Below are 56,022 nucleotides of genomic sequence, written 5' to 3'. Positions count from 1 at the left end.
TGAAATCAGATGCTTTTTTCCGGTTCATTTTAGGAACTCCCAATGTTGTTGAATGTCAAAATACAGCGTTCAAAACACAAAACAGGCCATTATTGAAGATTTGGCCAAGCCTAAATTATGGTCGAATTCTCATGGGAGTCCACTTATTTTCTGGCTCCAATAGGGGGTCTCAGGGCGCATTGGGTGTCGGATATCGTCTTTACAGAGTGTGCGTCGCGTTGCAATTATCGTTTCAAAACGGTCCTATGGGGCAATAGTTGACCGCCAATGCGTGGGCTCTCAAAGAGGGCGAAAGGTGCCGGTGTAGATAATTGGAATCTAGTTTTACAAAATTCAAAGACCGTATCTGGTTTTCCGTTGATCGCGGCACAAAACGCCTCGCAACTGCACCTAAGCCTCTTCAAGATGTTGGGTATTCCATCGTTCGGAGCGTGTTGTGGGCTGCATATTACCTACCAGGCAGTCCGCTCATGGAAACAGCTTTGGGTTTGTCAAAGGTTGTGTCGCAAGGCCCGCCACGATTGCTATATCGAGGTTTCGTAGAGCGATTTATTCTGGCGTTGCGCCGGATGGAGCGCCTGCGGTTGGGGAAGACGGATGAAATTGATCGGCTGCTCGTGATCCCAGAGGAAGCGCGGCTTAAAGCGTCACTACAGGAAGGCAAGGGCGTGTTGCTTGTCATGCCGCATTGTCATGGTTCGGTGCTGATGGTGCGCGCCTTGGCCGCGCGCTACCCAACGTTGATGCTCGTGCGCGAACCCGCAAAAGAGTCGCGCGCGATTACGCAGCGGCCCTACTACACTCATATCGGCTGCGAGTTATTTGACGTGCGGCGCAACAGCGATGCGCTTGTGGCGCGCGCGGTGCTCAAGGCACTTCGGCAAGGCAAGATCGTGGTCGGTGTGGTGGATCGGATCAAAACGGCGCCCCCTGTCGATGCTCCTGTCAACAAGAACACCGATACTGTCCGCGCTATCGTTTTTGGGGAGGCAGCGGGGGTTGTGGGGTGGCCTGCTCGGTTTGCTGCAAAATGTGATGCCGCAATCCTTCCGGTGATGGTTGAGCAAACGGCCGAATATTTGACGCTGCATTTGGGCGACGTTATCACACCGACGGATCCCCATGAAACCACTCAAAACTGGATCGCCGCGCTTGAACCGCTCCTCCGCAGATTTCCTTGCGACTGGGGGTTTGTATACGACAAACATTGGGCTCGGTTGCTGCGTAAGGCAACTAAATCGTCACATTCCTAGATTTTGGGTCGGTTACAAATATTTACAAAAAATAGATTTTTTATCTTTTCCCCCACGTCTTGAGTGGAATTTGCGACCTTTTCGAAGCCCGATAGTGCGGCGTTGGACGGGGAACCATTTGACAGCGGATGGTTTGGCCAATTTCTGGTGCGGCCGTTGCAGTTCTGAATGCAGGTCCGCTATGTCCCTTTATTTTATGTGTCTAGTCGTGATGGCCAACAGGGCGTGGAAATTGTCACGGCGTCCTATGACGTCTGGGAAGTGAGCCCTTTAATCAATGGGACCATTTTGAAAGGGTTTGCTAGAAATGGTGCTTGCCCAAAATATGTGGATCGACATGTTTATTTTCCAAAATTTAACAAATTTTGTTGACGATTTACAAATATGACGCTTATAGATGTTGGCGACGCCGCTCAACATTGAGGGAGTCACATATAGTTTCTAGGGAGGAATACATGTCTTTTTACAAATCTTTTAAGTGCATCGCAGTTTGCGCTGTGTCGGCGTCAGCGCTTTTCGCTTCTGCCGCCTTTGCCGATACGATCACGTTGCGCGGCGCGAGCATGTTTGATGAAAATCATGCCTATACAAAAACACTGAGACAGTTTGAAGAACTCGTGGCTGAATCATATGATGGTGATGTTGAGTTTGATCTGCGCTTGAATGGCGAGCTTGGGGACGAAAGCGACTTCGTGACGTTCTTGCAGCAGGGTGTTGCGATCGATTATGCTGTTATGGCGCCGTCCAATATGGCTGTTTTTGCCCCATCGATCCCCCTCATGGATATGCCGTTCCTTTTCCGCGATTTGGACCATTGGAATGCAGCCCTCTCAAGCGGTGTTATGGCACCCCTCGAGGATGAGTTGCTTGAAAAAGCAGACATCAAAATTATCGGTTATACGGGGGGCGGTGTCCGCAATTTGGCGTCCGCAGAGCCGGTCAAGGATATGGCCGATTTGATGGGTCACAAGATGCGCGTCATGGGCGCTCCGATCCAAGCGCAAATCTTCTCTGCGATCCAAGCAGCACCTTCGGCAATTGCCTATAACGAGGTTTATAACGCGATTCAGACAGGCGTGATTGCTGGATTTGAAAACGAAGCGGCGTCGATCCAGAACCTCAAGTTCTACGAAGTCGCACCAAACATCACGTTGACCCGCCATGCCATCACGGTGCGGCCCATCGTTATGAGTGGCAAAACTTTCCGTAAACTTCCAGAAGAGCTTCAAGCCGCGGTTCTTCAAGCGGGTGCCGAAGCTGGCGCATTTGGTCGCAACTTGGAAAGCACCGAAGATGGTCTCAAAATGCAAGAGATGATCGATGCGGGCCAAATTACCGTTTTAGAGTTTGCTGATCGCGACAAATTGTTGGAAATGGTGATCCCCGTACAGGACGCATATGCGACCGAATTGGGCGCGACCGACCTTCTTAAAGCAATCCGCGAGCAATAATCGCTCTCTTTGCCCCCAACGTTTTCAAGCGTTGGGGGTTCATCCATTGATCGGTAGGGCCCTATGTTCGGACGCTTTCTAGATACCTTCTGCAACGGTCTTCGTTTCTTACTCGGTTTCCTTGTTGCCGCTTTGGCAATTCCGGTCGGGATGCAAGTCATAGCGCGCTATACTGGCATTATCCCTGTCTATCTTTGGACCGAAGAACTGGCGACATTCCTGTTTGTCTGGGTGGTTATGATCGGAGCTATGGTCGCCGTTTGGGACGGAACTCATTTTGATGTGCGCGTTATTCCTGACGCCAGAAATCCCCTCCTCAAGCTTCTTCAAAATGGATTTGTCCTCGTTTTGATCGGAGCCTTCTCCCTCATTTTCGCGTGGTACGGGATCGAATACGCCAAGTTTGGATACATCCAAAACTCGGTCATGATGCGTGCGAATATGATGATTACCTATATTTCAGTCCCAATTACCGGTGTAGTTTGGATGTTTTTCACGGGCTATCGCCTGTATGAAGCTGTCGCGGAATACCGCGCTTCTACTCAGAAAGTTTAAGCATGATTGTTTCAACCGGTCTCGCCTGCGCCATTCTTGTGGGCGGGTTCATTTTCCTCGTTGCAATGCGCATTCCCGTCGCTTTTGCGCTTGGGATCGCGACAATCCCGATCGTCTTGCTGGATTTGCGGTTGACCCCGTTCATCGTTTTGGATCGGATGTTTCAGTCCTATAACTCGTTTATTTTGCTGGCTGTGCCCTTCTTTTTACTTGCTGCCAACCTGATGAATTCGGGGAAAATAACCGACAAACTGATTGACCTTGCCCGCGTTTTGACGGGCTGGATGCCTGGCGGCCTTGGGCATGTGAATGTCGCCGTGTCGATGCTTTTTGCCGGAATTTCAGGCTCCTCAACTGCTGATGCTGCGGGTTGTGGTAAAATCCTCATCCCAGCGATGGTCAAGGAAGGGTATGATACGCGGTTCGCGATTGCGCTCACGGCATGCTCATCGGTAATGGGCGTTATTATTCCGCCGAGCATCTTGATGATCGTCTGGGGCGGAGTGATGCAAACCTCTGTCGGCGCCTTGTTTTTGGCGGGTGCGACGCCGGGGTTAATGATCGGCGTCGCCTTGATGGCTACGGTCTATGGCTATGCCAAAGTTTATGATTACCCCATCATCGGTAAGCCCAGCCTGTGCGATATTTGGCATGCATTTAAGGGCTCGTTCCTTGCCTTGATGACCCCCGTTTTGGTCATTGGCGGTATTGTTGGCGGTATCGTTACCCCAACAGAAAGCGCCATTATTGCGGCCGGTTACTCCTTGATCCTTGGCATGTTTGTGTATCGGACCGTTTCGGTGCGCGACCTTGGTCATATCTTCTATGACACGGGGCGGTTCGCGTCGATTTCGCTGTTTGCGATTGGGACGGCTTCTGCGTTCGGGTGGCTTTTGGCCTTCTTTAACGTGCCGCGCCTGATCGTGGATTTCATGACGAGCCTTGAGTTCGGATCGTTCGGAACCGCCCTCGTGATCGCTGGCCTGTTCCTTTTCTTTGGTTTGTTTATTGATGCGATCCCAACGATTATCATTCTGGGCACGGTTCTATTGCCTGTTGCAACTGCCGCCGATATCCATCCAATCGTCTTTGCTATTATCGGCATTGTGTCCCTCGCATTTGGCCTCGTGACGCCGCCTTATGGGCTGTGTTTGCTGATATCTGCGTCGATTGGCGGCATGAATGTGGTGCAGGTGATGCGCGACGTTGTGATTATTCTACTGCCAATGCTCGCGATCCTGCTTCTCATCATCGTGTTCCCAGAGATCGCGCTGTGGCTGCCAAAAATGGTCATGCCCGAAACCTTTAACTAGGGGCCCGAATTGCGCATCTAGGCGTCCACATCTGCCAATTTGAATGTGAGGCCCGCGCGCGCAATGTAGCCAGCAAGTGGACTTACTGGTCTGCACTCGGAAATCAACGTGTGTTTGGCATCAAGCCGCGCGACGGCATGCGTTGCGCGGTGTCCAAACTTGCTCCTATCGGCTAAAACCGTCACATTCGCGCTGTGTTTAATCATCTGCGCGTTCATTGCGGCCTCTTCGGATTCTAGGCTGGTGAGGCGGCCTTCGTCGTCTATTGCGGTGGCTCCGAGGAACAAACGATCAAACCAAAGCCCCTCCATCATCGCAATTGCGGCGGCGCCAACCATCGACAGGTTTTCGGCACGTACACGCCCGCCAATGAGGGTGAGGTCGACATGGGGAATATGCGCAAGCTCTTGAGCTGCAACCAAGCCGTTGGTGAAAACTTTGATGGGTGCATTCAGATTGCGAATATGCGGCACCAATTGCAGGACGGTTGTACTCGCGTCTAAAAACAGCGTTTCGTCGGGCTGGATTTCCTGCGCGGCAACATAGGCGATGGAGCGTTTCGCCTCGATCTGCGCCTGTTCCCGTGCCGAAAATGCCAGTTCCTTGTGCGCCCCTGTCGCGATGCGCGCGGACCCGTGCCGCCGCTCTATTTTGCCCATTTGCTCTAATTCGATCAAGTCTCGCCGCACAGTCGCGAGCGAGGCTCCAAGGGATGTCGCGATGTCTTGAACGGATGTTTGCCCCTTAGCCAAAAGGAGCAGGAGCAGGTCAGAATGGCGGTTAGTTGTCATAAAATCCCCGTTTCTTTTAGTTTTGACACAGGAATGCGTCAATTTCAATCATAAATATGATTGACTGTGATCTTTATTTGCGTATTTTGGAGAAAACCTGATGCCGCGGGGTGACGCCTGTGACGCCTGTGACGCAGTCGAAGGCAAGCGCGCCAAAGTTTAACATAAGGAAACCAATATGAACCCGACGCTTGAAGGCATCTTTGGACAATTCCAATACTGGCGCGCAGCTCAAATGCCCGCGCCGCTTTCGCCCATGAACGGTACGCGCGTGATTGTTGGATGCGGCACATCCTACAACCTTGCGCTGGCGGTCTCCGCCGCGATGAATGCCAACGGTCTTCGTGCCATTGCCGTACCCGCTGGCGAATGGATCGTGCGCCCACAGGCCTACCTCGCGAAGGGGACGGGGGACGTCGAAGTTATCGCCCTTTCTCGCAGCGGTGAGACCACGGAAACAGTTCAGGCCGTGCTGGCAAGCCAAGCGCGGGGCCAAAAAACTATTGGCGTTACCAGTGCTCCGAAGTCCGCGTTAAGTGGGGCCGCATCCATCGCGGTGGAGTTTGAAACGCATCCCAGCGAGGGGATTGTTATGACCTCATCTGCGAGTTTGATGCTGTTGGCGGGCTACGCGATGGCGGGCCTAAAGATCGACGATATTTTGGCAGGTCGCGCTGAGGAAACCATGCGGGCCTTGGATGCGGTTCCCGTGGACGCTTACGCCAAGCGCACACATTTTGTTTTTCTCGGGGGCGGTGCAAATTACGGTGTTGCGCTCGAAGGCGCGCTCAAGCTTCAAGAAATGGCGATCTGTTACACACAGGGTTTTCATCCGGGCGAATACCGGCACGGCCCGATCAGCCTCGTTGACGAACGCACCGCTGTTGTGATGCTGTACCATGCAGATACCCGCGCTGATGAAGCGGCGTTGGTTCAGGAACTACAGGCAAAAGGCGCTTGGGTTTTAGGGCTCGGCGGCGCAGGGGATATCTCGCTAGATGTTACCAGTGCAGGGGATTTTTCGGGTGTTGAGTGCCTTCCCGCGCTGCAATTGTTGGGCGAACGCTATGCCGCCGCGCAAGGAATCGATACAACGACACCGCGCCACCTCACCAAAGTTGTCATGTTGGAGACACAATGAAACACGCCCTAGATCACTTGCTCGCCCTTCCAGAACAGCACAACCAAAAGGACTTTGTTGGCATTACGTCCGTTTGCAGCGCCAATGCGATGGTCATTGAGGCGAGCCTTTTGGAGGCGGCCGATAATGGCGGATTTGTTTTGATTGAGGCGACCTGTAATCAGGCCAATCAGGACGGCGGATACACAGGCATGACGCCACAAGACTTCCGCCAATTTGTGGCGGGTATCGCGGCCAGCGTTGATTTTCCCCTCGATAGCATCCTGTTTGGGGGCGATCATTTGGGGCCGAATCCATGGCGCAAACTTCCCGCATCCGACGCGATGGCAAAAGCCTGTGAAATGACGGCAGCCTATGCCCGCGCGGGGTTTTCCAAAATCCACTTGGACGCGAGCATGGCCTGTGCGGATGATGTAAATCCGTTGCCGCCAAAAACCATCGCAACACGCGCAGCAGAACTGGCGAAGGTGGCTGATTACGCGGCCCTAGCGGCAGGGCATTTGCCGCCCGCCTATATCATCGGAACCGAAGTGCCGGTTCCCGGAGGCGCATCGGAGGAACTCGACTTACTCGAGGTTACGACCAGCGAGGACGTAAGCGAAACCATGGTTTTGCACCAGAATGCCTTTGCAGCGCTAGGTCTTGAGGAGGCTTTTGCCCGCTCCATCGGCGTTGTCGTGCAGCCGGGTGTAGAATTTGGCCATGCCAACGTTATCCACTTTGTTCCAGAAAAAGCAGGCGCGCTCAGCAAATGGCGCAAGGAATACGCGCGGGTGGTTTTTGAAGCGCATTCAACCGATTATCAAACGCCGCAAGCCCTGCGCGCGCTCGTAACTGGCGGTTTTGCCATTCTCAAAGTGGGGCCGGGGCTGACGTTTGCCTTGCGCGAAGCTTACTACGCGCTTGATCAAATCGCCGGGGAAATTTGCGAGGGGTATGACGCTGGAACCTTGCCCGCAAAGCTAGAGCAGATCATGCTGGCGCAACCCGAATACTGGCAGGATTATTACACGGGCACCAAGGCCGCCCAGAAAATCCAGCGCCACTATAGTTATAGTGATCGCATCCGCTATTATTGGACGAATCCAGAAGCCGTCAAAGCGGTGGATGCGCTATTCGGTGCGCTCGAAGGTCTGCAAATTCCAGAGACGTTGATCAGCCAGTTTATGCCATGTCAGTATCAATCGGTTGCCCTTGGTGAGACTCCCGCACTTGCCAAAGATTTGGCCCTCGCAAGTGTGAGGCGCGCACTCGCCCCCTATAGCAACGCCTGTCGGAACGGCCTCGGATAGTCATTAGAGATATAAGGGCCGAAGCGATTTGGCCCTTATATGTGGTTACACCTTGTCGGGAATCAACGTTTCAAGAAGATCAAAGCCCTTGCCCCAACCGTTGTCCATGTTGCTCATCATTTTGGTGAAACAGGCAATTTCTGCCTCCGTTGCATCCACGGGAATTTGCTCCAACTGCACTTTGGTTTTGTCACCCTTGTCAACAAAGGAAACCGTTGTCAGAAGCGTTTTGGGCCAGTCAGGCATCATTTGGCTGGGCTGAATGTTCCAGTCCTTATCCGTGGAGGAGTGGTTCCACACCATCCGTTTGGCCGTTTCAACTTCGATAAAATCCATTCGACTGAAATCAGATTTTTCACCCCATTTCATCTCATTAAGCCAGCGCCCGCCCGCCTTGGGATCAAACTCATGGATGATCGTTTCAACACCCGGGCCGTACCAAACAGCTAAAAGTGTTGGATCCGTCCACGCTTTCCAAATCTTGGCAAGGGGGGGCTCAAATTCGCGATTATACTGGTATACTGGGAGTTTACTCATGGTCGTGGGTGTCCTTTCCGTCGTCATTTAGTGTTTCTAATAGGTGGTCGAGTTGGTCAAAACTCACCCCCCAAAACCGACGAAATTCTGTTAGCCAGTTCATGGCCTCTTTCATTGGTTCCGCTCGCAGGTACGCAGGCCGACTTTGTCGGATTTGGCCGCGCGCAATTAGCCCGGTGTTTTCCAATATTTTTAGATGTTTTGAAATCGCCGGTTGGCTGACATTAAACGGCGCAGCCAGTTCTTTGACCGTCGCTTCCCCATGGGCCAGACGGGCAAGAATGGCGCGGCGCGTCGGGTCCGAAAGTGCCGAAAACACAGCATCTAGGGTTGTTGCTTCATAGCTAATTGGTTTCATAACTAAATGGTTATATCTTGGGGGAGGCTGTGTCAACTCCCAACCCGCATAAGTTATTCCCGTTCTAGGAGCCTATTATTGGCACCCAAAAGCGGCGCGGCACCTAGTGCTTTGGGACGTACCCCATCAATGCGCAGCGGCGCGGAAAGTGTTTTGAAGTGTTCGCCGCCACGTTCCAAATCGGCAATCATATCAAGCTCCTGTAGCACGCCAGACCCCATCAATCCGTTCCAATCCATCACGGGGGCTGCCCAAATATCGGCTGCGATCATAGCCGTCATCCAATGATCGGTGGTGTTCAAAAGTAAATGATTTGCCAGCTCCGCTTTGATTGAATCGCGGTGCTTGAAGGGGTCAAGATCGTGGAACGCAGCGTCAAGATCGAGGCCGTCGCACAGGTGTTTGAGGTCGTTCATCGCCACCGCGATATGCCCATCCTCGGTGCGATACACGCCGTAGGGGGCGGATAGATAAGCGTGGGCGGGGTTGTTGTTGGGGCGTTGTGGCAGCATGCCGCCATCATTGAGGAAGGTGGTTAAAAGCTCGAATTGAAGGTCGGTGACTGCTTCGATCAAGCTGGTTTCCACTATGCCGCCTTTGCCTGTGCGTTCGCGACGGAACAAAAGGGCGAGGAGGCCCTGAGCGAGGGCAGCCCCTGCGAGGATGTCGGCAATGGGAAGGCCCATCGCAACGGGCCCATCCGTACCGCCACCCGACAGCCACATGATGCCGCTGCGGGCCTGCGCCAGTAAATCCTGACCGGGTAGTTTTTGCCAGTTATGTCCGGTTCCGTAGCCCGAGATCGAGCCGTAAACGATATCAGGTTTGCGTGCCCTAACGGCATCATACCCAAGGCCGAGGCGCTCAATCACACCCGGTCTGAAGTTTTGGATCACCACATCCGCGCTGTCGACAAGCGCCATAATTTTCTCGCGATCGGCGTCTTGTTTTAGGTCCAACTCGACCGAGGATTTGCCGCGATTGATCGCATGGAAAATCGTGCTTTCGCCGTCGATCATCACGTTGGAAACATAGAGATAACGCGACAAGTCGCCTTTGCCTTTGCGCTCCACTTTGATGACTTCGGCCCCCATGTCGGCCAGCCGCAACGAAGCATAAGGCCCCGCGAGGAACTGGCTGAAATCAAGGATGCGGATACCTTTGAGGGGGGCGTCGTAGGTCATGAAACGGTCTTTCTAAGCGAAGCTGGCGGCATAGCGCGCGTTGAGCGCCTGCATCGCGTTTGCGGGTGTGGTTTTATGTTGCAGAACATCGTTGACGATGGTGGAGCCGTCTTCCTGAAATCCCATATAGCCATCATGACGAGGGCGTAACCACGCGGATTCGTGGGTTTGGCGGGTGTTGAAATAGGCGTCCATGACGGGCGCGTTGACGGCCTCGTTGCCCCACGCCACCGCGTTTCCCGGTTGGCCATTCGATTGGGTATAGAGCGTGCTTTGACAGTCCGCCCCCGCCACCCAAAGCGCGAAGTCGACACAGATTTCGGGGTGTTTTGTCTTGGCGGAAACGGCGAGGCCTGTGCCGCCAAGGGCGGAGCCAATGGGGCCGGATTTTCCGAGGGTCGGGATGTCGGTGAAGGCAATGCGATGGGGGCGATAGGCCGCGTCGCTGTATCCTTTATAGAGGTAAATAAAGGGCGATGTGTGGAAACGATCTTCGGTGGCCATGACGTCAAGTATCGCGATCGGGTCCATATCAAAACACATAGGATCGACATGGTCGGAGACTGCCAAAAGGGCTTCAAACACCTTTTCCCCGACTTGCGCGTTCACGATCTCGTCGGGGGAGGAACCGCAGGGATGGCCGATATTGGCCGCAAGTGTATAGAAATTCATCAAGGTATGAGGCGAACGAAGCGCCCAAAGCAGGGTGCCCTCGCGGGCACGATCAACGATTTGCGCCCATGTAGTGGCGCGCTCGGTAAGGTCAGGGCGGCAAGCTTGCACCTGTGTTGCGGCGTCGACGGGCAGGGCCCATTGGTGGCCGTGCAGGTTATAACTGATGTAGCTTTTGCCGAGGGTTTCGTTTGCCAGCGCTGCGAGGCTGGCCTCAGATGCGTGTTCGTCGAGTGCCAGTAAATGGCCTTTGCCTGCCACAGAACCAACATGCGGGTGGTCAATAATCATCAGATCATAGGCGGCGGCGAGTTCGTCAACGGGGGTGGTTTCAAACCCCTGAAGCGAGCGTTTATCCCATGTAATCGAGATATTCGGGTGTTTTTGCGAAAAGGCATGTGCGGCGGCGACCACGGGATCATAGCCGCGCGGGTCCGACCAGGTCATGCCTTTTAGGTGGATAGTTGTGCTCATCTTGCCCTCCGGTTTTAGAGAGGTTACGGCACATAGTTTCAGAAGTAAAACATATTTTTATATATGATTTATGAAGTTTCCTCAAAGTCAGAAGCCCCAGCACCAATCAAATGCGACATTTGTTTTCCTGCTTGAATGAGGGCAAGGCGGGTCTCTTCCATAGTGGCGTCATTTGAAGCGACTAGCCGTTTAATAAAGGGAACCGTGATGGCTGCGATCACGTCGCCCGAGTATGAAAATACGGGGACCGAGATATTGTAGACCCCCTGAATAACCGCCGAGGGGCTCTCGCAATAGCCGTTAGCTTTGGTGGCGAGAATGTTGCGCTCAAACTGGTCCATCGCGTCGGCGGGCATGTCTTTGAGGTTTGCGCAAAGGGCGTTTCGGGCTTTTTGGGTTTTCTGATACGTCAAAACCGCGCCCGAAGCCGTAAGGATAAGTGGCACCCGCGCCCCAAGGCGTACCGAGGTAACGTTGTTGCCAGGGGGATCGGTTTGGGCAATGACGAGGATGTCGGAACTATGCAAAATCGCGAGGTGTACAGATTGGTTAAGCGTTCTGGCCAAATCCTCCATGACCTCGCCCGCAATCGCGTTCAGGCGGCGGATCGGGGGGTGACGATGGGCGATTTCAAACAGGCGCGGCGTGAGGGAGTAGCACTCGCTTTTCTGATCAAGCGCCACATAGCCACGTTCCGATAGAACGGCAAGCATGCGGAAAATCTCGCTGATGGAGCGATCCAATGCTTTGGCGATCTCGGACTTTTTCATACCTTTGCTTTGGCTGGCCAAGAGTTCGAGGATATCGAGGCCTTTGGACAGGGCAGGAGCGTTGTACTTCGCCGTTTGATTGTCGCTATCAGATTTGGGCATATGCGCTCCTTCAGTTTGAAATTTAATACCTGTTTCCCTGCAAAAGCGAAACCGTGTTTAATGGGGGTGCTAAAGGTTCCATATCCGTTTGGCGTTGTCGCGATATAGGGCTGCGCGCTCTTCGGCGCTCCAGTCCATTGTGAGGGCATGGGTCGTGGCCACCCAAGTTTCGAGACCGCCGCCCAAATTGCAAACCGGACTATCGGAGCCCCAAATGAGGCGGTCGGGACCGAAGGCTTTTGCGATGTGTTCCACATAAGGGCGGATCGTTTCGAGGGTCCAGGATTGCGCGTCAGCATAGGCGATAACGCCCGAGATTTTAGCCACAACGTTGTACCGTTTTGCGATTTCGTCGATGCCTTTCGCCCAATTCTCGATATCTCCGCCGGCGATGTCGGGCACGCCGCAGTGGTCGAGAATGAACTGAACGTCGGGGCAATGATCCACCAACGCGTTGGCTAGATGCATCTGTGCGGGCAGTACGCAGAGATCAAAAGTGAAGCGGGTATTTGAGAGCTTTTTAATGTTGTCGCGGAACAGTTTTGATTGGGAGGTTGCATCGGGCATCGTGTGCAAAACACGACGAAAGCCAAAGATAGTCGGGTTTGATTCGGCACGTTCAAGCTGTACGGCAAAGGTGGACTCTTCGGGGCGGCAGGAGGAAATCGCCCCTTTCAGGAGGCTATCGGGCGTCGCCATTAACTCCGACATGAGGTCAGTTTCGCGCTCAATTTGGTCGGGCGTGACGTCGACCTCCATGTTGAAACACCCCGAAATTCCAAGCCTTCGTGCGATACGTGTATAGGATTCAAGCTCGTTTGGCTGGTCGAGGGCGGGCACATCTTTGAGCCACGGATAGGTCAATCGGTTGGGATAAATCAGGTGTAGATGGGTGTCGAACAGCATGCGGTTCCCTTTCAAACTTCTCCAAGAGAATGATTGACTAAATATAAAAGTCAAGTTTATATGTAAAACAAGAGCGGGCGAAATAACCGTCTCGAATGTAGATCCATGGGAGGATAGAATGAATAAACGAACACTTAAAGCGCTGCTATCGGCGACGGCTTGTGCCGCAGCCATAAGCGCTGTGCCTGCGAATGCGGGCGAGTTTGACGGCGTTACGCTGCAAGCGAAATTGATTGGTGGCCAGCAATATGAGGCGCTTTATGCCCGTATCGCCGAGTGGGAAGCCGAGACAGGCGCCACCGTTGATATCATTTCCAAGAAAAACCACTTCGAGTTGGACAAAGAATTTAAATCCGACATGGCGGCTGGCACTTTGGGCTGGTGCGTTGGCTCCAACCACTCGTCTTTTGCGTCGCAATACCCAAGCCTTTACACAGATTTGACGCCTTATTTGACACCAGAACTCATTGCTGAATACGTGCCGTCTAACATTGCTGCGTCCAAAATTGGCGACGCTTTAGTGATGCTGCCGCGTGCACAATTTGACGTATCCGCCCTGTATTATCTCAAATCCGCATATGCGGATGAGGCTAATCAAGCTGCCTATAAAGAAAAAACGGGCCGTGATCTGACGCCACCTGACACATGGGACGAGTATAAAGAACAGGCGATCTTCTTTACCGACGCGCCAAACTTCTATGGCACGCAATACGCGGGTAAAGACGAAGCAATCGTTGGCCGTTTCTATGAAATGGTCGTCGCCGAAGGGGGTCAACTGTTTAACGACGACTGGACTCCTGCGTTCAATAGCGACGCTGGCAAACGGGCCCTCGCATGGTTTGTTGATCTATATGAAGCAGGCGCGGTTCCTCCCGGAACAACCTCCTATCTTTGGGATGACCTTGGTGCAGGATTTGCTTCTGGTTCCATTGCTCTCAATCTGGATTGGCCAGGCTGGGCGGGCTACTTTAACGATCCAGAAAGCTCGAAAGCTGCAGGCGATGTTGGCGTAATCGTACAGCCACAAGGCTCTGCGGGTATCCGCACCGGTTGGTCGGGCCACCATGGTTTCTCTGTGACGGAAACATGTGACAACAAAGAAGCAGGCGCGTCGCTTGTTGCTTTCCTCACAAACGAAGAGAGCCAAACTCTTGAAAGCTCTGCAGGTCCTTTGCCAACACGGACAGCCGTTTGGGAAACTGTTGTTGCCGCAGCTAAGGATGATCCCTACCAAGCAGAAGTCTTGACGGCCTTCCAAGCAGCAGCGTCTCATGCGTTCCCAGCGCCACAGACTCCTTACTGGATTGAAGCGACAAACTTGATCTACCCAGAGCTGCAAGCGGCAATTCTTGGCGACAAGACCGTCGACGAGGCACTTGAAACAGCTTCTGAAGCTGTCGATGAGATGATGCAAGAAAACGGCGTCTACTAAACTCTCGGTCCTCCGAAGCGGGGGCGGCCTTCGGGCTGCCTCCGCAATTTCCCTCCAAAGAAAAGTCTTCAGCCATGCCCCGCATTAAGCTGCCCACGTGGTTCGTGTTGCTGCTGCCGGCAATCATAATCCTTGCCTCAGTGGTTCTCGTTCCGCTTCTTCTCTCCCTGTATTCCAGCTTCACGCCGTACCGGCTGACGCGTCCCGAAACGCTCTGGAAGTGGATCGGCACCTATAATTATCAAAAAGCCATGGGAGACTGGAATTTCTGGGTCGCCTTTGGCCGCACAATTCTGCTGCTCACGGTTGCCTTGAACCTTGAAATGATCCTCGGGCTTGGTCTCGCGCTGCTCGTGAACAGGGTTACTTATGGCCAACGGGCGTTGCGCACTTTGATGATGTTCCCGATGATGTTCTCGCCCATTCTTGTTGGCTTTCAGTTCAAGTTCATCTTCAACGACAACGTTGGTCTCGTGAACAGTGCGCTGCAATCCTTGGGGCTTTCCGATACCGCGATCCCGTGGCTTGTGGATGGAAAACTGGCGTTCTTTGCCATCGTTTTTGCCGAAACTTGGATGTCGACCAGCGTGTTCGCGATCCTGATCCTCGCGGGGCTATATGCGATCCCGAGTGATCCGATGGAAGCGGCTAAAGTGGACGGCTGTACGCCGTGGCAAACCTTCCGACACATCACATTGCCTTTCATTATGCCCTTTATTTACATCGCTCTGGCTATCCGAAGCCTCGATGTAGCGCGGGCTTATGACATCGTTCAAATCATGACCAACGGCGGCCCCGCGCGGCGCACCGAGTTGTTATGGACGTTGATTGGGCGAACGGGATATGTGGACGCGAAAATGGGGTATGCCAACGCGATGGGCTATATCTCGATTATTCTCGCCGTCTTCTTCACCGTGTATTTCTTCAATAAGCTCAACGCGGCTCGTAGCGAGCTGGGCATGGCAGGATAGACCGATGGACATTAATCAAAAACACCGACTTCAGGGCTTGCTTTTAGGCTCGCTGCATAAAATCACCCTGTTTCTTGCCATGTCAATCATCTGTATTCCCGGCCTTTGGATTGTGCTGAACAGCTTCCGTCCGACCGTCGAGATTATGGCCAAACCCCCCGTTTGGATTCCCAATGAACTCAACCTCGACCACTACCGCGCGATGTTTGGCGCGGCGGGCGAGGGCGGGGTTCCCGTGGTGCAATATTTCACCAACTCGCTGATTATTTCGGTGACCTCCACGCTGATTGCGATCCTTGTTGGGATGGCGGGTGGCTATGCCTTTGCACGGTTTAAGTTCAAAGGGAAAACGTGGATTTTTATCGGCCTTATGCTAACACGCGCCGTTCCTGGTGTGGCGCTCTCCTTGCCGCTGTTCATCGTCATGGCGAAAACCGGATTGATCGATACGCATATTGGCCTGATCATTGTTTATGTCGCGATGAACGTGCCGTTTACAATCTGGTTGATTGACGGTTTCTTTCGCCAAATTCCGCATGAGTTGGCCGAAGCCGCCGAGATCGACGGCTGTACCCGTTGGCAGGCTTTTTGGCGGGTTGAATTTCCGGTCGCCCGCGCAGGGATTGCGTCGGCGGGGATCTTTGCCTTCCTGACAAGCTGGAACGAATACGCGCTGGCAAGCCAGTTGACGCGCTCCACGTTTTCAAAAACGATGCCTGTGGGTCTTCGGGATTTCACCTCGGAATTCACCATCAATTGGGGTGGCATGTGTGCCCTCGCGGTCCTTATGATCATCCCCGCTCTCATCCTAACTTTCATTGTGCAAAAGCACCTCATTGCCGGTCTTACCTTCGGCGGTGTGAAAGGATAATCCAATGGCCAAAGTCCAACTTAAAAATATCGTCAAAAACTACGGCGCCCTTGAGGTTGTCCATGGGATTAATCTCGACATTGAGCACAATGAATTTGTGGTGCTGGTCGGCCCTTCGGGGTGCGGGAAATCGACAACCCTGCGCATGATTGCAGGGCTTGAGGATATTTCCGGCGGTGAAATCTCGATTGGCGAAAACGTGGTGAATAACCTCCCGCCACGGGATCGCAATATCTCGATGGTGTTCCAAAACTACGCGCTCTATCCGCATATGACGGTGCGCGAAAACCTAGGCTTCTCGCTTAAAATTGCCAAGAAAAGCGAAGAAGAAATCGCCAAGGCCGTGGCCGAAGCCGCCAATATTCTGTCCCTGACGGAATACCTTGAGCGTAAACCCGGCGCGCTTTCTGGAGGTCAACGCCAACGGGTTGCGATGGGGCGCGCGATTGTGCGTCACCCCGATGTATTCCTGTTCGATGAACCGCTCTCAAACCTCGACGCCAAGCTGCGCGCGCAGATGCGGGTTGAGATCAAGAAACTACACCAAAAGATCAAAACCACGATCGTTTATGTGACCCACGATCAGGTCGAAGCTATGACCCTCGCGGACCGCATTGTGATCATGCGCGACGGGCATATCGAGCAACAAGGCACCCCCCTTGAAGTGTTCGAAACGCCAGTAAACACCTTTGTGGCGACCTTCATCGGCAGCCCGCCGATGAACCTGATGGATGCCACAGTTACGGCGGACGGGAAGCTTGATCTTACCGACGACGTTTTGGTTCCCGTTCCCGCCGCTTTCAAAGATAAAGTGAGCGCAGGGCAAAAAGTTGTGTTTGGTTTTCGCGCGGATAATGTGATGCCAGAAGGGCATTCCCTTCCGATGCAAGGCGAGGCGGCCAGCTTTGATATGACCATCGATCTCTCTGAACCGCTGGGCACGGAAACCCTGTTGTTTGTCACTTTGGCTGGCGTGGAAATTCAGGCGAAAATGCACAATCCGCGCCCCGTAAAGTCGGGCGAACGGTTGACCTTTCAGCTTGATCTTACACGCTGTCACTTGTTTGACGCCGCAACTCAAAAAGCACTGAGGTAACCATGGCACTGATTTCAAAAGTAGAGATATTCATGGTGGATTTGAAGCCAAAAGTGAAGCGTACTGACGCGACACAAAGCTTCGACAGCCAAGAAACGCCTTTTGTGCGGATTACCGATTCCGAAGGGCAAACGGGCCTTGGATACAGCTATACAATCGGGCAGGGCGGTGGCGCGATCATGTCGCTGTTGCGCGAAACGATGGTGCCTAAATTGATTGGCCGCGAGGCCGAAGAAATCGGGCGTATCTGGCGGGATCTTCTGTTTTCAACACATGCCACATCGGTGGGGGCGATTACCTCACTTGCGCTCGCAGCGATTGATACGGCGCTTTGGGATTTGCGTTGCAAACGCGCGGGTTTGCCCCTTTTTCAGATGTTGGGCGGAGCTAAAGACAGCGTCGCGATGTACACCACCGAAGGCGGCTGGCTTCATATCTCGACCGAGGATTTGGTCGCCGACGCTTTGGACGCACAATCCAAAGGGTTTTCCGGCTCAAAAGTCAAAATCGGCAAGCCGCATCTTTCCGAAGATCGGGCGCGTTTGGCGGCGGTCCGCGAGGCCGTGGGACCATCTTATGAAATCATGGTCGACGCCAATCAAAGCCTGAGCCGCGCCGAGGCCACCCGCCGCGCACATATGCTTGAACAGTTGGATGTCGCGTGGTTCGAAGAGCCGCTTCCCGCCGATGATGTGCTGGAACATGTGGCGCTTGCGGCGAGTACGTCGGTGCCCATTGCCGTTGGCGAAAGCATGTATTCGATCAGCCAGTTCAAAGACTATCTGGTCTCGGGCGGCGCGAGTATTGTGCAGGTCGACGTGGCCCGTATTGGCGGGATTACCCCGTGGATGAAAGTCGCGCATATGGCCGAAGCGCACAATGTGCCTGTGTGTCCGCACTTCCTTATGGAGCTGCATGTCAGCCTTGTTTGTGCCATTCCAAATGCTCCGTGGCTTGAATATATCCCGCAACTTGATGGGCTTACGAAAACCGCCATGCGGATGGAAAACGGACGCGCCTTTGCCAGTATGGAGCCGGGCCTTGGTATTGACTGGGATATGGACGCGATTGAAGCCCAAAAAATCGACGGTCTAAGCGCCAGTTTTGGTGCATAGGAGGATATGATGGAACGCATGGGAATGGTGATCGGCGTTAAGCCCGAAAACATCACCGAATATAAAAAACTGCACGCAGACGTCTGGCCTTCGGTGCTGGCGAAAATATCCGAGTGCAATATCAAAAACTACACGATCTTTCTGCGCGAGCCGGAAAACCTGTTGTTTGGTTATTGGGAGTATCACGGCAGCGATTTTGCCGCTGATGCCGCAATTATGGCCGCCGACTCTGAAACCCAACGCTGGTGGGAAATTTGTATGCCTATGCAGGCGCCGCTTGAAACACGGGGGCCAGAGGATTGGTGGGCGATGATGGAAAACGTGTTCCACATTGACTGAACGGAAAACGACATGACGCTCAATTTGCAGCAACATTGGCCAAAAGCCACCAACCCGCTCCCCATCGTGATCTTTGGGGCGGGTTCGATTGTGACGGATGCGCATTTACCGGCCTATGATAAGGCGGGCTATCAGGTTGCGGGTGTTTTTGATCCTGACCTTGAGAAAGCGCGTTTAGTTGCCGCCCGATTTGGCTGCGCCGTTTTTGAAACGGCCGAGGAAGCCGCCGAACAGCGTAACGTGATTTTCGATCTCGCGACTCCCCCTGATGCGCATGCAAAAATCTTACGTAGCCTGCCAGATGGAGCAGTGGTGTTGCTGCAAAAACCAATGGGCAGTGATTTAGCACAAGCCACTGAAATTCTCGTGGTTTGTCGCGCCAAAAACCTAAAAGCGGCGGTAAATTTCCAGCTTAGATTTGCGCCGATGATGTTGGCGTTAAAAGACGCCGTGGATCAGGGGTTGCTTGGCGAGATCGTCGATTTTGATGCATGGCTTGCGCTGGACACGCCTTGGGGGCTTTGGAAGTTTTTGGAGCCATTGCCACGGGTCGAAATTCTGCTCCATTCCATCCACTATCTTGATTTCATTCGCAGTATTCTGGGTGATCCCAACGGCGTTCATGCCAAAACTATGGGGCACCCGAGCAGCAAAATCGCCCAATCCCGCACGGCGGCAATCCTTGATTATGGCGATACCGTCCGCTGTGCTCTGTCGGTCAATCATAACCACAGTTTTGGTCGCAAATATCAGGCCTGCGAATTTCGGATATGCGGCACTAAAGGGGCGGCCTATGTTCAGCTTGGCGTGAACCTTGATTATCCTCGCGGTGAGCCGGATATCCTGTCGATAAATACAGGCGACGGGTGGACAGAAATCCCCCTCACAGGCGCGTGGTTTATTGATGCTTTCGCCAGTCGCATGAGCCAGTTGCAACGGTTTGCAACCCAAGAAGACCCAAATTTGATCAGTTCCGTCGAAGATGCATGGAACACGATGGCGCTTGTTGAAGCTGCCTATGAAAGCAGTGCAACTCCCGCGACACAGATTGCAAGGAAGCCCTAAATGCCCGCAGAGAATTTTATAAAATTACATGAAAAAGATAACGTGTTTGTCGCCCTGCGTGGGGTGGCAAAAGGCACGATTGTTCAGATCGGGGCGAACAGTTTCCCGACCGTCCAAGATGTCTCGCTGGCGCATAAAATTGCTGCGCGTGACATCACCTCAGGGGAGGTGATTTACAAATATGGCATGCCCATCGGAACGGCGACACAGGATATTTCGGCAGGCAATAACGTGCATGTGCACAACGTCAAAAGCAATTATACCGCAACCGTTTATCGCGCTGAAGAAAGTGGCGTTAGCGAGGATAGCATATGACTCAGACCTTTCAAGGATACGCGCGTCAAGATGGGCGCAAGGGCATTCGCAATGTCGTCGCCGTTGTTTATTTAGTGGAATGCGCGCATTTCGTGAGCCGCAAGATCACGGAGAAATTTGGCGAGAACGAGGTCCATCTGATCGGGTTTCCGGGTTGTTTTCCAAACGCTTATGCCCAAAATATGATGGAGAAACTCTGTACGCACCAAAACGTTGGCGCTGTGCTTTTGGTCTCTTTGGGTTGCGAGAGTTTCAACCGTGCACAACTTGAAAGCGTCATTCGCGCATCTGGTCGCCCTGTCGAAACTTTGGTCATCCAAAAGTCTGGCGGAACGGCAACAACGATCTCGGCAGGGCGCGCATGGATTGAGAAAACACTCTCCGAAATCGCCGATGTTCCCCGCGTGGAGATGCAGGTAAAAGACCTCATTATCGGCACGATCTGTGGCGGTTCCGACGGGACCAGCGGGATTTCGGGCAACCCGGCTGCGGGCCGCGCCTTTGATAAATTGGTCGCCCAAGGGGCTGCGTGTATCTTTGAGGAAACCGGCGAACTTATTGGCTGTGAAGACATCATGGCCGCGCGCGCCGCGACACCTGAATTGGCCCAAGAATTGCGCAATGCAGTGGCCAAGGCCGAGGCCTATTACGACACCCTCGGTTTTGGGAGCTTTGCGTCCGGAAATGCCTCGGGTGGCCTGACGACGATTGAGGAAAAATCACTTGGCGCTTATGTAAAATCCGGAAGTTCACCGATTTCTGGCCTGATCAAGCCGGGCGATATACCCCCAACGGGCGGGCTTTATCTGATGGATGTTGTGCCGGATGGAGAGGTGCGCTTTGGCTTCCCGAATATTGCGGATAACGCCGAGATCACCGAAATGATCGCTTCAGGCGCGCATATGACGCTCTTTGTGACGGGACGTGGCTCTGTTGTAGGGTCGGCCCTTGCGCCGGTGATTAAAATTTGCGCAAATCCAGATACTTATCGCGCCTTGAGGGATGACATGGACGTCAATGCGGGCGCGATTATTGAGGGGGAAAAGACCCTCGAAGAAGTCGGACAAGAGATATTTGACACTATCATCGCAACAGCAGATGGTGCAAAAACCAAATCTGAAGAATTAGGTCATCAGGAATTTATCCTGACCTACAAATCATTTGAACCCATCGGGCCTGCGTGTTTGCCGGCTTCGGCGCGTTAATCCAAGGAGATATTCGTGCAAAGATTAAAAGGAAAAACTGTTCTAGCCACAGCGGCGGGACAGGGAATTGGTGCGGCAACCGTTCGACGCATGGTACAAGAGGGCGCACGCGTGATTGCAACGGATCGCGACATCACCCCATTGGAAGGCGTCGAAGGCCTCGAAGTGCACCAATTGGATGTGACTGACAGCGCTGCAATCACAGCTCTGGTTGCCAAAATCGGCCATATTGACGTGCTGTTTAACTGCGCGGGCGTTGTCCATGCGGGCACCATTCTTGATGCGACACCAGAAGACCTCGACTTTGCGTTTCTGCTTAATGTTCGGGCAATGTTTGACACAATTCGCGCCGTGTTACCTTCGATGATCGAGCGCGGAAATGGCTCCATTATTAACGTGGCATCGGTGGCAAGTTCCATCACGGGCGTGCCAAATCGCTTTGTCTACGGCACTACAAAAGCCGCCGTAATTGGCCTCACGAAATCGGTCGCGGCCGACTATGTGGCACAGGGTGTGCGTTGTAACGCAATTTGCCCCGGAACCGTGGACAGCCCGTCGCTTCAGCAACGTTTGCGCGACACAGGGGATTACGACAAAGCCCGTGGCGAGTTTGAAGCCCGCCAGCCAATGGGACGTCTTGGAACGTCCGAAGAAATCGCCGCTCTTGCTTGCTATCTTGCAGCAGACGAAAGCGGGTTCACAACGGGCCAAGCCCATGCAATTGACGGTGGATGGTCCACCTAACCTACGGAGTTAACATGAAATTTCTAAGATACGGGCCACGTGGGTCCGAAAAACCGGGTGTTTTGGATGCAGCTGGAAATATTCGCGATCTCAGCGGATTTGTGGGTGATATTGCGGGCGAAGTTCTTACAAACTTGGCGCGGTTTGCGGATTTGGACGTGGAAAGCCTTCCCTTGGTCGAGGGCAACCCGCGTTTGGGTGCTTGTGTTTCTGGCACGGGTAAATTCATGTGCATCGGCCTTAACTATGCCGATCACGCTGCAGAAAGCGGCTTGGCCGTGCCCAGCGAACCTGTGCTGTTTATGAAAGCAACCAGCGCGATTTGCGGGCCGAATGATCCCATTTTGATCCCGCGCGGCAGTGAGAAAACCGACTGGGAAGTTGAGTTGGGTGTCGTGATTGGCAAGGCCGCGAAATACGTGAATGAGGCCAACGCATTGGACCATGTCGCGGGCTATTGCGTCATCAATGACGTGTCCGAACGTGCGTATCAAATCGAACGTGAAGGCCAATGGACCAAAGGGAAATCCTGTGACAACTTCGGTCAAACTGGACCCTATTTGGTGACGCCTGATGAAGTTGGCGATCCACAAAACCTGTCGATGTGGCTTGAAGTGAATGGCGAGCGCGTACAGAATGGGTCAACTAAAACAATGGTTTACGGTGTTGCACACCTCGTGAGCTATTTGAGTCAGTTCATGACGCTTCATCCCGGTGATATCATTTCCACAGGGACACCTCCGGGTGTTGGGTTGGGTTTTAAACCACCACGTTTTCTAAAAGCTGGTGACAAAGTTGAACTGGGTATCGAAAAGCTCGGCCAACAGGCGCAGGTTTGTGTCGCAGACGCCTAAAGCGATTAAATAATTGGAAAAGCCGCGCCATAATCGGTGCGGCTTTTTCCGTTTTGCGGGCTAGTCCGTAAAATATTCGGCGTTATCCGCGCCAAGGGCCGGCGCGCCTTTTGTTGAGGTTAAAACCTCCCCATCGATGCGGATAGGGCAGCGTGTGGTTTGCATTTGGGTGCCGCCATGCGACGTGACGGATTGAAGTGCGTCGAGCGATTTAAACCCTTCCTCCTCCATCATTCGGGGCCAATCAAGGACTTCGGCACACCAAATATCGGCGGGTTCGAGCACGTCGAGCACTTCACGGGCGGATTTTGGCAACAAGAAATCCCGCAGGACGGCTTTGATTTCATCACGTTTCGTGAACGCGATAAAAGGGTCGCCAAAAGCGGCGAGGGTAGGGCTGTTCAAAAGGTCGGCAAGCTTGGAAATCGGAGCCATCGCAATCGCAATATGGCCGTCACGCACTTTGTAAATTCCGTAGGGTGCTGTCGAATTTACGCCTGCATTCGCTACGGCGCAGCGCTCTGGCTGGGTCGGGGCGCCCGCGAGGTAGGAGGTTATCATCTCAAATTGCATGTCCAGAGAACTGCTCATCAAATCAACCTCAACAAGCGCGCCTTGGCCCGTTACCGAGCGACGCAAAAGGGCCGCCATAATGCCTTGGCTCAGATGGTTGCCGCAGGTTATATCAAGCACAGCAAACGCCACAGGAACGGGCCCTTGATCGCTGTCCCCAGAGAGCCACGGCATTCCGGTTAAGGATTGTACAAGGAGGTCTTGGCCCGGCTTTTTCACCCACGGCCCTTTGCTGCCATATCCCGTGACCGAGGCATATATGATGCGCGGGTTAAGAGCCTTAACTGTTTGAAAATCCAAACCTATTTTTTCCATCACCCCTGGGCGGAAATTGTGGATCATGACGTCGGCGGTTGCGATAAGCTTTTTCACGCGCTGCAAATCAACGGGGTCTTTTAAGTCCGCCGAAACGCCAGATTTGTTGCGATTGATGGTGTGAAAGAGCAAGCTGTCGCCATCCAGCATTTGATCCGCCACAACAAGACCGCGGCATAAATCGCCGCCATTTGGGCGTTCAACCTTGATGACTTCGGCTCCCAAATCGGCGAGCCGCAAAGCGGCGGCGGGGCCCGCTAAAAACTGAGCGAAGTCTAATACCCGAAGGCCCTCTAGCGGTTTCAAATGATATCCTCCAAATTCGATGTTTTCTATATAAAACTTAGTTTTATATTATAAACCCGTCAAGGAGTGAACTGTATGCCAGTTTTATGTTGAGTTGTTTGCTTTTATATGTAAACTTTGATTGCATATATAAAACATTAAAACTGTGAGCTATCTAATGGAAATCGAACAATGCTACGAAGATTACACCCTTGGCGATACGCGCAAGACGAACGGGCGGACGATAACGGAGACTGATTTCGTGGTGCACGCGGGGCACACGGGTGATTTTTTTCCCCATCATATGGACACAGAGTTTTGCAAAACACTCCCTTTTGGGCAACGTATTGCCCACGGCACAATGACCTTTGCCATTGGCGTGGGGCTTACAGCGACCCAAATTAATCCGCGTGCGTTTACATATGGTTACGAGCGGCTACGCTTTCCAAAGCCGGTTTTTATTGGTGATACCATTCATACCGTCGTGACGATTGGCGCCATGAAACTTGACCCCAAGCGTGACGGATTTGGGCAGGTCGTTGAAAAAACCGAAACGTTCAATCAGCGCGGAGAAACCGTGATGTATTGCGAACATATTTTACTGGTTGAGTTGCGCAAATAGCCGCAATCCCCCCTTCCTATAATGAGGTACAACATGGCTGAAATTGGTGTTCACGCGCGCGGCCTCCCGGGATTGCCCGAGGATCACGCAGAAATTCCCGTTTGGAACGCGGAAAACTGGTTTTATGAAGACTTCACGCCAGGGGATAAAATTCGCTCGATACGGCGCACGATTTCCGAAGGGGAATCCATGCTTTTCAACAGCCTTGTGATGGATCACCACCCCTATGTGTCCGATCAAGAATTCGCGGCCCACGAGGGCGTTTTCGGCAAGCGTTTGGTGGCTGGTGCGATGGTGTTTTCCTATGGCCTCGGGCTGGCGGCGACCAATTGCTTGAACTCCTTTTCCTATGGATATGATCGCCTACGCTTTATCAAACCCGTCTTTATTGGCGATACAATCTACACAATCCGCGAGAACCTGAGCAAGGTTGTGCACTCCGATAAAATGGGAAAAGTGCGCGTCAGTTATTCCGTGTATAAGGGCGAAGGAGAACTGGTTTTATACTGCGAGCACCTCATGACCGCGCTTTACAGCGACCCAGAGCCCTTCGCGGAGGAGGCGCAGGCCATCGCTTTGGCAAAGGCGAAAAAGTCAGCTTGAAAGTTTACGGGCGCGTCAAATCCTTTTGATGCTCCCTCGTTTGACATATCGACGAGAAAGGATGCGATAACGCCCTAGATTGACCGTTGCCGCCTTGAGTCTGGCCGCGGGGTTGATACATTCGCGCGGAATTACTCATGAAGGACAGACCATGCTAAAAGCCGAAACTCGTTACGCTATAGACCCAGAACACGCCAAAACGCTCGGCACCGAAGACTTGCGCAAGAATTTCCACGTTGAGGGGCTTTTCGCAGATGATGAAATCAAGCTCGTTTACAGCCATTATGACCGTCTTATTCTAGGTAGTGCGGTTCCAACCAAGGGCGCGTTGACACTTGAGGCTCTCGCTGAGACGGGAACGGACACGTTCCTTGAGCGGCGCGAAATGGGCGTGTTAAACATCGGCGATACAGGCACGATCAAAGTGGACGGCGAGACCTTTGAGATTGCCAAGGGCGAAGTGCTCTATGTCGGCATGGGCAGTGGCGCGGTTGAGTTTTCAGGTGCAGGGCGGTTTTACATTCTCTCGGCGCCCGCCCACCATAAATACCCCACAACCTTGATCCGCGAAGCTGATGCCAAGCGGGTGCAACTTGGCTCGCCAGAAACGGCAAACGAGCGCGTTATTATTCAACTTTTGCATCCCGATGTGTGCAAAAGCTGCCAACTTGTGATGGGCTATACGCAATTCAAACCGGGGTCGGTTTGGAACACCATGCCTTGCCACGTGCACGACCGTCGAATGGAAGCGTATCTTTATTTTGACGTAAAAGACGACAACCGTGTTTTCCACTTTATGGGCGAACCTGCGCACACGCGTCACATGGTTGTAGCCAATGAGGAAGCCGTCATTTCTCCGCCGTGGTCCATCCACTCGGGTGCGGGCACAGGGGCCTATACGTTCTGTTGGGCGATGGCGGGTGACAACGTAGACTTCACCGATATGGACATGGTTCCGATGGCTGAACTGCGCTAGGCGACACGTTTCTGCATAAAATTGGCCCTGACCCAAGCTCCCTAGGGGCGCTGGTCAGGGCGCTTGATTTCTCGCCTTACAAACAACTGCGTAACCCTACCTTTGTGGCGGAAATTCCTAAATTCGCACCAAGTGGTTGTCCCACGCACAGGGGTGATCTCCGAGGAAAACGGGTTCGGCACCGTCGAGCGTTCCCACTTTTCCCGTGCCCGAGGAGAACATAAACTTTGCCCCGCCTGCGCTAACGCCACAGACATCTGGCAGCGCATAGGTGGCGGAAAACGTGTCATTCGCAAGGTCGAAAATCTGGACGACGCCGCCGATGGGCGAGGTCGCCGCCAGTTTCGACGCGTCCTGTGCAATGGCGACGCTGCCCACATAGCCGCGCAACTCGCGATGTTCCGACTCTGGAGCTTGCAACAGGCGAATATCCTCGCCGCGCGTATGCAGGCCAAGCAAGGCGGGGTGCTGCTCGGCTTCGCCCTGCCATTGCATGGCAAAGGCCACCAAACCCTCGGGGCCAACCGCTAAGTGACGGATCGAATTGCGAGATAGGTCGACAGGGAGTTCGACCTGTTCCCGTATCGCCCCTGTCGGCGCAACATAACTCAGGTTCGGCCGCATCGTTGTCAGGTTCAATTTGGTGCGTCCCATATCGGGGTGCGTTTCAATGCCCCCATTGGCGATCACAAGGGTTTCGCCATCGGGCATCAGCTTCATATCATGGGGGCCAACCCCGCCAGACGTGAACTCACCTAGGCGCACATAGCCGTGCTGGGCATCCCAAACGCCAATAACGCCGAGGCCTGCTTCATAGTCGTTTTCGGTGGTGTAAAGGGTTGATCCATCTGCGGAAAATGTACCATGCCCATAGAAATGACGCCCCTCTCGCGCGTTGAAATTTGCGATCACTTGGCCCGTGATACAGTCGAGCACGAATGCAAACCGCCCCGGGCGGCGGGCAAATCCGACGGCCTCTGGGCGGGTTGGATGGGCGGCGGCGGCGTGGCCGCGCCCCGGAAGGGGAAGCTTAAAAAGGATATCCCCTGCGCCACTTAAACCAACCAGATGGTCGCCCGCGTTTGGAAAACGTGCGGCGGATAAATAGGTCGGAGATCCTGCGTCTGCCCAGCTTGGACGGGGGCACAGGCCCGTCGCGATAAGGCCCCCAAGAAACGCGCGTCGTGAGGCCATGTTAGTCTCCATCCAATGAATTGAAGCCCGCAGCGACGCCCAGTTTTGGGCCAAGCTCCGTCGCCGAGATTTCGCGAATATGGTCGATACTTTGCTGAACCAACTCAAGGAGGAAGCGATCTTGGACATTGGTGACGGAGGCAAAACTGGGATCGTTGACCTTTGTAAGACGGGCTTGGCTTGTTTCAAACGCCTCGGTGAATTTTTGCTGGAGGGAGGGGTTGCCGTCGGCCAAAATCGCCGCCAATTCCTGCAATGCAGTCAGCGACACCTCAATATGGCGACGTGATCGCTCTGAGCGGCGGGCCTCGGCGCGGGCAGGTAGGGGGCGGTCAAATGTGCCTAAAGGGCGGCCCAAGCGCGTGTCGGAGGTGAATTGTAAGCCTGCATTGAAGGCTTTGAATAATTCCTGAACCGCCTCGTCTTCGTTGCGATAAATGCTTGTTTCGCTAGGGTTTTGCAACGTGTCGCTATAGGTGTCCTGCCAATCCATCAGTATCGCCGTGGCGTTGTCGTGGATGTTTGTGGTGATGGCTTGCACCAATTCACACCGATATGTGTCGGCACCCATTTCGCGCAAGGACGCGTCATAGAGCAAGAACTCAAGCGCGAAGAAACCACGTCCCGCGATGGACACATGGGCGAATTCTTCGGGGTCTTGCACGGCGGGATCTTCGCTTTGGATCAGGTTCGCCAATGTTTTTGGAGTGAAGCCCTTGGTGTCTGGCCAAAACGCGAGGGCGAAGGCGCGGTCGCCGACTTCGGTGGGGCCAAAACGAAGGTGGCTCACGTTAATCCACGCATCAAACGCCGTGTGAAAGGCGGCCTGAAGGTCTTCGGACTCTGCATTGCACTGGCTCTGCGCAGTTATTTGCAGTGCTTGCGTCGTCGTTTCCAACTGTTCAATCCTTGGCAGAATATGGTCGGACAGAGCCGTTGTGACCGTTTGCGAAGGGTCAGCCGCCGTCGCGGTCAAGGGCCACGCGACGGCAAGAAGGTAGATAAATTTACGCATATTAAAGGCTCTCCAGAAAACGGATCAGGGCATCGCGGTCTTGTTTGGGCATTTCGACAACTTGGTCTTTCATCGTTTGCGCCTCACCGCCATGCCAGAGCACAGCTTCGAGAAGGGAACGGGCACGACCGTCATGGAGGAAATAGGTGTGGTCCGAAACACGTTCGGTCAATCCAATCCCCCAAAGCGGTGCGGTGCGCCATTCGGTTCCGGTTGCGCGGGCTTCGGGGCGGTTATCGGCGAGGCCTTCGCCCATATCGTGCAAAAGAAGGTCGCTATAGGGCCAAATTAGTTGGAAACTTTGCGCAGGTTGATCCTCAAGGCGATGGGTCACAAAGGCGGGGGTGTGGCAGGACGCACAGCCCGTGTCGTAAAAGACCTCTTTACCGCGCAAGACTTCGGGGTCGTCCACATCGCGCCGCGCGGGCACGGCCAAATTGCGGCTGTAAAAGGCCACAAGATCGAGCGCGTCGTTTTCGATTTCATTACCGCCTTCGGTGCCATTTGGCGCTTCTAGGCAGGCTGTTTGAGCTGCGGTACACTCCCCCTGTGGCGTCGGAAAAAGCGGGCTGGAAATCCCAATATCACCGGCAAACGCTGCGGCAGATTGATGTTTTATCGTGGGCGCGCCCGCCTTTAGGCCAAAGCGCCCCAACATGGGTTGATCGTATTCCATCGACCAGACCACATTGGCGCGGCCAGAAATGCCGTCTCCATTCGCGTCGTCAGGATCCGTGTTTGCGAGGATATCTGCTGTGGGGATCGCTTCCAACAGGCCCAAGCCGATCATTTGGGGAGCAATGCGGGGGCTGAGCATGGCGTCAGGGTGAAGCGGCCCATAGCCAAGGTCGGCCGCCGTGTAGGTTGGAACGCGCAAAGAGGCGGTTTCGCCGTCCGAAAGGGCGACTTCCTGTTCTTCATAATCGATTTGCAAGCGGTATTCGGCCTGATGCCCCGCGAGGCTGAAATTCTGAAGCTGGGTGCCATAGGTTGGGTCAGGCAGGGTCGCCAAATAATCTTCGATTCCTGCGATGCCATCCGTAGATGCCCCCGGAATAGAGACGCGCAGAAAGAGGGAAATCGCAGTTTCGTCGGCGTTTTCGGGCGCATGTCCCCGTCCGTCTTTTATGTGGCAACTTTGACAGGAGCGCGCGTTGTAAAGCGGGCCAAGACCGTCGGAGGCCAAAGTAGAGGAGGGCGACGAGACCCAGAGTTTGCGAAACAATCCGTTGCCGACTTTGAAATTGAGTTCGCCGTCAAATCCGATGTTCGCGGAAGGTTGCGAAAACGCATCCGCATTGTTACGCACGCGCACGGTGGCGGCCCCTGCAGCCTGTTCCTCAAACGCGCTGGCGGCGGAGAAATCTTGAGTCGGCGCCGTAACTGCTGCGATACGGGCGGCTTCTTTTGCGGTGCGGGGGATCACGTTGAGGTGCGGATCGCCAAGCTCTTGGGCGGTCGCGGACGAAACGGAAAGGATCAAGGCGGAGACGGCAAGTCTGGCAAGCATAGCGGGACCATTCAATATTACTGCGCGACGCCCGTTCGTGACGGACGCCGCTTTTTGGTAGGGTTTACTGGAAGACAGCGGCGGGACTATCGAGGCTGTCGGAGCCTTCGAATTCGATATGGTTTAGCCCGAGGGTCGTGACGATGCGCTCAATCGTTTTGGTTTGATCAATCAAGCTATTCACGCCGCCCATGACCAAAGCTTCACCGGCAAGATTGCCGCGCTCCAACATCTGGTCATAAGCAAAGCCAGCCTCAGCGGCGGTCTTGATCCGACCTAAATTTCGCATGGTTACCGAGAGTTTTGCCTGCATTTCAGCGTCGAGGGCTGGGTCCGCTTCGACCACGAGGTCCGAAAGGGATGCGCCCGAAACGAGGGAGCCATCAACACGCACATACTCGCCCAAATAGACATTTTGAACGCCCAATCCGTCGTAATAGTGGCTGTTGTGGGTGTTGTCAGAGAAGCAATCATGCTCCTCTTCTGGGTCGTTGAGCATCAGCCCAAGGCGCATCCGTTCGCCGGCTTGTTCGCCATAGGAAAGCGACCCCATGCCTGTCAACATCGCGACAATTCCCGTGCCCTCATTGGTTAAAAGGGTTGCACGGGCCTCGCCCTCGGAGCCCCATTGCGCGGTCATCCAATCGAGATCGGATACCAAAAGCGCAACGGCCGCTTGCAAATATTCCGCGCGGCGATCGCAGTTTCCGTTGGTGCAATCTTCGCCCGTGGCGTAATTTGTCCAGGGACGATTGCCCGCACCCAAACCGTGGCCATTCAAGTCTTGGCCCCAGAGCAAAAACTCGATGGCGTGGTATCCCGTGGCGACATTTGACTCAACGCCGTCTGCTTCGTGCAGGGTTGCGGCCAGAAAGTCTGGCGTGATGGAAGAAGCATCAATTTCAGTGCCGGATAGGAGGAAGCTCGGGTTCGCGATGACGTTCAATACGGCAAGGGTGTTTTCGTCAGTGGGCTGGCCATAGGCGTCGCTTACATAGTCGATCAAACCTTCGTCAAGCGGCCAAGCATTCACTTTGCCTTCCCAATCGTCGACGATGGCGTTGCCAAAGCGAAAGACCTCAGATTGTTGATAGGGGACGCGGGCGCTGAGCCATGCTTTGCGGGCGGCGTTCAAAGTTTCCGCAGAAGGGGCTGCGACCAATGCGTCGATTGCAACTTGCAAGCTTTGAGCAGTGATCAAACTGTCTTCATATGTCGCCTGAGCGATATCAGCATAGGTGTTTAGGGTTGCGGTTTTGTCGCCGGCCCATGCGGGGGCCGCTAGCATGCAACTTAGGGAAAGTGTGGAAATAAGTGCGCGTTTCATTCGAAATCTGTCCTCGCTATCGAATCCATTTGTCTGGGTAAGTGCCATTGCGCAGATATCTGAGTGATTTAGTTGGATTTGTCAAACCCGATTATTTTAGTCGCCTTTAAGTATGCATGCAATTCCCCATCACGCGCGACCTCAAGTTAAATCGAAATGAAGCCGAGCCAACGATTTGAAAACCCCAGATAGATTTTTAAATATTAGACAAAATTCATTTTTAAAATTTCTGTGGCAAGCAAAATGAACACGATTATTGATGGCTTGAATGCCATCCTCTGGAATTACGTTTTGATTTATGGGTTGTTGGGTGCGGGGCTGTTTTTCACCCTTCGATTGGGCGGGATTCAGCTCCGGCATTTTGGCGAAATGGTGTGGTTGGTTGTGGCGCGGCCCGCGGCGGATTCGTATGGGATCACCCCGTTTCAAGCCCTATCGGTAAGTTTGGCGTCGCGCGTTGGAGCATGCAACCCTGCGGGCGTCGCGGTTGCGCTTACGCTTGGGGGACTGGGCGCGGTTTTTTCAGTCTGTCTAATTATAAGTTCGGGATTGATTTTCGTGGCAGTTCAATCGATTTCAATCGCGGAATCCTTCAGCGAATTGATTGGAGTCCCCAAGTGACTCGTCGGCGCTCTGGTCGCCGCCGCGGCGGGTGTCGTGATTTTTGACGGGATACGAGTGGCCCAGTTTTTGGTGCCAATTATGGTTTGGGCTTATCTGATCGTGGCCATCATCGTCATGGCTTTGAACCTCCCTCAAGTGCCGGAATTGCTGTGGCTCATTATCTCAAGGGCGGTTTGTTCTCAAATGAGGCGGGCATGGGGTCGGCTCCCAATATCGCCGCTGCCGCTCAGGACCGGAAAATACGAGGGCCAGAGGACTTGTTGCGCGGTATGTCTTGCAAAATCGGTTTCTGGCGATACCTTCTTGTTTTAGACAGGTTTTGCCGCGCATTAAAATTGCCACACAAGGACGTTAGTGAATGAAGATTACCGCATCTCGCCTTGGCCGTACGGTCGGTCACCTTTTGCTTGCGCTGCTCAATGCGACGTTGCTCCTCGCGGCCGTTTGCCTCTTTTTGGAATTGCGCGTCGTGAAGGCCGTTGATGGTCTGACACAAACTTTCTCTGAAAATCTCGTGCAAGTGGCCCCGCTTCGGGATGCTGTGATTTCCCTCTCACAGGACGCGGCGGAATTGCGGGGTGAGCTTGCGGCATTCACGCAGACGCCAAATTCATTCAACGAGGAACGTGCCAATGCCCTCAGTGCCAAAGTGGATATTCTAAATACGCAACTTGTTGCATTAAAAGGGAATATCGGAAATGTCATGCAAAATCCTGAGGGGTTGATCGATCATGCAATTGAGAAGACAGCGCAAGAAGTGATTGATGGCTTGTCCGATTTGCGCGGATGCGAAAAACCGGTGAGTATGTAAATCACCGCCAAAATTGGCAGGGTGAACGCGTGAAAATTGGTGCTTAAAATCCGTGGGGTGAAGCTCTATACCAAAGCGTGTCCGTTTGGGCCATCCCGTGTCGCCCGTTGGCGCGCACCGATCAAATTCGAGTGAGTTTTGTACAGCATGGATCGAAATCTAGACCCAATCCTGCATATAGGTGCGCCCAAATGCGGCAGTTCCAGCTTGCAACGCGCGCTATCATTGCGGCCGACTTTTACGTCCCGCGCGGGGGTGACCTATCGGTATATTGTCCTACGTCGAGAACAAATCCTTGGCGGGCTTGCGATTAAACTCATTATGAAAACCACGCGCCGCGCGTATCTTCAATCGGCCCGCTTTGACGAAATAATCCTGACCCAAAACCAAGACGGAAGCTGGCATCCCAACGCAAGATCGATTGCGCGTATTCGTAAATTATTTGCGCAAATGCGGGCACGAAACGAGGTGCCTATTATCTCCAACGAGGGGAATTTTTCCTTGTTATCGCGCCATCTCGGTCCCGAAATTTTTCAACACCTGGGGTTGAAATGTCAGGTTTTCGTATACGTGCGCCCTCAAGTCGAATGGATAAATAGTGCCTGGTGGCAATGGGGCCTATGGGAAGAGTTTCCGTATCAGAAGGATTTTTCCGCATGGTTTCCCGCCGCCAGAGAAGGCTGCAATTGGTTGAAACGATTAAAAAACCTTCGGGAGATCGATCAGATATCTAACCTCAACGTTGCCCTTGCCAACGGGAATGTTGTGGCGCAGTTTTTTGAAGCTATTGGGTGTGATGCGCCCGCCGATGCGGCCGAAATCGAGAACCGATCTCTGGATATTTCAGCCATCAAGTTTCTGTTGAATAATCGTGGTTTGCGCAAAGACATTCACGACTCAAAAGCGGCGTTGATTTTGGCAAAATTGAAGGTAGAAAACAGTGAAAAACCGTGGTGTTTGAGTGCAAATCAAGTTCAGAGCATCATACGCCACCACCTGCAGCACAACAAAGCCCTTCTTGAGTTTCTTGCCAAGGACCAAGCAGAAAGGATGCGTGCCGACCCGCATTGGTGGCAAGCTGATAGCTATAATACAGCGCGCGTTCACAAGGTTGGTGCTCCGGATTTTCTGCACGAAGACGATGCGCAATCAGCCTTTTATCGGGCGGAACTGCGAAAACGGGGCTTTAAAATGCGGGCCTCTGCTTAACTCCCCGCGCATTTGACGGGCGGGGAGGTTGGTTTTCGAAACGGTTCACGCCTTTGGGCGCGCAGCGGCGATTTTGGCGAGGGCAATGTCGTCGGCAACTTCTGAACTGGGGAGGTGCGCGTCATCCGCTCGTTTCAAAATGTCGAGGATTGTGTGGTACAGGCCGGTGATCCGCGCCACATCGGCCTCGCGCGACGGAGTTGAGAAGATCACTGTTGAGCCCCCCATGACACCGCCCGCGTTCACCACATAGTCGGGCACATATGTGATACCGCGTTCTTGCAACGCGCGGCCGAATTTTGGTTCGGCAAGCTGGTTGTTGGCGAGGCCACATATGACCTTTGCTTTGATTTCTGGAAGGGTTGTCGCATTCACAACGGCCCCCATCGCGCAGGGTGCAAAGATATCGACGTCTTGGGCGTGGATGCGGTCGGGGGAAACGGCGGTGGCGCCATATTTTGCAACGACCTCCTGAACGACCTCGTCGCGGACATCGGCCACAATAAGTTCTGCGCCGGCTGCGTGTAATTGGCGCGCGAGGTCGGCACCCGTGCCGCCAAGACCTTGAATTGCCACGCGTAAACCAGTTAGTTCATTTCGGTCCCACACGTGCTTTGCCGCGGCGCGAATACCTGTGAAGCCACCAAGGGCTGTGAAGGAAGACGGGTTGAAGCCCTCTTCGTATTGCTCGGCGCGGCAGAAAATATAGTCGCAGTTTTCGGCCAAAATATCGGCGTCTTTGGGGCCAACTCCGACGTCGATTGCGGTCCAATACAGGCCACCAAGGTCCTGAACATGTCTGGAGAAGGCGCGCAAAAGGTCGGCTTTATCGGCGCGTGCGGGGTCTGCAATGATCACGCATTTTCCGCCACCCAAGGGCAAATCTGCCACCGCGTTTTTGTAGCTCATGCCTTTGGACAGGCGCAAAACATCCGTGAGTGCTGCGTCCTCGCTTGCGTAGGCGTGCATCCGACAGCCCCCTGCAGCAGGTCCAAGAGCGGTCGAGTGAATGGCGATAATCGCACGCAAACCAACGGCGGGGTCGTGGCAAAACAAGACCTTTTCGTGGTTATCGAATTCTGGGTGTTCAAAAATAGACATGGTGGATTCCTTGGTTTCGCCGTGCGTGCAGTTTAGGGGATATTGGGGAGAGAATCCGTGCAAACATCTATGTTATTCCCTATAGTTCCGCAAGGATTGGCTAAAATATGGGGAATACGTAGCTAATATGACCAAAATTGAATTGGACGTGACGGATCACCGAATTCTGCGGGTTTTGCGCCAAGAAGGGCGGATTTCGAACCTTGATTTGGCGCAACGGGTGGGGCTTTCGCCCACGCCCTGCAGTCGCCGCGTGCGTCGCCTTGAGACCAGCGGCGTTATCACTGGCTATAGTGCCCAGATCAATCCGACGGCGATGGGTCATGGGGTGACCGTCATGGTGAACATTCGTTTGTCCCGCCAAGGCCCTGCAGATATTGAAGAATTTCTCGCGGCGGTGAAGCGGATGCCCGAGGTGACGGAATGTTTGCTGGTGACGGGCAATCTGGACTATATCCTGAAGGCCCGTGCGCGGGATGTTGAGGAACTCAAAGATTTTGTCTTGGCCAAACTTAAGAAAATCCCCTGCGTTTCGGACACAACCACGATGTTGATCCTTGAGACGATCAAGCAAGCAGATTAGCGCGGGATGTGGACGGTTTGCCCTGTGTCACAGGCGGTTTGAATGGCTTCCAAAACATGCATGGTTTTGAGGCCTTCTTCGCCTGAGACCAACGGGGACGCGCGCCCCTTGATGACCGCCGTGAAGTGTTCGATTTGATTAACCAATGGTGCGGACGTGGCGCAGGGGAAGGAGGCTGCACGGATGGGCGACCACCAGCTTTGCGGCGCGTCGTGGGTCCAGACCGTGAGGTCGGGTAGGGACATCGCCCCTTTTGAGCCACCGAAGTGATAACAGGATTGGTTCGTTGCGGGGTAAGCGGGGTTTTCGCCCGCCGTAAGTTCCCAACTCCAAGGGGCGGCGATGGCGTCGGACACGGTGAGGGTGCCAATGGCCCCATCGGCGAACCCAAGCACTGCGGCGGCGACGTCCTCATTATCGTGTCCGCGTCGAGAGGGGGCGGCTTGGGCCTGTACGGTTATGATGTCGCCACAGAGGTGGCGCATGAGATCAACGTCATGTGCGAGGTTGACCGAAATCGGCCCCGCCCCTTTTTGGGTTCGCCACGGGGCAACGTCGAAATAGTCGTCGGGTTTGTATAGCCAGCAGGTGGCTTGCAGGCTTCGGATGTCGCCGATGACGCCTTCAGATATGAGGGAGGCTGCTTTTTGGATGATCGGGTTGTATCGTCGATGGTGGCCAACAAGGAGGGGGACGCCGTTTGCCTGCGCCGCTTGAACCAGCTTTTCCGCTTCCTTTGCGGTGACGGCGAGGGGTTTTTCTACAAGGACCGCGCAATTGTGCTCGATGCACATAAGCCCTTGCTCCACATGCAACGGCGTTGGCGTGGCAAGGATAACCCCATCCACCTCTGTGGCGGCAAACATCGCCTCAAGGGTGGTGAAATGCGGGACGCTATAGGTGGCAGCAAGCTTGGCCCCCTCGGAATTGGGTTCCACCAGCGCGACAAGCATAGCGTCTTGGGTGTGGGTGAGTGCGTTGAGGTGTTGTTTACCAACAAGCCCCGCTCCCACAACACAAATTCTGGCTTTTTGCTCCATGTTCCCCCCTCCGATGTTCCAACGAAAGCCTAACTTTTATCGCGACCTATACAACCCAAATTGCGCTCCTTTCAGTCTTGCGTAAGGGAGCAAAACTGGAAAAACACTTGCCATCCGCTCAGGAGGTGCGAAAGACTGCGTTCAAAAAGGAGAAGTCATGTCACATTTGGAAGATATTCGCGCGAAGTCGAGGTTTCGCGATTTATTTGAGGGCCAGTTTCAGCACGCAGCGATCGCGGCTTTTATGGCGATTGGCGCGTGTTCATTGCTTGTACGGGTGGAGGACGGCCCTTGGTATCTGCTGCTCAATTCCATCGTATGGGCCAAGATTGCCATTATCCTTGCTATTGTCCATCAGGCGCTCGTGGCTGGGGTGTTTCGGTTGCAGCTTTACAAAAACTGGATGAGCAAGCGGTTTGGCGAGCGGGATATGCAGGTCTGGGCAGGGATATTCCTTCCGTTGTTGATCGCGCGCCCTTTGGCTGTGCTTCTGACGGGGTTGAGCGATAGAACACCGATCACGGGATATAACACGCTCGAAGTCATTCTTGGCGTCGCGTTGTTGGGGGCGGCGGTTTACGGCATGCATTCTGTTCTTGTGTATTTCACTTTGCCGCGCGCTCTTGGGGGCGACCATTTCCGCGATGAATATGCCGAGATGCCGATGGTGAAGAAAGGGATCTTTAAATACGTCGATAACGGCATGTATAGCGTTGTGTTCCTTGGCCTGACGGGGATTGCGCTGATCTGTGGGTCGTGGAATGCGCTGGTGGTGGCGCTGTTTCAACATGCCTATATTTGGGTGCATATGTATTGCACTGAGGCACCGGATATGCGGCGGATTTATGGGGATAGGTCGGATGACGTCATAGACGTTTAAGTGCTGACGTGAAAAAGGCCCCATCGCGGGGCCTTTTTTTTGGTACTAGATGGTGGGGGCAATACGCCCCCATTTTGCTACCTGCGACCACCGCCCATACGGCCACCGCCGCCACCCATACGTCCGCCGCCCGAGGGGCGGGATTGAATGCCGCCGCTGGGGCGTTGAATGTTGCGGTTTTGGATTTGGCGTTGGTTGCCCGTTTGACGGTTTTGATAGGCCGAGCCTACGTTTGCGGGCAGTTGGGTTGGGCGATTGATGCCTGTGGCTGGCAGTTGCGCGGGGCGGGTTGTGCCTGCAGCGGGGAGTTGTGCGGGGCGGTTGATTTGCGGCAGTGCTTTGGGTTGTTGGACCCCTTGCCATTTGCCGCCACCGTCGTTGCGCTCCCATTTGCCGTTGTTTTGACGATAGACACCGCCGTCTTTGCCCGCAAACAGATCACCAGCCTTACCATTGCTAAGAACGGCGTCTTTGGCGCCTGCGGCCCATTTGAGGTCTTGGGTGCCATTCACCTTGTTGCCTGCCAAAGCGCCGAGGCGATTGTCTGCGAGTTGGTGCGCAGCAGGGCCGCCTTTTAGGACGCCGCTATTGTCCTTCCACGAGTTAAAGGCACGTCCAGCGCCCACAGAAGCGGCCGCACTTCCAAGTTGTGCAGTAGACAGGCGTGGGTTGGTTGCCGAAACGAAAGGACGGTTCGTGCCAAGGGGTTGTGCCTTGGGCGTTATGTGTTGGTTGCGAACAAAATTACCGTCTTTGTTGATAATCTTTGGCGCATTGGGCAAGCCGCGATCAGGGCCGTAGTTGTCGCCATAGCGCCCGAATTGGCCGCGCTTGGGATCATAATAGCCGCCGATGCCATAGGTCACAGGGCGCGGATAGAACGCGGGGGGGCGCACGGCAATCGGGGGACGCACAAGGGGGGGACGGAAGCCGGGGGGACGATAGCCAGGAGGGCGAATGTAGGGAGGGCGGAAGCCTGGGGGGCGATAACCGGGTCCAGACCAATAAGGGGGGTAGTTCCAACCGGGGCCATAGAAGATGCTGCCCCAAGCGTAATAGCCAAAGAAGTACCCCGCCGTAACGCCAAAGTAGGTCGTTGTCGGCGTGGAATCGACCACCGTAACGTAAGTGACGTTGTGCACGGGTTCGGTTGCGGGGATGGTATAGATGACGTCTGGCACCGAGGTCGCAACTTCAAACGGTCCTTGCGGGCTGTCGCCTTTGAACCAGATGCCATCGATCACAGTGTAATATACATCGCCAACCTTAATCACGGTCTCGTTGCTGTTGAGGGCATAGCTCATCTCGGTGCCCTTGATGGGGGTGAACTCAGGGTCGCCCGCATAGGAGACATCCGCTTTGACCGAGGCATGGTCTACGGCTGCGATCTCGGGGATGCTCGCAAGGAGGCGTGCTTCTTCGCTTTCGGGGGTGCCGGGTACGGATGAGCGCGCCGCGTAATAGGGGGCGTCATCGGGAATGTTGCGGAAATCGTCGGGAAGGTCGCCCGAGGCAAAGGTCCAATCGTCGCCGTTCAAATCTTTATTGCGGAACCAGCGGCCAGAGGTGAGGAAGTACCATTGCGCCTCAACCGTGTGGTAGAACAGATCAAACTGTGTGTTGCTGACCCATTCAAGCTTGGTGCCACTGACGGGCTCCTTCTTGGGCGGACCATCCATGGTGATCAATTCGGTGGGGACGTTGGAATAGAAGACTTCGGGGAGAGGATCACTCGGAATGAGGCCCTCTGCCACAGCGCGCCGCGCATCGTCCCAGTTGCCATCATCAGGGAGGGTGGTGAAGATTTCGGGGAGGGTGGCAACATCAGTCCACGGGCCGCTCAAGTCCTCGGCCTCTAGCCAACTGGTGTTGTTGCGCAAAGTCCATTTACCCGAGTCATAGATCGAGAACAGGTCCCAGTTGGTGTTCACGGTAAAGGCCAAGTCTGGAACGCCGTCGACTGTTGCCGTAAGGGGCTCGCCATCTGTCATCACAAGGATCGAAGGTTTTTCGCTGACATAGATAAGGGGAGGGGTGGTGTCCAAATCTTTAAGGTCGGTGAAGGATTGGAAATTCTCAAGGCTCGCCGTTGTACGGGGGAGGGAGAGAGTGATTTCACCGGTGGGGAGTTGTTTACCCACACCCAGCGCAAGCGCGTCCATGTCATCGCGGGTGAGGTTAGAGAAGCTGAGGTCCGTGATGACAATATTGGTGGCAATAATCTCGTTGTTCTCGCGATCGGCAACTGTATCGGCGGAAATTGTGATGATCCCATAAAGCGGCTCGGCGTCTTTGGATCGCGTCACTTGGGTGGCCACTAGGGCGGTCATCTTGGTGAAATTCTTCCAGTCATTCACTTGCGGCTGGTAAAGGGTAACACTCGCGCCCTTGTCGTTGGAAAAGGTGCGCGGCCATTTATTGGGCTCATCGGCTTCGGTAAGATACTTGCCACTGACAAATCCGGTTTTCCCATCCACCGTCACAGCACACCAAGCGGCGGCATCGTCACATTCCTCAACCTCAATTGATGTGCCTTGGGGGAGGGTGGTCATGACGGGGGCGCCAGTCGTTGGACCTTGGCGCATGTTTAAGTCAGCAGTGGTTTGGGCAGGCCACGCAAAGGCCGCGTTCGCCGCGAGCGAGAAGCAGGCGGTAAGGGTGGTAAATCGGTGCAGATAGGACATGAGGGCTCCAAATGGACAAAGCTATTTTTGAACCTTAAGAGAAGATGCGAGTCAGGTATAGGTTTTGATCACAACTTTCTGTGTGCAGGCTGTTACTCTGGTTTCTTGGGCGAGACAGGCTGGCCATGGGGGGTAGAGAGAAAGGCGTCCGTCCACAGCGATTTCATTCCCTCAAGCGCGTCGGGCGCAAACATTCCCTTTGCAACGACCATCTCCTCTAAGGTGGCGACCCAAACACGGTAATAGTCATCGCTGCCGTCTAGGGGATGCGAAGCTCCCGCAAGAGCGAGGCGCGCACCAAACATTTGTGCCCATTCAGGCCATGCAAAGACACCGGATTCATTGAGCGCCACGGTGAGGGCAAAAACCTGTCCATGCCATGGGGCCTCAAAGGCGGCTTCTGGCGTGGGTGGGGCGTTGGGAGAACAAGAGGTCATGCGCTGGGCTCAAGTAGATAGCTTTGCCACAGATCAAGGACCATGTCGTCCCCAGAGGCTTCTGCATCCGCACCCCAGAGATCATGGGCCGTGAAACGCACTGCATAAAGCGGTTGCGGTGCTGGGCCGAGGAAATGCGCGTTGCTGTCAGGGAAGACATGATTGCCGTGCAGACGCTCAATCGTGCCGTTGCGCCCCGCAGCATAGGCGGGCAGACGGGTGTGGCCGCCTTTCACGAGGGTGTTCTGGGCATGGGGAACCGTGCGCACAGGATCGCCGACCTTGAACTTGGCTTGGGGGCCTTCCGGCCGCATATATGAGCCTTGCGCATGCATCGCGCGGTCTACGTTTTCGGGCTTAAGAGCGCGTGGATCAGGCCTGTGCGCTGGGCCCGCGGGAGGGCTGTCCAAATCCTCCATTGTGAGGAGGTCACGGTCGACAAGGATATCCGTCAAACCGCCGAGCCATTTTTCGTAATAGGAAAATCCCGCGTAGTCTTTGGGGGGTAAACATTCCCGCGCGTGGCGGCTGGCGTCAATGTTCCACGCGCCAAGAGCGCCACAAGCAAGGTTGAGCGCAAGGGCGCGGGCCTCCCAATCGGTGTGGAAAACCTCGCTATCGTCCTTTTCGGGGATCGGGCCGTCGCCAAAGCGCCCGCCCATATCATGCACGCGGCTCACGCGCTGGGCGCCTTGACCAAATCGGTGCCGATCATTGCGTTGCGCGAGATCAGGCCTGCGAGATCGTTTTCCGAGAGGTCCTGCGTTCCTTCTGGGCGCATTGGCACCACCAAATAGCGCACTTCGGCGGTGGAGTCCCAAACGCGGACGGATTGGCCATCGCTCAACTCCACCCCGAATTCGGCCAAAACGGCGCGAGGTTCGCGAATGGCGCGGCTGCGATAGGCGTCGGATTTATACCACGTCGGCGGGATGCCAAGGATCGGCCACGGGTAGCAACTACAGAGGGTACAAACGACGAGGTTGTGCTGGGTTGGCGTGTTTTGCACGGCCACCATGTGCTCGCCCTGTCGCCCCATGAAGCCCAACTCGGCAATGGCGGCGGTGGCGTCCTCCATGAGGCGCGCGTGATAGGTCGCGTCGACCCATGCGCGCGCCACAACCTGCGCTCCATTGCGCGGCCCGATTTTATTCTCATAGGTATCAATCAGTGCATTCAACGTCGCAGGATCAACCATTCCCTTATCCACCAGCAAGCTTTCGAGCGCGCGCACCCGCAACTCAGGATCCGAGGGCAGGTGGCTGTGGGCGTGATCCGAATGATCGTGGGGCATGCGTGAAATCCAGAAATGTAAGGGCCGTAGTCTGAGGCAACGGCAAGAGTCGCCTCAGACTACAAAATTTCCCCGCAGATGAAAGCTATTCCCGCGACCGCCCTAGAGTTGTCCCTTAACCGGCAGGAATTTGGTGATATTTGCGATGGTCTTTTTCGAGAAACTCGCCCCGGGTTCGGATGTTTCCACGTCGATGCCCTGCGGCGTGGCGATCGTCCAAAGGATGTTGCCTTTGGGGTCTAACGACAGTTTATAGGCATGGGTTTCGATGTATTTGAGGACCCCAGTTTGAAAGCGTTTCGCAAGCTCTGGCGAGTCGATAAACATGCCAAATTCGGTGTTGATTTCGATCGAACGGGGATCATAATTCAGCGAGCCAACAAAAAGGGTAGTGGCATCAAAAACGGCCGCTTTGGTGTGCATCGTGAGTACCACGTCGCTGTCTGGGGGAAGTTGCCCCAAAGCTTGTAACGCATCCGCGCGGATTTCATAAAGCTCAACACCTGCCTCCAAAAGCCCTTTGCGGCTCGGAGCATACCCACCGTGCACATAGGCATGATTGGTCGCTGCCAAGGAATTGGTCAGGATCACCACCCGTCGTCCTGCACGGCTGAGTGCTTTAAACATCGCGAGGTCCGACGGGCGTGGCACGAAGTAGGGCGACATCAAAATGACGTCCGATTTTGCCGAAAGTATTTGCTGTTTAAGTTCGTCGGAAAGCGTCCGAGGGCCTACTTTGACCGCATTGCGTGTTTTTTGCGGGGTATCGGTTACAACCCATGCGTCGCCGCGAAGGGGTTGGATTGTCCCGTCCAACACCTGAGCAAGAAACTCCGAACTCATGGCTTTGGCATAGAGATCTTTCTCGGCTTGATCCGCACGGCCACGAAGGTCCTGCTGTAAGCTTTCTTTGTCCACCTTGAGGCCTAGTTCTTGGAAGTTTTCCATCGGGACGGAGTGCGGGTCATTCCAATAAACGTCGAAGGATTTTGCAATGTCTTTTGTGACAGGCCCCATGACAAATATGTCAAAATCGGCAAATTCCGCGTCTGAGTTGATCTCAAAATACTCGTCCGCAATGTTACGCCCGCCCACGATGGAGGCCGCATTGTCCGCCGTTAGCGTTTTGTTGTGCATGCGCCGATTGACGCGATTGAAATCGAGTAGGAAATTCGCGCCTTTTGTGGCGTTGCGTGAAAGGGGGTTGAATAAGCGCATTTCAATGTTCTCATGATCATTCAAAAGCGCAATTTCATCGTCGGTCGCGGAGGTGAAAACGTCATCCAATAGGAATCGCACCCGCACCCCGCGTTCCGCGGCATCAATCAAAGCACGCGCAAAAATACCGCCTGCGAGGTCAGGCTTAATCAGGAAATATTGAATGTCTAGCGTGTGCTCCGCGGCTTCAATGAGACGCAAGCGTGCGCCAAGAGCGTCGTTTCCTGAAACCAAGGGAATCAATGTCGTTTTCCCGCCGCTCTCAAGGGTCTCTTGCGTGGCAACGCGTGTCACCCTGCTTGAGCCCAAAATGTCCGTAGCCGAAGTTGGCGTGTGGTTTTTTTCGAACGGAACATGTGTACAGCCAGCGACCAATAGCAATAGGCATCCAAGACACAAAGACATTACATTGGAACAGGGCGCGGACGGGACGGGGGCGGTAAAAATATCAGATTTCATAACGAACTGTTGCGACAGTTGCCGCAACGCGTCAACTATCCGCGCGAGGAAACTCGTCTTAATATCACTACATGTGGTAAGCGCGCCATCATTTGAGGTCTGATTTGACCTTTGCCAAAAGGGCATCGCTGGCTTTTGCGAGCAAGCCTGAATCCGAGCCACAAGCGACAAAGGTGAACCCATCGTTGAGTAATTGCGCGGCAAATTCTGCGTCGGCGACAAGCGTGCCGACGGGGATGCCTGCTGCCATCAAGGCGCGCGCAACGGGCCAGATGGCCTCCCAAACTTCGGGCGCAAGCGGCTTGCCAAGATAGCCTAAATCGGCGGCAATATCCCCCGGACCAAAGAAAACCCCCGACACGCCTTCGACGGCGCCGATTTCAAGAGCATTGGCCAAGGCTTCGCGGGTTTCTACCTGTACAATCACCGTCGTTTCATCTTCGATTTTCGCAAAGTAATCCGTGATGCGGCCAAACTTATTGGCACGGGTCAACCCACTCACACCCCGAACGCCGCGTGGAGGATAACGTGTGGCGGCAACCGCTGCGCGCGCCTCGTCCGCATTTTGCACCATTGGAAAGAGCAAGCCCGGCGCGCCGACATCGAGCAGGCGTTTTACTTTAACGGGATCATTCCAGTCGGGCCGCACAATGGCGGTCGTGCCCGTGTTGGCAAAGGCTTGGAGTTGGCCAATCACCGACGGAATTTCATTGGGGGAATGTTCGCAATCAATCACTACCCAATCATAGCCACAGGGGGCCACAACTTCGGCGGTGAAATTACTGGCGAGGGTGATCCACAGGCCGATTTGCTTTTCGCCCGATTGAATTGCTTGTGTAAAAGGGTTTTTCTGGAGGTTCATATCACGGCCTTTTCAATAAATTTTTCACCTTTTGCCACGCGCTCATATCCGAAGGGCGACAAATCGAGGGTTTGGTAGGCGCCGTGGGTAATCCATTCGGCCACGCCGCGTCCCATGGCGGGGGATTGCTGAAATCCGTGGCCCGAAAACCCGTTGACGAAGATGAAATTCTCGACCTCGGAATGGGGGCCAACAATCGCGTTTTGATCCAACGTATTATACGCATAATGCCCCGCCCATGTGTTGACCAGCTTGATGGCCTCAAATTGCGGGATGCGGGTGGCGAGGATGGGCCAGACTTTATCCTCCCAAATGTCGTGGTCGAGGGCGAAGTCGTCAAAGGCGACGGCGGGATCTTCATCGGGTTTACAACCCGCCATATAATACGCCCCATCGGTGCGCACATGGATGCCTGACGGGTCTATCGTCAAAGGAAGGTCGCGATTAAGCGGGGTTTCTGCGGCGAAAATGAAGGTGAAACGTTTGCGCGGCTCTACCGGAATATCTATGCCCAGCATGCGCGCGGTGACGGCGGCGCGCGGGCCGGAGGCGTTCACAACCGTTCCACAGGAAATCACGTCGCCAGATTTGAGGGTGACAGACGTGACGCGTGTTCCCGCCGCGTTTTTGGCCATCGAAACGACCTCATTGCTCAAGAATTCCACGCCCCGCTCGCGCGCACTTCGTTTCCACCAATCAAACATGGTGTTACCGTCGAAATAGCCCTCGTTGACGCGGTTGTGGTTGGCACCGATTATGTCGTCGAGTTGATAGAAGGGGTAGTCGCGCAGAATTTCGTCGGGAGACATGTATTTTGTGCCGGCCCCCAATCGCGATTGCAGTTTTTGGTTTTCTTGCAGGGTTTGTGCGAAGGCCTCTGTATCGGCCAAATAAAGGTAGCCAAAGCTTTGGAGCGTAATATCGGGAATACGTGTGTCGCCACCCATATATTCACGAAAATTCTGAATACAATCAACGCCAAACTGGCTGACCTTAATGTTGACTTCGGTCGAAAATTGTTGACGGATACAGCTGTTTGTATGCGAAGTTGAGGCGAATTCGTAGCTTGGGTCACGCTCTACCACGAGGACTGACCCCTGAAAATCAGGGCTATCGGTGAGGAACCACGCCACCGAAGAGCCGAGCATGGCACCCCCGATGATGACGACGTCGTAGCTTGTTTTTGTCGGAGAATTGTAGGTTATATCCACGCCGTTTTTCCTCAAGTTCAGATGTTTTGGGGATTTAGGCATGATCTATTGAGGAGTGTCCATAGCCTGTGTTTGATTGCGCGTTTTTAGGCTTTTCGAGCTAACAACGATGGTATGAAAACACATCGTTTTTCGATCTCAGCGTCCAGCCAGATTCTGCGCGTTGGCTGGGAAGGGGATAAAGTTGCGAATGGTTCGCAATTGCATTGACAGTTGCGAATGGTTCTCATAAACGGAGGTAACGAAATTCACCTCGGGGTAGGGCAATGCTGGCGCGAAAATCACTATGGGCGATCACATGTTTGGCGGCTTTTGCTGCGGCCACACCCATCACCGCAAAAGAGAAATTTAAGGCACTCACGACCTTTACTGTGATTGCAGATATGGCCAGAAACGTCGCTGGAGACGCCGCCGAAGTTGTATCGATCACTAAGCCCGGGGCGGAAATTCACGGCTATCAACCCACACCGCGCGACCTGATCAAAGCCCAAGACGCGGATTTAATTCTGTGGAACGGGATGAACTTGGAGCTGTGGTTTGAGCAGTTCATTGGCAACCTGAGCGATGTACCGGAGGCCATCCTAACCGAGGGCATCGTCCCGATGGATATCGTCGAGGGCGATTATCAGGGGCGCCCCAATCCACACGCATGGATGTCCCTCGAGAATGCGATGATTTACGTGGATAATATCGCTGCAGCTTTTGCTGAGCACGACCCCGAAAATGCGACGATTTATATGGAAAACGCACAGGCATATAAGGCGCAGCTCACGGCCGAAATTGCGCCGCTTCGCGACGGAATCCTCGCCATTCCAGAAGAGGATCGCTGGCTGGCGACGTGCGAAGGGGCCTTTAGTTATTTGATCCGTGACTACGGAATGAAGGAACTTTACCTCTGGCCGATCAACGCCGATCAAACGGGCACACCTCAGCAAGTGCGCAAGGTGATCGACGCGGTGCGCGCCAATAATGTGAAGGCGATTTTCTGCGAAAGTACGGTGAGTTCGGACCCCGCGAAACAGGTCGCTCGCGAGACGGGGACAGCTTTTGGCGGCGTTCTCTATGTGGACAGCCTGACCACAGCGGACGGCGACGTACCCACGTATATCGACCTTCTGCGCGTGACCTCGCAAACAATTCTGGACGGGTTGGGGGGTAATCAATGACCCTTACAAACGGCCAATCCTCCGGCATTCGCGCCCGCAACCTCACGGTGACTTATCGCAATGGTATGACTGCTTTGCGCGATGCGAGTTTTGAGATTCCCACCGGGACAATCACGGCGTTGGTCGGGGTTAATGGCGCTGGGAAATCCACTTTGTTTAAGGCCATTATGGGGTTCGTTCCTACGATTAAAGGCGATATTACCGTTCTAGGTCAGTCGGTTAAGTCGGCGTTGAAGCAGAATATCGTCGCCTATGTTCCACAGTCCGAAGAGGTGGATTGGTCGTTTCCGGTGCTGGTTGAAGATGTGGTTATGATGGGCCGCTTTGGCAAAATGGGCTTTTTGCGCATTGCTTCGTCAGCCGACAAAAAGGCCGTAACCGATGCCCTCTCGCGGGTCGGGATGGTCGATTATCGCTATCGTCAAATTGGGGAACTTTCGGGGGGACAGCGCAAACGGGTGTTCCTTGCCCGCGCCCTTGCTCAGGACGGAAAAGTCATTCTGCTGGACGAGCCTTTTACGGGCGTCGACGTCCAAACCGAAGATGCGATCACGGATTTGTTGCGGGAATTGCGCGCCGAAGGGCGGGTGATGTTGGTCTCCACGCACAATCTTGGGTCTGTCCCCGAATTTTGCGACCGGACCATTTTGGTCAAAGGCACAGTTATTGCGCATGGCCTCACCGAAGACACCTTCACACGCGCAAATCTTGAGGAAGCTTTCGGCGGCGTTTTGAGGCATTTTGTGTTGGGTGGTAAAGATTTGCACGATGATGACGATACCCGCCACGTGACCATCCTAACCGATGACGAGCGCCCCTTTGTCACCTATGATGATCGCGCCCAGACGGCGGCACCCGATCCTGAAATCGAGGGGAAAACCCCGTAATGGAAACGCTTTTGGTGCCGTTTACCTATGGGTATATGATCAACGCGATGTGGGTCAGCGCGCTTGTCGGCGGCATCTGTGCGTTCCTTTCGGCGTTTTTGATGCTTAAGGGGTGGTCGTTGATTGGCGACGCCCTCAGCCACTCGATCGTGCCCGGTGTTGCTGCCGCCTATATGATTGGTCTGCCCTTCGCGTTTGGTGCATTTCTGTCGGGTGGACTGGCCGCTGGGGCTATGCTTTTCCTCAACAATCGTACGGGGTTAAAGGAAGACGCGATCATCGGGATCATTTTTACATCCTTCTTTGGACTCGGGCTTTTCATGGTGTCGCTCTCGCCATCATCCGTCGATATTCAAACAATCACCTTGGGCAATATCCTCGCGATTACGCCTAGCGACACCCTGCAATTGGCGCTGATTGGCGGGATCACGTTTGTGATCCTTTTGGCAAAATGGAAAGACCTCATGGTGACGTTTTTCGACGAGAACCACGCTCGTTCCATTGGCTTGAACACCGGTGCCCTCAAGGTCTTGTTTTTCACACTTTTGTCGGCGTCCTGCGTTGCCGCGCTGCAAACTGTTGGCGCGTTTTTGGTGATCTCGATGGTCGTCACACCGGGTGCGACAGCCTATCTTTTAACCGACCGCTTTGGCTGGCTTTTAGTCATAAGTGTGGCGCTCGGGGCGGTCTGCGCCTTTGTGGGGGCCTATCTGTCCTTCTTCCTTGATGGTGCAACGGGCGGGATCATCGTTTCCTTGCAAGCCCTTGTTTTCCTTTTCGCTTTCTACTTCGCCCCCAAGCATGGGATGCGCGCGGCCCGTCGACGTGTCGCCGCTGAAATCGGGGGAAACACATGATCGATACCCTCCTGATGCCGTTTCAATTCGCGTTTATGCACAATGCGTTTTACATCGTTTTGATCGTCTCGGTACCCACGTCCTTACTGTCGTGTTTTCTGGTTCTCAAGGGGTGGTCCCTGATGGGCGACGCCGTAAGCCATGCGGTCCTTCCGGGGATTGTTCTGGCCTATATTGCGGGTATCCCGTTGATAATTGGCGCTTTTGTGGCGGGAATGACTTGCGCGCTGGCGACAGGATTTTTGGCCGATAATAGCCGTGTGAAACAGGATACGATCATGGGCGTCGTGTTTTCGGGCATGTTTGGCTTTGGGGTGGTGCTCTATACCAAGGTCAAAAGCGACGTCCATCTTGACCATATCCTGTTTGGAAACGTGCTTGGTGTCGGCCCCGAAGACCTGTGGACGGCGGGCATTGTTTCGCTGATTGTCTCGGCAATTCTCCTGATGAAATGGCGCGATTTTCTGTTGCACGCCTTTGATCCGATTCAGGCCAAGGCCTCCGGTTTGGCCGTCGGCTTTTTGCACTATGGGATGTTGGCAATTTTGTCGCTGACGATTGTGGCGACGCTCAAGGCTGCGGGCATTATTCTGGCGATTGCCCTGCTTATCTCCCCCGGTGCCATCGCGTTTTTGCTGACCCGACGCTTCGAATATATGCTGATGATTTCGGTGGCCGTCACTATGGTTTCGATGTGCTTTGGCCTTTATATCAGCGTCTTTATCGATAGCGCGCCAGCCCCGACCATTGTCTTGGTTTTGACCTTCGTTTTCATTGTGGTTTTTGTCGGGACTCAAATCCGAAATGCGCGGGTCACAACTTAGATTTTTGCGTCAACAATGCTTTGAATATTTTGCGCAAGGAGGCTGCGGACTTCGGTCGACGTATCCTCGCCCAAGGCGCTGATTTTGAACACGCGCCGCATCATATCATAGCCAAGCATGACCGACACCAGCAGGCCTGTTTTGGCCCTGCGCATTTTTGGATCAATGTCCGGGAATCGGCTTGCTAAAACGTCGTTAAAGGTCGCTTCTAGAGCCTCGGAAATAACCCGCACGGAGTGTTCGCTCGAGGTTGATCGCAAGATCGCGAGCGTGGGGTCATAGCCTTCTTTTTTGACGGGATGGGCGAGGAAATAATCGGCTATCCGTTGGCCCAAAGTGTTCATATCCCCGTCGAAAATTTCTTCGAGGTGCAAATGTTCAATGATTGCGGCCTTAAAAAGCCCATCTTTGGAGCCGAAATACCGATTGATGAGGGCGACGTTGACCCCTGCAACCCCCGCGATTTCGCGCAGTCCCGCGCCATCATATCCGTTATCCGTAAACACACGACGTGCGGCCACAAGGATCGCTTCTTGCGTGGCATTCGCGTTTCGTTTGCGGGGAGGGAGTGTCATGGAATTAGGGTCCCGCTTTCTTGTAAACAGGTGTTTACTTGCTTTGTCTTGTATGTAAACATATGCTTACTTCTAGCAGGCCCGCTCAACTTCACAAGTGTAAAAAGTCGGAGATACTTTGATGAAACTTTTGGTAAATGGAACCGTCCATGACCTGGATGTCGAAGAGGACATGCCCCTCTTGTGGGTGTTGCGCGATGAACTCGGCATCACTGGTCCCAAATACGGCTGTGGCATTTCACAATGCGGCGCATGTTCGGTCCATATCGACGGCGAATTGGTCAAATCCTGTCAGGTTGCCGCGATGGATGTTGAGGGCGAGGTTACAACAATCGAGGGGCTGGGAACGCCAGATTTGATGCACACCGTTCAGGCCGCTTGGGTCACACATCAAGTGGCGCAATGCGGCTATTGCCAGTCGGGGCAAATCATGGCGGCAGCCGCGCTGTTGTCCCAGAATGCTGCGCCAACTGATGACGAAATCGACGAAGGCATGTCCGCAAACCTCTGTCGCTGCGGCACCTATCCACGCATACGCGCTGCTGTGAAAACGGCTGCATTACAAATGAAAGGCGTTTAAAATGAGTCGCGCTGGAAAAATTGCGCGCCGCACGTTCCTGATCGGGTCGGCGGCGATTGTTGGTGGTGTGGCTTTTGGCTTTTACCAATACAAAAAACCCATCACAAACCCGCTTTTGGACGGGCTGACGGATGGCGAAGCGGCACTCACGCCCTATGTGCGCATTGATGCCGACGGCGTCACAATCATCACGCCGCGCACCGATATGGGGCAGGGAGCCTACTCCATTCAAGCGGCAATGGTGGCCGAAGAATTGGACATCGCATGGCAGGATATCAAGGTCGATCCCGGTATGCCGAGCCCCGCTTATTTTAACGGCGCGGTTCTGGGCGAGGGGATGCCGTTTCCGGCAACGGACGATGGTTTTGTGGCCACCAATGCTCGCGCATTTGGCCATGTTTTGGGCAAGCTTCTGGGGGTTCAGATCACTGGTGGATCTTCGACGGTCCCTGATGGATACGAAAAACTACGCATCGCAGGGGCCGTTGCCCGCGAGACGTTAAAGGCTGCCGCCGCCGCACAGACGGGCCAATCTGTGGCCTCCATGAATACCGAAAATGGCGCGGTTATTCTGGCGGACGGAACCCGTATTAGCTATGTGGATTTGGCCGCAGAGGCCGCCAACGTTACGCTTGTACAAGAGATCACTTTGCGGCCAGATACCGAGTGGAAGTACCTCGGAAAAGATATGCAGCGCATTGATATCGTCGCAAAATCGACGGGTACGCTTCCCTATGGTATCGATATGGAAATGGACGGTATGGTCTATGCGACCGTGCGCACAAATCCGCGTCTTGGCGGGGCGGTATTGGGGTATGACGACAGCGAGGCAAAAGCCGCGCGCGGTGTCCTCAAGGTTGTGCCTATCACTGGCGGCGCAGGCGTCATCGCCGACAATACATGGCGCGCGTTTGCGGCGGCGGATATGATTTCCTTTGACTGGGGCCCCGCACCTTATCCTGCCGAACAGGATGCTTTGTGGGAGGCCGTTGGTGCGTCTTTCACAAAGGAGTATCAGGACAGTCAGTTCAAAGATGAGGGCGATGTTGAGGCCGATTTGGCCAAAGGTGACGTGCTTGAAGCGACCTATCGCATTCCTTATTTGGCGCATGCGCCGCTCGAGCCGATGAACGCAACCGTCCTTTTGAAAGACGGGCGTTTGGATGTCTGGACAGGCACCCAAGCCCCTACCTTTGCGCTTGCCAAAATTGCAAAAACCTTTGGCATTGAGGCGGAAAATATCTTTCTGCATGCGTTGAGTGTTGGCGGTAGTTTCGGTCGCCGTTTAGAGGATGATTTTATCGTGCAGGCGGTCGAATTGGCCGTCGCTTATCCAAATGTTCCGATCAAAATGACGTGGACCCGCGAAGAAGATATGACGCATGATTTCCCGCGCCCGATGCAAATGTCACACGCGAGTGGCCGTGTCGAAGATGGTAAAGTCGCGTGTTTGGATTTGGGAATTGCGGCGCAATCCGTGACGGCCTCGCAAATGGGGCGTGCGGGAATGTCCGTACCGGGCCCAGATATCGCGATTGTTGCGGGCGCGTGGGATCAACCCTATGCCATCCCGAATTATCGCGTCACGGGCTATCGCGTTCCCGAGCTTTTACCGGTGAGTTCTTGGCGTTCGGTTGGGGCGTCGGGCAACGGCTTTTTGCACGAAGGGTTTCTGGACGAGTTGATCCACGCTGCGGGGGCCGATCCGTTGCAAGAGCGCTTGCGTTTGTGTTCGGATGACGTGTCGCGCAAGGTGCTGGAAGCGGTTGGCGAGATGTCGAACTGGGGCGCAGAAATGGGCGAGGGACGCGGGCGCGGCGTGGCGTTTAACTTGTCCTTTGGAGTTCCGGTGGCGGAGGTTGTTGAGGTGACGCAAACCCCCGACGGGATCAGAATCGATAAGGTTTTTGTTGCCGCCGATGTGGGCCGCGTGCTTGATCCGATCAACTTTGAGAACCAAGTTCAAGGTGGCGTTATTTGGGGGCTGAGCCATGCGATCATGGCGGAGCTGACCTATTCGGACGGTGTCGCCGACCAGAATAATTTCGATGGGTTCGAGGCCATGCGCCTTTTCCAAGCGCCCGAAATTATCGTGCGTGGCCTTGAAAACGGCACGAAAATTCGAGGTATTGGAGAGCCTGCAGTGCCGCCCGCGGCGCCCGCTTTGGCCAATGCGATTTTTGCGGCCACGGGGCAACGCATTCGCGAACTTCCCCTGTATAATCACATTGATTTTGTAAGCTAAGACGCAGAAATACTTGTGTAAAAGAAAACCCCGCGAAAGGAAAACTTTCGCGGGGTTATTTGTTTGAGATTTAGGAAGAAACGCGGGAGCGACGTTGGCCGCCTGCACCTGCGCCAGCACCGCCGCCGCCACTGCGACGTGGTTTGCCACCGGCACCGCCGCCGCCATTTGGCCGCCCTTGGCCGCCACCGTTTCCGCCGCCGCCATTGGAGCGACGTTGGCCGCCACCAGCACCACCAGCGCCGCCACCGGCACCGCCGCCGCTTGCGCGACGACCACCGCCACCAAATCCACGGCCACCGCCGCCACCTGGTTTTTTGGCAGGGGTTTCATTTTCCCATGCACGGCCACTCGCGATTGGAAGCGGGCTTCCGGTTACTTTTTCGATTCCGCGCAATTCGCCCATTTCCGCCGACGAGCAGAACGCAACCGCTTGACCGGAGGCACCAGCACGGGCCGTGCGGCCAATACGGTGCACATAGTTTTCTGAAACATTGGGCAGGTCGTAGTTATAGACATAGCCTACGCCTTGGATGTCGATGCCGCGCGCCGCAACATCGGTCGCAACGAGCACTGTGATTTTGCCCTCTTTGAATTCTTTGATCGCACGGTCACGTTGACCTTGGCTTTTGTTGCCGTGGATGGAACCCGCGGTAAACCCAGCAGCACACAGGCTTTTCATCAGTTTTTCCGCACTGTGTTTTGTGCGCATAAAGACCAGCGAAAGCTCTTCTTTGTGAGTGCCGAGAAGCTCAACCAGCAAGCTTTGTTTCGCGCTTTGGGCGACATAATGCACGGATTGCGTGACTTTGTCGGCTGTTTGACCTGGACGCGAAACTTCAACACGCACGGGGTTGTCCAAATAGGCGCGCGCAAGTTCGTTCATTTGTTTTGGCATCGTGGCCGAGAACAACATTGTTTGACGCTCTTTTGGCAAGAGGGGCGCAATGCGGCGCAGCGCGTGGATAAAGCCAAGGTCAAGCATTTGGTCGGCTTCGTCGAGCACAAGGTAATGTGTGGTGCTCAGATTTACGGCGCGACGGTCGATAAGGTCGATCAAACGGCCCGGAGTGGCGATCAAAAGATCAAGTCCGCGGGTCATCATTTCGATCTGACGGTTGATGGAAACACCACCCACAACGAGACCAACTTTAATGTGGCTGCCTTTGGTGAAGGCGCTCAGGTTGTCGGCGATTTGCTTGGCCAATTCACGCGTTGGCGCAAGGATAAGGCCAGCAGCATGTTTCGGCGCAGGTTTAACGCCTGTCTTAGTCAAGGCGTGGATAAGGGGCAGACCGAAGGCCGCCGTTTTGCCAGTACCGGTTTGGGCAAGGCCCATCACATCGCGGCCATTCATGGCGTGCGGGATGGCTTGGGATTGAATTGGAGTTGGGGTTTTAATGCCCAGCTCGTCTAGTTTTTGTACGAGACGGGGGGCAAGGCCCAGCATGTCGAAATCCATTGGATAGTCCTTTCGCGGGAAAACCCGCTAAACGGCATCGCCAATTGGCGTGCCGAAAATACAAATGCGCCAGCCCAATAGGACTAGCGAAGGCGTTAGGGTTGCGTTTGAAGCCAAAGGCGTGGCCGAATGCCGACCTATGTCCAAACGACGGCCCCCCCGCGTGATGTGGGAAACTTTTTGCTTACACTGCGCTCTTCGCGGATCGCGAATCTCTGCTCACGCGGCAGAACGCTTGTGTAGGGGGTATGTGGGCGCTCTCGACTTCAAAGTCAAGAGCGTGTCTTTTTAAGCCATTTCCCAGTATAGCGCCTACGTCTTGATCACTTTGCTGGAAGGCCTTCGCGAGAACTCGCCTATAAAACGGCCCGCGCTTGGTCAATTTTGAGACACGTGCTAAAGGTGTGGGCATGTGTTAAGAGCCTAAATCCGTTTGGCAAAATCACTAAGTCGAATTCTATCAAGTTAAGGTGTTATGGGCTTATTAAATTTTAGTCGATCCAGTGATGTTTTAAGTGTATTTTTGAATGGTGTAGGTGAAGTGTTAATCATCGTGGACAGTATCGCAGCCAAATTCTTCAGGATCTCGACAGGTATGGCCAGCGAGAGAGATTTTGAGCGACTTAGCCCTTCTAAAGCGAGGGCGCGCGTATGAACGCGGGCGGGAGTTATTACCAAAAAGTAGCTAATGCCTATGCTGGCGCGACCGTCATCGTTGACCTTGATGGTAAAATCGTTGCGGTGAATAATGCAGCCAATGAGAAGTTCGCGTTTAATCTCGGAGATGACTTTTGTGCGTCCTTTATGGACCCTCAGGCCGCGTTGCTCGGCTTGCAAGAAAGTGCAGCCCCAAACGCAAACCACCTCTTTCAAATCAAGTTGGCAGGGCAGGAGACCTTGGCCATATTTGGTACAGGTGTGGTGCCGGAACCATCACAGAGCTTTCGGGGGAAACCAAGTGTCCTGCTTCGCCTTGAGACACAAAGCGCCCTTTCGGCACGGTTCACAAGCTCGCCCACAGATGGCCTTGAAGACCTCAATCAGCGTTTGCGTTTTGAAATTGAGCGCCGTTTGAAGCTAGAAATGGAGAATGCGACCCTCGAAGAAAAGGTGAAACGCGACCCGAAAACCTCCCTTTTGACGCGCGGCGGAATGGACAAGGCCTTGCGGGCGCATGTTCAGGAAACACCTGATGTGCCGCTGATTATGATTTATCTCGACCTGAATGGTTTCAAAACCATCAACGATAACCTTGGCCATGACGCAGGCGATCTAGCGATTGCCGAGGTCGGGCGCATCCTCAAGGAAAACCTGCGCCAAGACGACATTGCGGCCCGTTTAGGAGGCGATGAATTCGCGGTTGTCCTGAAAGGGGCGCAAAACCGTGCCCAGATCCAACAATTCGTCCTCCGGCTACATGATCTTATTTGCGAGCCGTTTGACTATACCGACCCTTTGACCAAGCAAGTCCATCTCATTGATCTGAGTTTTTCGGCGGGTGTGGCCAAGTATCCCAGCGATACAAAGGATGTCGGGTTGCTTACAGTCTTTGCGGATCGTGCGATGTATTCGGCAAAGGCGCGGGGGGTTCCGTCGGAGAATTTCACCAATATTCGCCCCCTAAGACCTCAGTGACCCCCTGATAGAACTAGGGTGCGGACAGGCAACAACAATGCCTGCGACCGCAGCAAAATTGCATGCACCAACGCCAAGGTATCGGTGACATGGTAAAACGTTTTCATACCAAACCCCAAGGTGCCGGAGGCAATCAGATCGTGGTGGTTTGA

Annotated in this window: 57 protein-coding genes and 1 pseudogene (2 of these 58 cut by a window edge); 33 read left to right on the top strand and 25 right to left on the bottom strand. The window is 54.2% G+C overall.

What is annotated here, in order from left to right:
* A protein-coding gene (gene yghX, locus AB9F29_RS09920) for a YghX family hydrolase (RefSeq protein WP_369755533.1) crosses the window boundary here: on the bottom strand, positions 1-28 show its 5' portion. 860 nt of this gene lie to the left of the window's left edge; 28 of the gene's 888 nt are visible here — the first part of the coding sequence; its start codon is at positions 26-28; its stop codon lies beyond the left edge, outside the window.
* 283 nt (positions 29-311) lie between these two features.
* Here yghX and AB9F29_RS09915 point away from each other — a divergent pair, with 283 nt between their 5' ends.
* The 4 genes from AB9F29_RS09915 to AB9F29_RS09900 all read left to right on the top strand — a co-directional run bounded on the left by AB9F29_RS09915 (position 312) and on the right by AB9F29_RS09900 (position 4,572).
* Positions 312-1,253, top strand: coding sequence for a hypothetical protein (locus AB9F29_RS09915; RefSeq protein WP_369755532.1), 942 nt, complete (start codon positions 312-314; stop codon positions 1,251-1,253).
* Between the two features lie 455 nt (positions 1,254-1,708).
* On the top strand, positions 1,709-2,704 hold the full coding sequence (locus AB9F29_RS09910; RefSeq protein WP_369755531.1) for a TRAP transporter substrate-binding protein: 996 nt from the start codon (positions 1,709-1,711) through the stop codon (positions 2,702-2,704).
* A gap of 63 nt (positions 2,705-2,767) precedes the next feature.
* Positions 2,768-3,259 (top strand): TRAP transporter small permease, encoded by a 492-nt coding sequence (locus AB9F29_RS09905; protein WP_369755530.1) that lies wholly within the window; start codon positions 2,768-2,770, stop codon positions 3,257-3,259.
* A 2-nt stretch (positions 3,260-3,261) separates the two neighbouring features.
* A complete protein-coding gene (locus AB9F29_RS09900; RefSeq protein WP_039001201.1) occupies positions 3,262-4,572 on the top strand; it encodes a TRAP transporter large permease in 1,311 nt (436 codons plus the stop codon).
* A 17-nt stretch (positions 4,573-4,589) separates the two neighbouring features.
* Here AB9F29_RS09900 and AB9F29_RS09895 read toward each other — a convergent pair whose 3' ends face one another.
* Complete coding sequence (locus AB9F29_RS09895) at positions 4,590-5,363, bottom strand: DeoR/GlpR family DNA-binding transcription regulator (RefSeq protein ID WP_369755529.1); 774 nt, start codon at positions 5,361-5,363, stop codon at positions 4,590-4,592.
* A 178-nt stretch (positions 5,364-5,541) separates the two neighbouring features.
* Between AB9F29_RS09895 and AB9F29_RS09890 the strand changes: the two genes are divergently transcribed.
* Together AB9F29_RS09890 and AB9F29_RS09885 are read left to right on the top strand one after the other, a co-directional pair.
* The gene (locus AB9F29_RS09890) at positions 5,542-6,504 is read left to right on the top strand and encodes an SIS domain-containing protein (RefSeq protein ID WP_369755528.1); all 963 of its coding nucleotides are present in this window, start codon (positions 5,542-5,544) and stop codon (positions 6,502-6,504) included.
* Complete coding sequence (locus tag AB9F29_RS09885) at positions 6,501-7,796, top strand: D-tagatose-bisphosphate aldolase, class II, non-catalytic subunit (protein WP_369755527.1); 1,296 nt, start codon at positions 6,501-6,503, stop codon at positions 7,794-7,796. The genes AB9F29_RS09890 and AB9F29_RS09885 overlap by 4 nt, the downstream gene beginning before the upstream one ends.
* Positions 7,797-7,841: 45 nt before the next feature.
* Here AB9F29_RS09885 and AB9F29_RS09880 read toward each other — a convergent pair whose 3' ends face one another.
* The 6 genes from AB9F29_RS09880 to AB9F29_RS09855 form a co-directional block, all read right to left on the bottom strand.
* Entirely contained in the window at positions 7,842-8,333 is a 492-nt protein-coding gene (locus AB9F29_RS09880; protein ID WP_369755526.1) for an SRPBCC domain-containing protein, read from the bottom strand.
* Complete coding sequence (locus AB9F29_RS09875; protein ID WP_369755525.1) at positions 8,326-8,691, bottom strand: ArsR/SmtB family transcription factor; 366 nt, start codon at positions 8,689-8,691, stop codon at positions 8,326-8,328. The genes AB9F29_RS09880 and AB9F29_RS09875 overlap by 8 nt, the downstream gene beginning before the upstream one ends.
* A 53-nt stretch (positions 8,692-8,744) precedes the next feature.
* Positions 8,745-9,875, bottom strand: a complete 1,131-nt coding sequence (locus AB9F29_RS09870; protein WP_369755524.1) for a CaiB/BaiF CoA transferase family protein — start codon at positions 9,873-9,875, stop codon at positions 8,745-8,747.
* A gap of 12 nt (positions 9,876-9,887) precedes the next feature.
* Positions 9,888-11,021 carry an extracellular solute-binding protein gene (locus AB9F29_RS09865; RefSeq protein WP_369755523.1) on the bottom strand — a complete coding sequence of 378 codons (1,134 nt, stop codon included), beginning with the start codon at positions 11,019-11,021 and terminating at the stop codon, positions 9,888-9,890.
* Between the two features lie 68 nt (positions 11,022-11,089).
* A complete protein-coding gene (locus tag AB9F29_RS09860) occupies positions 11,090-11,893 on the bottom strand; it encodes an IclR family transcriptional regulator (RefSeq protein ID WP_369755522.1) in 804 nt (267 codons plus the stop codon).
* A gap of 69 nt (positions 11,894-11,962) precedes the next feature.
* Positions 11,963-12,799, bottom strand: a complete 837-nt coding sequence (locus AB9F29_RS09855) for an amidohydrolase (protein ID WP_369755520.1) — start codon at positions 12,797-12,799, stop codon at positions 11,963-11,965.
* A 118-nt stretch (positions 12,800-12,917) separates the two neighbouring features.
* Between AB9F29_RS09855 and AB9F29_RS09850 the strand changes: the two genes are divergently transcribed.
* The 11 genes from AB9F29_RS09850 (at position 12,918) to AB9F29_RS09800 (ending at position 22,806) form a co-directional block, all read left to right on the top strand.
* Positions 12,918-14,231, top strand: coding sequence for a sugar ABC transporter substrate-binding protein (locus tag AB9F29_RS09850; RefSeq protein WP_369755519.1), 1,314 nt, complete (start codon positions 12,918-12,920; stop codon positions 14,229-14,231).
* A gap of 74 nt (positions 14,232-14,305) precedes the next feature.
* Positions 14,306-15,202, top strand: a complete 897-nt coding sequence (locus AB9F29_RS09845; protein ID WP_335584758.1) for a sugar ABC transporter permease — start codon at positions 14,306-14,308, stop codon at positions 15,200-15,202.
* Between the two features lie 4 nt (positions 15,203-15,206).
* The gene (locus AB9F29_RS09840) at positions 15,207-16,073 is read left to right on the top strand and encodes a carbohydrate ABC transporter permease (RefSeq protein WP_039001211.1); all 867 of its coding nucleotides are present in this window, start codon (positions 15,207-15,209) and stop codon (positions 16,071-16,073) included.
* Between the two features lie 4 nt (positions 16,074-16,077).
* Positions 16,078-17,169, top strand: a complete 1,092-nt coding sequence (locus AB9F29_RS09835) for an ABC transporter ATP-binding protein (protein ID WP_369755518.1) — start codon at positions 16,078-16,080, stop codon at positions 17,167-17,169.
* Positions 17,170-17,171: 2 nt separating this feature from the next.
* Positions 17,172-18,284, top strand: a complete 1,113-nt coding sequence (locus AB9F29_RS09830; protein ID WP_369755516.1) for a mandelate racemase/muconate lactonizing enzyme family protein — start codon at positions 17,172-17,174, stop codon at positions 18,282-18,284.
* Between the two features lie 6 nt (positions 18,285-18,290).
* A complete protein-coding gene (locus AB9F29_RS09825; protein ID WP_369755515.1) occupies positions 18,291-18,623 on the top strand; it encodes an L-rhamnose mutarotase in 333 nt (110 codons plus the stop codon).
* A gap of 12 nt (positions 18,624-18,635) precedes the next feature.
* Entirely contained in the window at positions 18,636-19,688 is a 1,053-nt protein-coding gene (locus tag AB9F29_RS09820; protein WP_369755514.1) for a Gfo/Idh/MocA family protein, read from the top strand.
* Positions 19,689-20,003, top strand: coding sequence for a UxaA family hydrolase (locus tag AB9F29_RS09815; RefSeq protein ID WP_369755513.1), 315 nt, complete (start codon positions 19,689-19,691; stop codon positions 20,001-20,003).
* Positions 20,000-21,208, top strand: a complete 1,209-nt coding sequence (locus AB9F29_RS09810) for a UxaA family hydrolase (protein WP_335584764.1) — start codon at positions 20,000-20,002, stop codon at positions 21,206-21,208. The genes AB9F29_RS09815 and AB9F29_RS09810 overlap by 4 nt, the downstream gene beginning before the upstream one ends.
* 15 nt (positions 21,209-21,223) lie before the next feature.
* Positions 21,224-21,952: an SDR family oxidoreductase gene (locus AB9F29_RS09805; protein WP_335584765.1), complete on the top strand. Its 729-nt coding sequence runs from the start codon at positions 21,224-21,226 to the stop codon at positions 21,950-21,952.
* Between the two features lie 14 nt (positions 21,953-21,966).
* Positions 21,967-22,806 carry a fumarylacetoacetate hydrolase family protein gene (locus AB9F29_RS09800; protein ID WP_039001219.1) on the top strand — a complete coding sequence of 280 codons (840 nt, stop codon included), beginning with the start codon at positions 21,967-21,969 and terminating at the stop codon, positions 22,804-22,806.
* 60 nt (positions 22,807-22,866) lie between these two features.
* Here AB9F29_RS09800 and AB9F29_RS09795 read toward each other — a convergent pair whose 3' ends face one another.
* Positions 22,867-24,000 (bottom strand): CaiB/BaiF CoA transferase family protein, encoded by a 1,134-nt coding sequence (locus tag AB9F29_RS09795; protein WP_369755512.1) that lies wholly within the window; start codon positions 23,998-24,000, stop codon positions 22,867-22,869.
* Between the two features lie 157 nt (positions 24,001-24,157).
* Here AB9F29_RS09795 and AB9F29_RS09790 point away from each other — a divergent pair, with 157 nt between their 5' ends.
* From AB9F29_RS09790 to kduI, 3 genes are all read left to right on the top strand, one after another.
* A complete protein-coding gene (locus AB9F29_RS09790) occupies positions 24,158-24,601 on the top strand; it encodes a MaoC family dehydratase (protein WP_369755511.1) in 444 nt (147 codons plus the stop codon).
* A gap of 33 nt (positions 24,602-24,634) precedes the next feature.
* Positions 24,635-25,204 (top strand): MaoC family dehydratase, encoded by a 570-nt coding sequence (locus tag AB9F29_RS09785; protein WP_369755510.1) that lies wholly within the window; start codon positions 24,635-24,637, stop codon positions 25,202-25,204.
* A gap of 151 nt (positions 25,205-25,355) precedes the next feature.
* Positions 25,356-26,180, top strand: coding sequence for a 5-dehydro-4-deoxy-D-glucuronate isomerase (gene kduI, locus AB9F29_RS09780; RefSeq protein ID WP_369755508.1), 825 nt, complete (start codon positions 25,356-25,358; stop codon positions 26,178-26,180).
* Between the two features lie 117 nt (positions 26,181-26,297).
* On the opposite strand, the gene AB9F29_RS09775 is transcribed toward kduI, so the two are convergent.
* From AB9F29_RS09775 to AB9F29_RS09760, 4 genes are all read right to left on the bottom strand, one after another.
* Complete coding sequence (locus AB9F29_RS09775; RefSeq protein WP_369755507.1) at positions 26,298-27,374, bottom strand: DUF1513 domain-containing protein; 1,077 nt, start codon at positions 27,372-27,374, stop codon at positions 26,298-26,300.
* Between the two features lies 1 nt (position 27,375).
* A complete protein-coding gene (locus tag AB9F29_RS09770) occupies positions 27,376-28,389 on the bottom strand; it encodes an imelysin family protein (RefSeq protein ID WP_369755506.1) in 1,014 nt (337 codons plus the stop codon).
* A 1-nt stretch (position 28,390) separates the two neighbouring features.
* Entirely contained in the window at positions 28,391-29,899 is a 1,509-nt protein-coding gene (locus tag AB9F29_RS09765) for a di-heme oxidoredictase family protein (RefSeq protein ID WP_369755505.1), read from the bottom strand.
* Positions 29,900-29,963: 64 nt separating this feature from the next.
* A complete protein-coding gene (locus tag AB9F29_RS09760) occupies positions 29,964-31,226 on the bottom strand; it encodes an imelysin family protein (protein ID WP_369755504.1) in 1,263 nt (420 codons plus the stop codon).
* A 243-nt stretch (positions 31,227-31,469) separates the two neighbouring features.
* Here AB9F29_RS09760 and AB9F29_RS09755 point away from each other — a divergent pair, with 243 nt between their 5' ends.
* The 4 genes and pseudogenes from AB9F29_RS09755 to AB9F29_RS09740 all read left to right on the top strand — a co-directional run bounded on the left by AB9F29_RS09755 (position 31,470) and on the right by AB9F29_RS09740 (position 33,870).
* Positions 31,470-31,847, top strand: a complete 378-nt coding sequence (locus AB9F29_RS09755; RefSeq protein ID WP_369755503.1) for an alanine:cation symporter family protein — start codon at positions 31,470-31,472, stop codon at positions 31,845-31,847.
* Between the two features lie 12 nt (positions 31,848-31,859).
* Positions 31,860-32,212 (top strand): annotated as a pseudogene (locus AB9F29_RS09750) (alanine:cation symporter family protein).
* The gene (locus AB9F29_RS09745; protein WP_369755502.1) at positions 32,209-32,661 is read left to right on the top strand and encodes a hypothetical protein; all 453 of its coding nucleotides are present in this window, start codon (positions 32,209-32,211) and stop codon (positions 32,659-32,661) included. The pseudogene AB9F29_RS09750 and the gene AB9F29_RS09745 overlap by 4 nt, the downstream one beginning before the upstream one ends.
* Before the next feature lie 147 nt (positions 32,662-32,808).
* Positions 32,809-33,870 carry a hypothetical protein gene (locus tag AB9F29_RS09740; RefSeq protein ID WP_369755501.1) on the top strand — a complete coding sequence of 354 codons (1,062 nt, stop codon included), beginning with the start codon at positions 32,809-32,811 and terminating at the stop codon, positions 33,868-33,870.
* A 45-nt stretch (positions 33,871-33,915) separates the two neighbouring features.
* Here the strand turns inward: AB9F29_RS09740 and AB9F29_RS09735 are convergent, their stop codons facing one another.
* On the bottom strand, positions 33,916-34,971 hold the full coding sequence (locus tag AB9F29_RS09735) for a Leu/Phe/Val dehydrogenase (RefSeq protein WP_369755500.1): 1,056 nt from the start codon (positions 34,969-34,971) through the stop codon (positions 33,916-33,918).
* A gap of 127 nt (positions 34,972-35,098) precedes the next feature.
* On the opposite strand from AB9F29_RS09735, the gene AB9F29_RS09730 reads away from it, so the two are divergent.
* On the top strand, positions 35,099-35,554 hold the full coding sequence (locus AB9F29_RS09730) for an Lrp/AsnC family transcriptional regulator (protein ID WP_039001230.1): 456 nt from the start codon (positions 35,099-35,101) through the stop codon (positions 35,552-35,554).
* On the opposite strand, the gene AB9F29_RS09725 is transcribed toward AB9F29_RS09730, so the two are convergent.
* Positions 35,551-36,594: a Gfo/Idh/MocA family oxidoreductase gene (locus AB9F29_RS09725; protein WP_335584779.1), complete on the bottom strand. Its 1,044-nt coding sequence runs from the start codon at positions 36,592-36,594 to the stop codon at positions 35,551-35,553. The two genes, AB9F29_RS09730 and AB9F29_RS09725, sit on opposite strands and share 4 nt — an antisense overlap.
* Before the next feature lie 157 nt (positions 36,595-36,751).
* Between AB9F29_RS09725 and AB9F29_RS09720 the strand changes: the two genes are divergently transcribed.
* Entirely contained in the window at positions 36,752-37,474 is a 723-nt protein-coding gene (locus tag AB9F29_RS09720; RefSeq protein ID WP_335584780.1) for a methyltransferase, read from the top strand.
* A 77-nt stretch (positions 37,475-37,551) separates the two neighbouring features.
* On the opposite strand, the gene AB9F29_RS09715 is transcribed toward AB9F29_RS09720, so the two are convergent.
* The 7 genes from AB9F29_RS09715 to AB9F29_RS09685 form a co-directional block, all read right to left on the bottom strand.
* Positions 37,552-40,158: an SH3 domain-containing protein gene (locus AB9F29_RS09715; RefSeq protein ID WP_369755499.1), complete on the bottom strand. Its 2,607-nt coding sequence runs from the start codon at positions 40,156-40,158 to the stop codon at positions 37,552-37,554.
* A gap of 92 nt (positions 40,159-40,250) precedes the next feature.
* Positions 40,251-40,595 (bottom strand): nitrile hydratase accessory protein, encoded by a 345-nt coding sequence (locus tag AB9F29_RS09710; protein WP_369755498.1) that lies wholly within the window; start codon positions 40,593-40,595, stop codon positions 40,251-40,253.
* A complete protein-coding gene (gene nthB, locus AB9F29_RS09705; RefSeq protein WP_369755497.1) occupies positions 40,592-41,275 on the bottom strand; it encodes a nitrile hydratase subunit beta in 684 nt (227 codons plus the stop codon). Before nthB ends, AB9F29_RS09710 begins: the two co-directional genes overlap by 4 nt.
* Positions 41,272-41,889 (bottom strand): nitrile hydratase subunit alpha, encoded by a 618-nt coding sequence (nthA, locus tag AB9F29_RS09700; RefSeq protein WP_369755496.1) that lies wholly within the window; start codon positions 41,887-41,889, stop codon positions 41,272-41,274. The genes nthB and nthA overlap by 4 nt, the downstream gene beginning before the upstream one ends.
* Positions 41,890-41,991: 102 nt before the next feature.
* The gene (locus tag AB9F29_RS09695; RefSeq protein ID WP_369755494.1) at positions 41,992-43,566 is read right to left on the bottom strand and encodes a phospholipase D family protein; all 1,575 of its coding nucleotides are present in this window, start codon (positions 43,564-43,566) and stop codon (positions 41,992-41,994) included.
* An 88-nt stretch (positions 43,567-43,654) separates the two neighbouring features.
* Positions 43,655-44,428 carry an HpcH/HpaI aldolase/citrate lyase family protein gene (locus tag AB9F29_RS09690; protein WP_369755493.1) on the bottom strand — a complete coding sequence of 258 codons (774 nt, stop codon included), beginning with the start codon at positions 44,426-44,428 and terminating at the stop codon, positions 43,655-43,657.
* Entirely contained in the window at positions 44,425-45,639 is a 1,215-nt protein-coding gene (locus tag AB9F29_RS09685) for an NAD(P)/FAD-dependent oxidoreductase (RefSeq protein ID WP_369755492.1), read from the bottom strand. The genes AB9F29_RS09690 and AB9F29_RS09685 overlap by 4 nt, the downstream gene beginning before the upstream one ends.
* Before the next feature lie 266 nt (positions 45,640-45,905).
* Between AB9F29_RS09685 and AB9F29_RS09680 the strand changes: the two genes are divergently transcribed.
* From AB9F29_RS09680 to AB9F29_RS09665, 4 genes are read left to right on the top strand one after another with little or no spacing between them, the layout of a single operon-like run.
* Complete coding sequence (locus AB9F29_RS09680) at positions 45,906-46,805, top strand: metal ABC transporter substrate-binding protein (RefSeq protein WP_369755491.1); 900 nt, start codon at positions 45,906-45,908, stop codon at positions 46,803-46,805.
* A complete protein-coding gene (locus AB9F29_RS09675) occupies positions 46,802-47,692 on the top strand; it encodes a manganese/iron ABC transporter ATP-binding protein (protein WP_369755490.1) in 891 nt (296 codons plus the stop codon). The genes AB9F29_RS09680 and AB9F29_RS09675 overlap by 4 nt, the downstream gene beginning before the upstream one ends.
* The gene (locus AB9F29_RS09670; RefSeq protein ID WP_335584789.1) at positions 47,692-48,549 is read left to right on the top strand and encodes a metal ABC transporter permease; all 858 of its coding nucleotides are present in this window, start codon (positions 47,692-47,694) and stop codon (positions 48,547-48,549) included. Before AB9F29_RS09675 ends, AB9F29_RS09670 begins: the two co-directional genes overlap by 1 nt.
* A complete protein-coding gene (locus AB9F29_RS09665; protein ID WP_335584790.1) occupies positions 48,546-49,373 on the top strand; it encodes a metal ABC transporter permease in 828 nt (275 codons plus the stop codon). Before AB9F29_RS09670 ends, AB9F29_RS09665 begins: the two co-directional genes overlap by 4 nt.
* On the opposite strand, the gene AB9F29_RS09660 is transcribed toward AB9F29_RS09665, so the two are convergent.
* Positions 49,370-49,948, bottom strand: a complete 579-nt coding sequence (locus AB9F29_RS09660) for a TetR family transcriptional regulator (protein WP_335584791.1) — start codon at positions 49,946-49,948, stop codon at positions 49,370-49,372. The two genes, AB9F29_RS09665 and AB9F29_RS09660, sit on opposite strands and share 4 nt — an antisense overlap.
* A gap of 121 nt (positions 49,949-50,069) precedes the next feature.
* On the opposite strand from AB9F29_RS09660, the gene AB9F29_RS09655 reads away from it, so the two are divergent.
* Positions 50,070-50,528, top strand: coding sequence for a (2Fe-2S)-binding protein (locus tag AB9F29_RS09655; RefSeq protein ID WP_369755489.1), 459 nt, complete (start codon positions 50,070-50,072; stop codon positions 50,526-50,528).
* Between the two features lies 1 nt (position 50,529).
* Positions 50,530-52,773, top strand: coding sequence for a molybdopterin cofactor-binding domain-containing protein (locus AB9F29_RS09650; protein WP_369755488.1), 2,244 nt, complete (start codon positions 50,530-50,532; stop codon positions 52,771-52,773).
* Between the two features lie 70 nt (positions 52,774-52,843).
* Here AB9F29_RS09650 and AB9F29_RS09645 read toward each other — a convergent pair whose 3' ends face one another.
* Positions 52,844-54,235, bottom strand: a complete 1,392-nt coding sequence (locus AB9F29_RS09645) for a DEAD/DEAH box helicase (protein WP_369755487.1) — start codon at positions 54,233-54,235, stop codon at positions 52,844-52,846.
* A gap of 651 nt (positions 54,236-54,886) precedes the next feature.
* On the opposite strand from AB9F29_RS09645, the gene AB9F29_RS09640 reads away from it, so the two are divergent.
* Entirely contained in the window at positions 54,887-55,870 is a 984-nt protein-coding gene (locus AB9F29_RS09640) for a GGDEF domain-containing protein (RefSeq protein WP_369755486.1), read from the top strand.
* On the opposite strand, the gene AB9F29_RS09635 is transcribed toward AB9F29_RS09640, so the two are convergent.
* Positions 55,864-56,022 carry the end of an HlyD family secretion protein gene (locus AB9F29_RS09635; RefSeq protein WP_369755485.1) on the bottom strand. It continues 1,077 nt past the right edge of the window, so 159 of the gene's 1,236 nt are visible here — the last part of the coding sequence; its start codon lies beyond the right edge, outside the window; its stop codon occupies positions 55,864-55,866. The genes AB9F29_RS09640 and AB9F29_RS09635 overlap by 7 nt on opposite strands.

The organism is Falsihalocynthiibacter sp. S25ZX9 (assembly GCF_041205405.1).
Lineage (GTDB): Bacteria > Pseudomonadota > Alphaproteobacteria > Rhodobacterales > Rhodobacteraceae > Falsihalocynthiibacter > Falsihalocynthiibacter arcticus.
The sequence above is the reverse complement of the archived record's forward strand: the minus strand, read 5'-3'. Positions and strand labels throughout refer to the sequence as shown.

Coding starts and splice junctions, on each gene's coding strand:
- kduI (WP_369755508.1), top strand. CDS start 25,356: ATGCTAAAAGCCGAAACTCGTTACGCTATAGACCCAGAACACGCCAAA.
- AB9F29_RS09900 (WP_039001201.1), top strand. CDS start 3,262: ATGATTGTTTCAACCGGTCTCGCCTGCGCCATTCTTGTGGGCGGGTTC.
- AB9F29_RS09640 (WP_369755486.1), top strand. CDS start 54,887: ATGAACGCGGGCGGGAGTTATTACCAAAAAGTAGCTAATGCCTATGCT.
- AB9F29_RS09740 (WP_369755501.1), top strand. CDS start 32,809: ATGGATCGAAATCTAGACCCAATCCTGCATATAGGTGCGCCCAAATGC.
- AB9F29_RS09725 (WP_335584779.1), bottom strand. CDS start 36,594: ATGGAGCAAAAAGCCAGAATTTGTGTTGTGGGAGCGGGGCTTGTTGGT.
- AB9F29_RS09695 (WP_369755494.1), bottom strand. CDS start 43,566: ATGAAATCTGATATTTTTACCGCCCCCGTCCCGTCCGCGCCCTGTTCC.
- AB9F29_RS09830 (WP_369755516.1), top strand. CDS start 17,172: ATGGCACTGATTTCAAAAGTAGAGATATTCATGGTGGATTTGAAGCCA.
- AB9F29_RS09855 (WP_369755520.1), bottom strand. CDS start 12,799: ATGCTGTTCGACACCCATCTACACCTGATTTATCCCAACCGATTGACC.
- AB9F29_RS09765 (WP_369755505.1), bottom strand. CDS start 29,899: ATGCTTGCCAGACTTGCCGTCTCCGCCTTGATCCTTTCCGTTTCGTCC.
- nthA (WP_369755496.1), bottom strand. CDS start 41,889: ATGCCCCACGATCATTCGGATCACGCCCACAGCCACCTGCCCTCGGAT.
- AB9F29_RS09665 (WP_335584790.1), top strand. CDS start 48,546: ATGATCGATACCCTCCTGATGCCGTTTCAATTCGCGTTTATGCACAAT.
- AB9F29_RS09745 (WP_369755502.1), top strand. CDS start 32,209: ATGAAGATTACCGCATCTCGCCTTGGCCGTACGGTCGGTCACCTTTTG.
- AB9F29_RS09810 (WP_335584764.1), top strand. CDS start 20,000: ATGACTCAGACCTTTCAAGGATACGCGCGTCAAGATGGGCGCAAGGGC.
- AB9F29_RS09790 (WP_369755511.1), top strand. CDS start 24,158: ATGGAAATCGAACAATGCTACGAAGATTACACCCTTGGCGATACGCGC.
- AB9F29_RS09800 (WP_039001219.1), top strand. CDS start 21,967: ATGAAATTTCTAAGATACGGGCCACGTGGGTCCGAAAAACCGGGTGTT.
- AB9F29_RS09650 (WP_369755488.1), top strand. CDS start 50,530: ATGAGTCGCGCTGGAAAAATTGCGCGCCGCACGTTCCTGATCGGGTCG.
- AB9F29_RS09680 (WP_369755491.1), top strand. CDS start 45,906: ATGCTGGCGCGAAAATCACTATGGGCGATCACATGTTTGGCGGCTTTT.
- AB9F29_RS09655 (WP_369755489.1), top strand. CDS start 50,070: ATGAAACTTTTGGTAAATGGAACCGTCCATGACCTGGATGTCGAAGAG.
- AB9F29_RS09840 (WP_039001211.1), top strand. CDS start 15,207: ATGGACATTAATCAAAAACACCGACTTCAGGGCTTGCTTTTAGGCTCG.
- AB9F29_RS09885 (WP_369755527.1), top strand. CDS start 6,501: ATGAAACACGCCCTAGATCACTTGCTCGCCCTTCCAGAACAGCACAAC.
- AB9F29_RS09735 (WP_369755500.1), bottom strand. CDS start 34,971: ATGTCTATTTTTGAACACCCAGAATTCGATAACCACGAAAAGGTCTTG.
- AB9F29_RS09835 (WP_369755518.1), top strand. CDS start 16,078: ATGGCCAAAGTCCAACTTAAAAATATCGTCAAAAACTACGGCGCCCTT.
- AB9F29_RS09845 (WP_335584758.1), top strand. CDS start 14,306: ATGCCCCGCATTAAGCTGCCCACGTGGTTCGTGTTGCTGCTGCCGGCA.
- AB9F29_RS09670 (WP_335584789.1), top strand. CDS start 47,692: ATGGAAACGCTTTTGGTGCCGTTTACCTATGGGTATATGATCAACGCG.
- AB9F29_RS09880 (WP_369755526.1), bottom strand. CDS start 8,333: ATGAGTAAACTCCCAGTATACCAGTATAATCGCGAATTTGAGCCCCCC.
- AB9F29_RS09895 (WP_369755529.1), bottom strand. CDS start 5,363: ATGACAACTAACCGCCATTCTGACCTGCTCCTGCTCCTTTTGGCTAAG.
- AB9F29_RS09865 (WP_369755523.1), bottom strand. CDS start 11,021: ATGAGCACAACTATCCACCTAAAAGGCATGACCTGGTCGGACCCGCGC.
- AB9F29_RS09710 (WP_369755498.1), bottom strand. CDS start 40,595: ATGACCTCTTGTTCTCCCAACGCCCCACCCACGCCAGAAGCCGCCTTT.
- AB9F29_RS09890 (WP_369755528.1), top strand. CDS start 5,542: ATGAACCCGACGCTTGAAGGCATCTTTGGACAATTCCAATACTGGCGC.
- AB9F29_RS09860 (WP_369755522.1), bottom strand. CDS start 11,893: ATGCCCAAATCTGATAGCGACAATCAAACGGCGAAGTACAACGCTCCT.
- AB9F29_RS09775 (WP_369755507.1), bottom strand. CDS start 27,374: ATGGCCTCACGACGCGCGTTTCTTGGGGGCCTTATCGCGACGGGCCTG.
- AB9F29_RS09820 (WP_369755514.1), top strand. CDS start 18,636: ATGACGCTCAATTTGCAGCAACATTGGCCAAAAGCCACCAACCCGCTC.
- AB9F29_RS09905 (WP_369755530.1), top strand. CDS start 2,768: ATGTTCGGACGCTTTCTAGATACCTTCTGCAACGGTCTTCGTTTCTTA.
- AB9F29_RS09870 (WP_369755524.1), bottom strand. CDS start 9,875: ATGACCTACGACGCCCCCCTCAAAGGTATCCGCATCCTTGATTTCAGC.
- AB9F29_RS09715 (WP_369755499.1), bottom strand. CDS start 40,158: ATGTCCTATCTGCACCGATTTACCACCCTTACCGCCTGCTTCTCGCTC.
- AB9F29_RS09675 (WP_369755490.1), top strand. CDS start 46,802: ATGACCCTTACAAACGGCCAATCCTCCGGCATTCGCGCCCGCAACCTC.
- AB9F29_RS09755 (WP_369755503.1), top strand. CDS start 31,470: ATGAACACGATTATTGATGGCTTGAATGCCATCCTCTGGAATTACGTT.
- AB9F29_RS09690 (WP_369755493.1), bottom strand. CDS start 44,428: ATGAACCTCCAGAAAAACCCTTTTACACAAGCAATTCAATCGGGCGAA.
- AB9F29_RS09760 (WP_369755504.1), bottom strand. CDS start 31,226: ATGAAACGCGCACTTATTTCCACACTTTCCCTAAGTTGCATGCTAGCG.
- AB9F29_RS09910 (WP_369755531.1), top strand. CDS start 1,709: ATGTCTTTTTACAAATCTTTTAAGTGCATCGCAGTTTGCGCTGTGTCG.
- AB9F29_RS09825 (WP_369755515.1), top strand. CDS start 18,291: ATGATGGAACGCATGGGAATGGTGATCGGCGTTAAGCCCGAAAACATC.
- AB9F29_RS09720 (WP_335584780.1), top strand. CDS start 36,752: ATGTCACATTTGGAAGATATTCGCGCGAAGTCGAGGTTTCGCGATTTA.
- AB9F29_RS09875 (WP_369755525.1), bottom strand. CDS start 8,691: ATGAAACCAATTAGCTATGAAGCAACAACCCTAGATGCTGTGTTTTCG.
- AB9F29_RS09645 (WP_369755487.1), bottom strand. CDS start 54,235: ATGGATTTCGACATGCTGGGCCTTGCCCCCCGTCTCGTACAAAAACTA.
- AB9F29_RS09850 (WP_369755519.1), top strand. CDS start 12,918: ATGAATAAACGAACACTTAAAGCGCTGCTATCGGCGACGGCTTGTGCC.
- AB9F29_RS09770 (WP_369755506.1), bottom strand. CDS start 28,389: ATGCGTAAATTTATCTACCTTCTTGCCGTCGCGTGGCCCTTGACCGCG.
- AB9F29_RS09730 (WP_039001230.1), top strand. CDS start 35,099: ATGACCAAAATTGAATTGGACGTGACGGATCACCGAATTCTGCGGGTT.
- AB9F29_RS09785 (WP_369755510.1), top strand. CDS start 24,635: ATGGCTGAAATTGGTGTTCACGCGCGCGGCCTCCCGGGATTGCCCGAG.
- AB9F29_RS09660 (WP_335584791.1), bottom strand. CDS start 49,948: ATGACACTCCCTCCCCGCAAACGAAACGCGAATGCCACGCAAGAAGCG.
- AB9F29_RS09815 (WP_369755513.1), top strand. CDS start 19,689: ATGCCCGCAGAGAATTTTATAAAATTACATGAAAAAGATAACGTGTTT.